The 45,866-nt window shown below is 63.9% G+C and carries 48 protein-coding genes, 1 tRNA gene and 2 pseudogenes; 19 read left to right on the top strand and 32 right to left on the bottom strand.

Annotation, left to right across the window (positions count from 1 at the left end; translation table 11 throughout):
* Nucleotides 1-266: 266 nt before the first annotated feature.
* The 4 genes and pseudogenes from X730_RS137390 to X730_RS137400 form a co-directional block, all read right to left on the bottom strand.
* Nucleotides 267-1,070, bottom strand: coding sequence for an ATP-binding cassette domain-containing protein (locus X730_RS137390; protein ID WP_023827556.1), 804 nt, complete (start codon nt 1,068-1,070; stop codon nt 267-269).
* 7 nt (nt 1,071-1,077) lie between these two features.
* Nucleotides 1,078-1,854, bottom strand: coding sequence for an ABC transporter permease subunit (locus tag X730_RS137395; protein WP_023706945.1), 777 nt, complete (start codon nt 1,852-1,854; stop codon nt 1,078-1,080).
* Nucleotides 1,851-3,018 (bottom strand): annotated as a pseudogene (gene ssuD / locus X730_RS01000000164925) (FMNH2-dependent alkanesulfonate monooxygenase). Before ssuD ends, X730_RS137395 begins: the two are co-directional and overlap by 4 nt.
* 70 nt (nt 3,019-3,088) lie before the next feature.
* Nucleotides 3,089-4,042: a sulfonate ABC transporter substrate-binding protein gene (locus tag X730_RS137400; protein ID WP_023686046.1), complete on the bottom strand. Its 954-nt coding sequence runs from the start codon at nt 4,040-4,042 to the stop codon at nt 3,089-3,091.
* Nucleotides 4,043-4,325: 283 nt separating this feature from the next.
* Between X730_RS137400 and X730_RS137405 the strand changes: the two genes are divergently transcribed.
* Nucleotides 4,326-4,613, top strand: a complete 288-nt coding sequence (locus X730_RS137405) for a GIY-YIG nuclease family protein (protein WP_023710330.1) — start codon at nt 4,326-4,328, stop codon at nt 4,611-4,613.
* A 136-nt stretch (nt 4,614-4,749) separates the two neighbouring features.
* Here X730_RS137405 and X730_RS137410 read toward each other — a convergent pair whose 3' ends face one another.
* From X730_RS137410 to tauA, 4 genes are all read right to left on the bottom strand, one after another.
* Complete coding sequence (locus X730_RS137410) at nt 4,750-4,932, bottom strand: hypothetical protein (protein ID WP_023816132.1); 183 nt, start codon at nt 4,930-4,932, stop codon at nt 4,750-4,752.
* 81 nt (nt 4,933-5,013) lie between these two features.
* Complete coding sequence (locus tag X730_RS137415) at nt 5,014-5,874, bottom strand: ABC transporter permease subunit (protein ID WP_023827555.1); 861 nt, start codon at nt 5,872-5,874, stop codon at nt 5,014-5,016.
* Entirely contained in the window at nt 5,871-6,662 is a 792-nt protein-coding gene (locus X730_RS137420; RefSeq protein ID WP_023827554.1) for a taurine ABC transporter ATP-binding protein, read from the bottom strand. Before X730_RS137420 ends, X730_RS137415 begins: the two co-directional genes overlap by 4 nt.
* Before the next feature lie 161 nt (nt 6,663-6,823).
* Nucleotides 6,824-7,837: a taurine ABC transporter substrate-binding protein gene (tauA, locus tag X730_RS137425; protein ID WP_023827553.1), complete on the bottom strand. Its 1,014-nt coding sequence runs from the start codon at nt 7,835-7,837 to the stop codon at nt 6,824-6,826.
* Nucleotides 7,838-8,069: 232 nt separating this feature from the next.
* Here tauA and X730_RS1000000167845 point away from each other — a divergent pair, with 232 nt between their 5' ends.
* The 6 genes from X730_RS1000000167845 to X730_RS1000000166940 all read left to right on the top strand — a co-directional run bounded on the left by X730_RS1000000167845 (nt 8,070) and on the right by X730_RS1000000166940 (nt 13,670).
* Nucleotides 8,070-8,231, top strand: a complete 162-nt coding sequence (locus X730_RS1000000167845) for a hypothetical protein (RefSeq protein ID WP_023706948.1) — start codon at nt 8,070-8,072, stop codon at nt 8,229-8,231.
* Between the two features lie 416 nt (nt 8,232-8,647).
* The gene (locus tag X730_RS137430) at nt 8,648-9,124 is read left to right on the top strand and encodes an Rrf2 family transcriptional regulator (protein WP_023692934.1); all 477 of its coding nucleotides are present in this window, start codon (nt 8,648-8,650) and stop codon (nt 9,122-9,124) included.
* A gap of 16 nt (nt 9,125-9,140) precedes the next feature.
* Nucleotides 9,141-10,508 (top strand): FAD/NAD(P)-binding protein, encoded by a 1,368-nt coding sequence (locus X730_RS137435; RefSeq protein WP_023692935.1) that lies wholly within the window; start codon nt 9,141-9,143, stop codon nt 10,506-10,508.
* A 227-nt stretch (nt 10,509-10,735) separates the two neighbouring features.
* Complete coding sequence (locus tag X730_RS137440; protein WP_023692936.1) at nt 10,736-12,169, top strand: pyridoxal-phosphate dependent enzyme; 1,434 nt, start codon at nt 10,736-10,738, stop codon at nt 12,167-12,169.
* Complete coding sequence (locus X730_RS137445) at nt 12,166-13,347, top strand: PLP-dependent aspartate aminotransferase family protein (RefSeq protein ID WP_023681210.1); 1,182 nt, start codon at nt 12,166-12,168, stop codon at nt 13,345-13,347. The genes X730_RS137440 and X730_RS137445 overlap by 4 nt, the downstream gene beginning before the upstream one ends.
* 131 nt (nt 13,348-13,478) lie before the next feature.
* Complete coding sequence (locus X730_RS1000000166940) at nt 13,479-13,670, top strand: hypothetical protein (protein WP_196814852.1); 192 nt, start codon at nt 13,479-13,481, stop codon at nt 13,668-13,670.
* Nucleotides 13,671-13,709: 39 nt separating this feature from the next.
* On the opposite strand, the gene X730_RS137450 is transcribed toward X730_RS1000000166940, so the two are convergent.
* From X730_RS137450 to X730_RS1000000168345, 3 genes are all read right to left on the bottom strand, one after another.
* Nucleotides 13,710-14,015 carry a UBP-type zinc finger domain-containing protein gene (locus X730_RS137450; protein WP_023698083.1) on the bottom strand — a complete coding sequence of 102 codons (306 nt, stop codon included), beginning with the start codon at nt 14,013-14,015 and terminating at the stop codon, nt 13,710-13,712.
* On the bottom strand, nt 14,015-15,682 hold the full coding sequence (locus tag X730_RS137455) for an FAD-dependent oxidoreductase (RefSeq protein WP_023827552.1): 1,668 nt from the start codon (nt 15,680-15,682) through the stop codon (nt 14,015-14,017). The genes X730_RS137450 and X730_RS137455 overlap by 1 nt, the downstream gene beginning before the upstream one ends.
* A gap of 236 nt (nt 15,683-15,918) precedes the next feature.
* A complete protein-coding gene (locus X730_RS1000000168345) occupies nt 15,919-19,110 on the bottom strand; it encodes an amino acid permease (RefSeq protein ID WP_081731673.1) in 3,192 nt (1,063 codons plus the stop codon).
* A 385-nt stretch (nt 19,111-19,495) separates the two neighbouring features.
* Between X730_RS1000000168345 and X730_RS1000000169295 the strand changes: the two genes are divergently transcribed.
* Nucleotides 19,496-20,230 (top strand): hypothetical protein, encoded by a 735-nt coding sequence (locus X730_RS1000000169295; RefSeq protein ID WP_196814851.1) that lies wholly within the window; start codon nt 19,496-19,498, stop codon nt 20,228-20,230.
* 47 nt (nt 20,231-20,277) lie between these two features.
* Here X730_RS1000000169295 and X730_RS137470 read toward each other — a convergent pair whose 3' ends face one another.
* Nucleotides 20,278-20,577: a DUF1236 domain-containing protein gene (locus X730_RS137470; RefSeq protein ID WP_023681215.1), complete on the bottom strand. Its 300-nt coding sequence runs from the start codon at nt 20,575-20,577 to the stop codon at nt 20,278-20,280.
* A 206-nt stretch (nt 20,578-20,783) separates the two neighbouring features.
* On the opposite strand from X730_RS137470, the gene X730_RS1000000166930 reads away from it, so the two are divergent.
* The 3 genes from X730_RS1000000166930 (at nt 20,784) to X730_RS137480 (ending at nt 21,915) form a co-directional block, all read left to right on the top strand.
* A complete protein-coding gene (locus tag X730_RS1000000166930; protein ID WP_033001362.1) occupies nt 20,784-21,014 on the top strand; it encodes a hypothetical protein in 231 nt (76 codons plus the stop codon).
* A 48-nt stretch (nt 21,015-21,062) separates the two neighbouring features.
* Nucleotides 21,063-21,371 (top strand): DUF1236 domain-containing protein, encoded by a 309-nt coding sequence (locus tag X730_RS137475; protein WP_023672071.1) that lies wholly within the window; start codon nt 21,063-21,065, stop codon nt 21,369-21,371.
* Nucleotides 21,372-21,570: 199 nt separating this feature from the next.
* Nucleotides 21,571-21,915 (top strand): low affinity iron permease family protein, encoded by a 345-nt coding sequence (locus X730_RS137480; RefSeq protein WP_023672069.1) that lies wholly within the window; start codon nt 21,571-21,573, stop codon nt 21,913-21,915.
* A 101-nt stretch (nt 21,916-22,016) separates the two neighbouring features.
* Here X730_RS137480 and X730_RS137485 read toward each other — a convergent pair.
* The 9 genes from X730_RS137485 to X730_RS137525 form a co-directional block, all read right to left on the bottom strand.
* Nucleotides 22,017-22,101: transfer RNA gene (locus X730_RS137485), tRNA-Leu, on the bottom strand.
* A 299-nt stretch (nt 22,102-22,400) separates the two neighbouring features.
* Nucleotides 22,401-23,021 carry a 2,3-bisphosphoglycerate-dependent phosphoglycerate mutase gene (locus X730_RS137490; RefSeq protein ID WP_023672068.1) on the bottom strand — a complete coding sequence of 207 codons (621 nt, stop codon included), beginning with the start codon at nt 23,019-23,021 and terminating at the stop codon, nt 22,401-22,403.
* 27 nt (nt 23,022-23,048) lie between these two features.
* Nucleotides 23,049-23,870, bottom strand: coding sequence for a 4-hydroxy-tetrahydrodipicolinate reductase (dapB, locus tag X730_RS137495; RefSeq protein ID WP_023747442.1), 822 nt, complete (start codon nt 23,868-23,870; stop codon nt 23,049-23,051).
* Complete coding sequence (locus X730_RS137500) at nt 23,867-25,726, bottom strand: ABC transporter ATP-binding protein (RefSeq protein ID WP_023681221.1); 1,860 nt, start codon at nt 25,724-25,726, stop codon at nt 23,867-23,869. The genes dapB and X730_RS137500 overlap by 4 nt, the downstream gene beginning before the upstream one ends.
* A 279-nt stretch (nt 25,727-26,005) precedes the next feature.
* Complete coding sequence (locus X730_RS137505) at nt 26,006-27,025, bottom strand: glucokinase (RefSeq protein WP_023710339.1); 1,020 nt, start codon at nt 27,023-27,025, stop codon at nt 26,006-26,008.
* A 152-nt stretch (nt 27,026-27,177) separates the two neighbouring features.
* Nucleotides 27,178-28,272: a penicillin-insensitive murein endopeptidase gene (mepA, locus tag X730_RS137510; protein WP_023681223.1), complete on the bottom strand. Its 1,095-nt coding sequence runs from the start codon at nt 28,270-28,272 to the stop codon at nt 27,178-27,180.
* Nucleotides 28,273-28,306: 34 nt separating this feature from the next.
* Nucleotides 28,307-29,236 carry an SDR family oxidoreductase gene (locus X730_RS137515; RefSeq protein WP_023710340.1) on the bottom strand — a complete coding sequence of 310 codons (930 nt, stop codon included), beginning with the start codon at nt 29,234-29,236 and terminating at the stop codon, nt 28,307-28,309.
* Nucleotides 29,233-30,387, bottom strand: coding sequence for a tRNA epoxyqueuosine(34) reductase QueG (gene queG / locus X730_RS137520; RefSeq protein ID WP_023827550.1), 1,155 nt, complete (start codon nt 30,385-30,387; stop codon nt 29,233-29,235). The genes X730_RS137515 and queG overlap by 4 nt, the downstream gene beginning before the upstream one ends.
* Nucleotides 30,368-31,060 carry a glutathione S-transferase family protein gene (locus X730_RS137525; protein WP_023672063.1) on the bottom strand — a complete coding sequence of 231 codons (693 nt, stop codon included), beginning with the start codon at nt 31,058-31,060 and terminating at the stop codon, nt 30,368-30,370. The genes queG and X730_RS137525 overlap by 20 nt, the downstream gene beginning before the upstream one ends.
* Before the next feature lie 169 nt (nt 31,061-31,229).
* On the opposite strand from X730_RS137525, the gene X730_RS137530 reads away from it, so the two are divergent.
* Nucleotides 31,230-32,036 (top strand): undecaprenyl-diphosphate phosphatase, encoded by an 807-nt coding sequence (locus X730_RS137530; protein ID WP_023745885.1) that lies wholly within the window; start codon nt 31,230-31,232, stop codon nt 32,034-32,036.
* A gap of 175 nt (nt 32,037-32,211) precedes the next feature.
* Here the strand turns inward: X730_RS137530 and X730_RS137535 are convergent, their stop codons facing one another.
* Together X730_RS137535 and rsmI are read right to left on the bottom strand one after the other, a co-directional pair.
* Entirely contained in the window at nt 32,212-32,589 is a 378-nt protein-coding gene (locus tag X730_RS137535) for a YraN family protein (protein WP_023827549.1), read from the bottom strand.
* The gene (gene rsmI / locus X730_RS137540) at nt 32,582-33,490 is read right to left on the bottom strand and encodes a 16S rRNA (cytidine(1402)-2'-O)-methyltransferase (protein WP_023816139.1); all 909 of its coding nucleotides are present in this window, start codon (nt 33,488-33,490) and stop codon (nt 32,582-32,584) included. Before rsmI ends, X730_RS137535 begins: the two co-directional genes overlap by 8 nt.
* 173 nt (nt 33,491-33,663) lie before the next feature.
* On the opposite strand from rsmI, the gene X730_RS137545 reads away from it, so the two are divergent.
* A complete protein-coding gene (locus tag X730_RS137545) occupies nt 33,664-33,849 on the top strand; it encodes a hypothetical protein (protein WP_023687558.1) in 186 nt (61 codons plus the stop codon).
* Nucleotides 33,850-33,928: 79 nt separating this feature from the next.
* Here the strand turns inward: X730_RS137545 and X730_RS1000000168880 are convergent.
* From X730_RS1000000168880 to rph, 7 genes and pseudogenes are all read right to left on the bottom strand, one after another.
* Nucleotides 33,929-34,063, bottom strand: a pseudogene (locus X730_RS1000000168880) (transporter); the annotation flags it as partial.
* 205 nt (nt 34,064-34,268) lie between these two features.
* Nucleotides 34,269-34,574, bottom strand: a complete 306-nt coding sequence (locus X730_RS0134835) for a low molecular weight protein tyrosine phosphatase family protein (RefSeq protein WP_031197422.1) — start codon at nt 34,572-34,574, stop codon at nt 34,269-34,271.
* A 3-nt stretch (nt 34,575-34,577) separates the two neighbouring features.
* Nucleotides 34,578-34,949, bottom strand: coding sequence for a hypothetical protein (locus X730_RS137555; RefSeq protein ID WP_023827548.1), 372 nt, complete (start codon nt 34,947-34,949; stop codon nt 34,578-34,580).
* A 68-nt stretch (nt 34,950-35,017) separates the two neighbouring features.
* Nucleotides 35,018-36,175, bottom strand: a complete 1,158-nt coding sequence (gene hemW / locus X730_RS137560) for a radical SAM family heme chaperone HemW (protein ID WP_023681230.1) — start codon at nt 36,173-36,175, stop codon at nt 35,018-35,020.
* Nucleotides 36,175-36,822: an RdgB/HAM1 family non-canonical purine NTP pyrophosphatase gene (gene rdgB, locus X730_RS137565; protein WP_023692946.1), complete on the bottom strand. Its 648-nt coding sequence runs from the start codon at nt 36,820-36,822 to the stop codon at nt 36,175-36,177. The genes hemW and rdgB overlap by 1 nt, the downstream gene beginning before the upstream one ends.
* A complete protein-coding gene (locus X730_RS137570; RefSeq protein WP_023692947.1) occupies nt 36,822-37,232 on the bottom strand; it encodes a VOC family protein in 411 nt (136 codons plus the stop codon). The genes rdgB and X730_RS137570 overlap by 1 nt, the downstream gene beginning before the upstream one ends.
* A 190-nt stretch (nt 37,233-37,422) precedes the next feature.
* Nucleotides 37,423-38,139 (bottom strand): ribonuclease PH, encoded by a 717-nt coding sequence (rph, locus tag X730_RS137575; protein WP_023672052.1) that lies wholly within the window; start codon nt 38,137-38,139, stop codon nt 37,423-37,425.
* A 148-nt stretch (nt 38,140-38,287) separates the two neighbouring features.
* Between rph and hrcA the strand changes: the two genes are divergently transcribed.
* The 3 genes from hrcA (at nt 38,288) to X730_RS137590 (ending at nt 41,066) form a co-directional block, all read left to right on the top strand.
* On the top strand, nt 38,288-39,373 hold the full coding sequence (hrcA, locus tag X730_RS137580; RefSeq protein WP_023805846.1) for a heat-inducible transcriptional repressor HrcA: 1,086 nt from the start codon (nt 38,288-38,290) through the stop codon (nt 39,371-39,373).
* A gap of 36 nt (nt 39,374-39,409) precedes the next feature.
* Nucleotides 39,410-39,610, top strand: a complete 201-nt coding sequence (locus X730_RS137585; RefSeq protein WP_023672050.1) for a hypothetical protein — start codon at nt 39,410-39,412, stop codon at nt 39,608-39,610.
* Nucleotides 39,611-39,716: 106 nt separating this feature from the next.
* Nucleotides 39,717-41,066, top strand: a complete 1,350-nt coding sequence (locus X730_RS137590) for a sorbosone dehydrogenase family protein (protein WP_023827547.1) — start codon at nt 39,717-39,719, stop codon at nt 41,064-41,066.
* 24 nt (nt 41,067-41,090) lie between these two features.
* Here the strand turns inward: X730_RS137590 and X730_RS137595 are convergent, their stop codons facing one another.
* The gene (locus X730_RS137595; RefSeq protein WP_031197420.1) at nt 41,091-41,996 is read right to left on the bottom strand and encodes a hypothetical protein; all 906 of its coding nucleotides are present in this window, start codon (nt 41,994-41,996) and stop codon (nt 41,091-41,093) included.
* A gap of 179 nt (nt 41,997-42,175) precedes the next feature.
* Here X730_RS137595 and X730_RS137600 point away from each other — a divergent pair, with 179 nt between their 5' ends.
* The 3 genes from X730_RS137600 (at nt 42,176) to X730_RS137610 (ending at nt 44,755) form a co-directional block, all read left to right on the top strand.
* Nucleotides 42,176-42,793, top strand: coding sequence for a LysE family translocator (locus X730_RS137600; protein ID WP_023827545.1), 618 nt, complete (start codon nt 42,176-42,178; stop codon nt 42,791-42,793).
* Nucleotides 42,794-42,970: 177 nt separating this feature from the next.
* Nucleotides 42,971-43,945, top strand: coding sequence for a cysteine synthase A (cysK, locus tag X730_RS137605; RefSeq protein WP_023702410.1), 975 nt, complete (start codon nt 42,971-42,973; stop codon nt 43,943-43,945).
* A 183-nt stretch (nt 43,946-44,128) separates the two neighbouring features.
* Nucleotides 44,129-44,755, top strand: coding sequence for a glutathione S-transferase family protein (locus tag X730_RS137610; protein WP_023827544.1), 627 nt, complete (start codon nt 44,129-44,131; stop codon nt 44,753-44,755).
* Between the two features lie 9 nt (nt 44,756-44,764).
* On the opposite strand, the gene X730_RS137615 is transcribed toward X730_RS137610, so the two are convergent.
* Nucleotides 44,765-45,866 (bottom strand): DUF6596 domain-containing protein (locus X730_RS137615; protein WP_023827543.1); only part of this gene is annotated, 1,102 nt, incomplete at its 5' end.

Here is a 45,866-nt window from a genome sequence, read left to right as displayed (position 1 = left end):
TCCTCCGGCGGACAAGAAAACTGTCACCCATGCTATCGGTCCATTCTGTTACCTATCTATCCGGTTCGGACAGGCTCCCTTCCTCTCCCTCCGGAGGAGGGAGAGGTGGCGCCGCGAAGCGGTGACGGAGTGGGGGAAGGCGCTGGTCAAACCCGCAGTCGCAAACAGGCACAACCCGGCGAGCAAGAAAACAGCCACCCCTTATTGCCGGTCCATTCTGTTACCTATCTATCCGGTTCGGATAGAATGCCCTGCCCGCGACAGCACTACCCGAACAGCTGATCCAGAATCCTTCCCTCCAGCCTGGCAAGCTCGACCGAACCGCGCCGGCGCGGCCGCGCCACCGACACGTCGAGATCGAGCGCGATGCGGCCCTCGTCGATCACCACCACCCGGTCGGCGAGCGCAACCGCCTCGGCGACGTCATGCGTGACCAGCACGGCGGTGAATTTTTGCTCCAGCCAGATACGTTCCAGAAGCTGCTGCATTTCGATGCGGGTCAGCGCATCGAGTGCGCCGAGCGGCTCGTCGAGCGCCAGAATCTTTGGCTGTCCGATCAGGGCACGCGCCAGCGCCACGCGCTGCTTCTGGCCGCCCGAGAGCACCGAGGGCCATTCGTCGGCGCGGTCGGCGAGGCCGACTTCACCCAGGATGGCGAGCGCGCGCCGCCTGGCTTCCGCACCGGTGGCAAGCCCGGTCAGTCCGACCTCGACGTTTTTCACCACGCTGGCCCAGGGCAGCAGCCGCGGCTCCTGGAACATGAAGCGGCTCTCTTCCCCCGCGCCGGCCTTCGCCTCCGGCCCGAATGACAGGGATCCAGCGGTTGGCCGATCGAGCCCGGCCAGCAGCCGCAACAGCGTACTCTTGCCGCAGCCGCTCTTGCCGATGACGGCCACAAACTGTCCGACGGGCACATCGAGATCGATGCCGTCGAGCACGACCTTGTCGCCGAAGCGCTTTTCCACGCCCTTGAAGGCAAAGGCGCGCTGCCTGTCGACGGCCTCCTCCGGCCGTGACGGTTCCGGCGCGGCGACGAAGGAACGGATGGCGGTCAGGCTGGCGGTTGGCATCGAACCCTCAGGCGTTCTGGAAGGCGGGATGCCAGCCGAGCGACAGCCGCTCGAGCAGGCGGGCGAAGCTGTCGGCAAGCTTGCCGAGCAGCGCATAGATCAGGATCGACAGCACGACGACATCGATCAGCAGGAATTCGCGTGCCTGCATGGCCATGTAGCCGAGGCCGGAACTGGCCGAGATGGTTTCGGCAACGATCAGCGTCAGCCACATGATGCCTAAGGCATAGCGTAGGCCGACGAAGATCGCCGGCAGCGCGCCGGGCAGGATCACCTGAAAAAACAACGCGCGGCGGTCCATGCCGTAGACCCGGCCCATCTCGACCAGATGCGGGTCGACGCTCTGGATGCCGAGCAGCGTGTTGACGTAGATCGGGAAGAACACGCCGAGCGCCACCAGGAACAGTTTTGCTTCCTCGTCGATGCCGAACCACAGGATGACCAGCGGGATCAGCGCCAGATGCGGGATGTTGCGGATCATCTGTAGCGTCGTGTCGGTCAGGCCGCGGCTGAGCGCCGACAGCCCGTTGGCAAGGCCGAGTGCAAAGCCGATCGAGCCGCCGATGGCAAAGCCGGCCAGCGCGCGCAGCGTGCTGACGCCGATGTTCTGTATCAGCTCGCCCGACAGCGTCAGCCGCCAGAAGGCCTCGGCCACCGCGCTCGGCGCCGGCAGCACATTGGCCGGCATCACGCCGGCGCGGCTGGCGGCTTCCCAGCCAATTATGACCAACGCCGGCAGCAGCCAGCCGATGCCGTTCTGTTTGACCCGTTGAGCCAGGCTCATGACGACGCCTGAAGGCGGTTGGCGCCGTGGAACCCGACGGCGAATTCATTGGCGATGTGCTCATGCGCCCGTGCCCGCCTGGTGCCCAGGCCGAGACGCGGGAACAGAAGCTCGGCGACGCGGTAGGCTTCCTCGAGATGCGGGTAGCCGGAGCCGATGATGGTGTCGATGCCGATCGCCTGATACTCGCGGATGCGCTCGACGATCTGCTCGGGCGAGCCGACCAAAGCTGTGCCGGCGCCGCCGCGCACCAGGCCGACGCCGGCCCACAGATTGGGCGAAACCACCAGCCTGTCGCGGCGGCCGCCATGCAGTTCGGCCATGCGCCGCTGTCCCACAGAGTCCATCTCCCTGGTGAAGCGGGCCTGGGCATTTTCGATCTGGGCATCGGTGACGTGGCTGATCAGCCGGTCGGCGGCGCGCCAGGCCTCTTCCTCGGTCTCGCGCACGATGAAATGAAGCCTGATGCCGAAACGCAGTTTGCGGCCGCGCCGTTCAGCCTTTTTGCGCGCCGCGCTGAGTTTTTCCGCCACCTGCGCGGGCGGCTCGCCCCAGGTCAGGTACATGTCGACGAGATCGGCGGCGAGCTCCTGGCCGGCATCGGACGAGCCGCCGAAATAGAGCGGCGGCCGCTCCTGTTGCGGCAGAAGGTCAAGGCGGCCATTGTCGACGCGGTAATATTTGCCGTTGAAGTTGACGCTCTCGCCCCGACACCAGCGCGCGCCAGATGGTCAGGAACTCTTGCGCTTGCGCATAGCGCTCATCATGCGGCAGGAACACGCCATCGCCGGCAAGCTCGGTCGGGTTGCCGCCCACGACATTGAGCAGCAGGCGGCCATTGCTCAGCCGGTCGAGCGCCGCCGTCTGGCGCGCCGCGAAGGTCGGCAACGTCACGCCGGGCCGTAGCGCCACCAGGAATTTTAGCTTTTCCGTCAGCGCTGCAAGGCCGGAGGCGGTGATCCAGGAATCCTCGCAATTCTGCCCGGTCGGCAAAAGCACGCCGGGAAAGCCGAGCCGGTCGACGGCCTGTGCGATCTCCTTGAAGTAAGCGAACTCCGGCGGCCGCTGCTGCTGTTCGGAGCCGAGATAGGAGCCGTCGCCATGCGTTGGAATGAACCAGAAGAAATCGAGCGGGCTGGCTTGCGGATTGGCTGGAGCGGTCATGGCGAAATCCCTGAAGCGGAAACGGCAAAAAGGCGCCGGGCGTTTTCCGCCCGGCGCCGCACGTGAAAGTTCAATTGCCCGGTGCGGTCCACACGGCGTCGGAGATGCGCACCGCATTCGGGATCAGTTTGAGCTTGTAGAAGCGATCGGCGGTCGCCTGCTGGCCGGCGATGATCTCGTCGGTGATCGGGAAGATGCCGAATTTGGTGCGATTGGCGGCGATGGTCTGCGCGTCGAGCGGCACGCCGGTCACCTCATGCAGGGCGGCGGCGACCTTGTCGCGATTCTGGTCCGCCCATTTCGCCGCCACGCCGAGCGCCGCTATCGTCGTGGTGATCGTCTCCGGATGCGCCTTGGCGAAATCCTTGTTGGCGAGGAAATAGGTGTTCACCTTCAGCACCTCGCTGGAGCGCGCCAGCACGCGCGGCTGGTAGCGTGTCTCGGCGATGGCGTAGAACGGATCCCAGACCGCCCAGGCATCGATCTGGTCGCTGGCGAAAGCCGCCGCAGCATCGGCCGGGCTGAGATAGACCGGGGTGATCTGGTCGAAGGGGATGTTTGCTTTTTCGAGTGCCGCGACCAGCAGATTGTGCGCGCTGGTGCCTTTGCCGACGCCGATGCGCTTTCCCTTGAGGTCGGCGAGCGACTGGATCGGCGATGCCGGCTTGACGAAGATCGCTTCGCCGTCGCCATTGGCCGGCAGTGCCGCCGCATAGACGATGTTGGCGCCGGCCGACTGGCCGAAGATTGGCGGTGCGTCGCCGGTCCAGCCGACATCGATGGCGCCGACATTAAGCGCCTCGACCAGCGGCGGGCCGGCGGTGAATTCGACCCATTTCACCGCGACGCCCTTGTCGCTCAGCGCCTTCTCGATCACCTGCTGCTGCCGGGCGATGACCGGCAGGCCGGTCTTCTGATAGCCGATGTTTAGCTGCTTCAACTCCTGCGCCGAGGCACTGAGCGAGGCAGCAATGCCCGCCGCCAAAAGGCCAAGGCCGAAAACGCGTCTGGTCAGGCTGAACATGATCCCTCTTCCTTCGCTGCGAACCGGCGCCGGGAAGGGCTCCCTGCCGTGGATGAGAGACAAGGCTAGGTAGGTCTATAAATTTAGTAGAGAAACGATTTTGCGAGTTGGCTGCTTGACGTGGAAATATTTTCTTCAGAACCCAGCGCTCGTCATCCTAGGGCGAAGCAAGGAGCGAAGCGACGCGGCGCAGACCCTAGGATCCATGCCGTGACGTTTGCCGTAGAGTGGAACGGATCAGAATGTCGCTTGTGCGCGAACCGAGGCTCGATACCCTGAAACCATGACCGGCTACGTCTACATGACTGCAAGCCAAAAACGCGGCACGATCTACATCGGCGTCACCAACGATCTCGCCCGCCGCATGCCTGAACACAAATCCGGCCAGGGCGCAGGCTTCACCAGCCGCTACGGTGTTCAACGGCTGGTCTGGTATGAGGAATTCTTCGACATCACCGATGCCATTCAACGCGAGAAGTCGCTGAAGCGATGGCCGAGACAGTGGAAGATCGAACTGATAGAGAAGGCCAATCCGGAGTGGTTTGAGCTGTTTCGCGGAACCGGGTGGTAGGCGCCCGGTTTGTTGCTCCCCTGGAGCGTAGCATCAGCGTCTCGGCATGGATCCTAGGGTCTGCGCCGCGTCGCTTCGCTCCTTGCTTCGCCCTAGGATGACGAAATCGCGAAGGCTGGCGCTAATCACCATCACCTCACTGCGACCAATACTGCCAGGCCCAGTAAAATCCCTCGTCGCGTGGCGGCAGGCGGTCGCGTTCGGCGTCGAGTTGCACCGGGGCCGGCGATTTCGGTTGCGGCTGTGACGACGAGTTCTCCCGCCAGGCGAGCAGCCAGCTGCCGAGATGGGCGAACAGCACCGCGGTGGACTGGGTCATGACATCACTCCTTCTGTTCCGGGGTCGGCGGTCGCCGTGCTGCGAAGGGAAGCAGCCGGTCAAACCGGCAGAAACTTGTTGTCATTCCTTTCCCGCCCACGGAACCAGCTGACGCTCGATCCGGCGGATGATGAATTCCAGCACGAAGGCTATTGTCGCGATCACCACTATTCCCATCACCACGACATCGGTGACCAGGAACTGGGCGGCCGACTGGATCATGAAGCCGAGGCCGCGCGTTGCCGCCACCAGCTCGGCTGCAACCAGCGTCGACCAGCCGGCGCCGAGCGCGATGCGCAGGCCGGTGAGGATCGACGGCAGCGCGCTGGGCAGGATGACATGGCGCACCACTTGGCGCTGCGTCGCACCAAGCGAACGGGCCGCATCGATGCGCTCCTTTGAGACACCGCGCACGCCCGAGGCCGTCGACAGCGCCACCGGCGCCAGCATGGCAATGGCAATCACCAGGATCTTTGACGGTTCGCCGATACCGAACCAGATGATGACCAGCGGCAGATAGGCGAGCGGCGGGATCGGCCGCAAAAATTCGAGCAAGGGATCGAAGATGCCGCGCCCGACCGTCGAAATGCCGATAGCCAGCCCAACCGGAACGCCGATGACGATGGCCGCGAGCAGCGCCGCGAACACGCGGCCGAGGCTGGCGACGATATGCTGGAGCAAAGTCGCGTCGACGAAGCCGTCCTTGATCACCACGATGAACTTGGTCCACACGGCGGCGGGCGACGGCAGGAACACCGGCGACACCAGTTGCAGGCGCGCAGACAGCGCCCATGCCGCCAGCGCGGCCACGATGGTGACGGCGCTGATCGCCCGCGAGGAAACCCCGCGCCGCTTCCGCACCGGCCGCGACCACGGCACCGAAATGGCATCGGCCTCGCCGGTCCCGGCGGCCGGCCGCTCGCTGTAGGAGGCGACGCTCATGCCGCCTCTCCTTCGAAGATCGCATCGGTCAGCTCGCCGCGCGCCGCGGCAAAGGCCGGATCGGTCTTGATGGCGCGGATCGGCTCGCCTGCGGCATAGCGCCGGCTGAAACTGGTCTCGAATGTCCGCACCACGCGGCCCGGTCCGGGCGCCAAAACGACGATGCTTGTGGCCAGCACCAGCGCCTCCTCGATGCCGTGCGTGACCATCAGCACGCCGACCCGGCTTGCGGTCCACAGGTCGAGCAGCGTCGTCTGCATGCGCTCGCGCGTCAGCGCATCGAGTGCGCCGAGCGGTTCGTCGAGCAGCAGGAATTCCGGTTCGGCGGCGAGTGCACGGGCGAGTCCGACGCGCTGGCGCATGCCGCCGGACAATTCCCAGATGCGTTTGTCGCCGACGCCGTCAAGCTTGACCAGCGCCAGCAACTGGTCGGCGCGGCGCGCCCGCTCGGCTTGCGGCACGCCGCGCAGCCTGAGCGCAAAGGCGACGTTTTCACGGGCCGTCAGCCAGGGAAACAGCGCATCGTTCTGGAACACGACCGCCCGGTCGGAGCCTGGGCCGGTGATCGGCCGGCCGCCGATCGTGGCGACCCCGCGCGCGGGCTCGACCAGGCCGGCGGCGACATTGAGCAGCGAGGTCTTGCCGCAGCCGGAGCGGCCGACCAGCACGACGAAATCGCCCTTGGCGACATCGATGGAAACCCGGTCGACCGCCGGCGCTGCCTGGCCGTCATAGTGAACCGAGACCTTGTCGAGTACGAGATGCGGGTGGAGTACGAGATGCGGCATGAAAAGGGGCTCCGGAAGAAAATCAGCCTGCCCCGGCCCTCGTTGAGCGGATCCGGGACAGGCAGCACGCGGCGTCAGGGAAGAGGAAACCGCGCGTGTTCAGAGCAATTCCAGGAAAAGTGTGAAGCGGTTTTCCGTCCGGAATTGCGTAAAACTGAAGATCAGTTCGAGGCCAGAGCCTCGGTCACGTATTTCGACGACACGTATTTCGAATAGTCGGGCAGCACGGCGTCGATCTTGCCCTGCTCCTTGAGGAAGGCCGAAGCTGCCTCGATCGCCTTGACCGTGCCGCCGCCGAGCAATTTGTCGGAAGCCTGCTCTTCCAATGTCGGGAAGACGTAACCCTTGAGGAGCTGCGGCATCTCTTCCAGTTTGGCGCCGGTGATCTTGGCGATCTTGGCCGCTTCCGGCGACGAAACCGACCATGCCTCGGGCTTGGCCAGGAACTGGGCATAGGATTCGCCGGTCACCTTGACGAAATCGCGCACGGCGTCCGGGTTCTTTTCGGCGAAGTCGGTGCGCACGATCCAGGCGTCGAAGGTCGGCGCGCCCCAGGCGGCAACCTGCGAGGAATCCAGCACCACCTTGCCTGTCGTCTTGATCTGGCCGAGCGCCGGATCCCAGACATAGGCCGCGTCTATGTCGCCGCGAGCGAACGCGGCGGCTATTTCCGGTGGCCTGAGATTAAGGATTTCGACCGACTTCGGGTCGACGTTTTCGTGCTTCAGCGCGGCAAGCAGGCTGTAATGCGTGGTCGACACGAACGGCACCGCCACCTTCTTGCCGGCGAGGTCGGCGATCTTCTCGATGCCGGATCCGTTGCGGGCGACCAGCGCCTCGGACTGGCCGATCAGGCCGACGACAAAGATGGTCTGGATCGGCAGTTCGCGGCTGGCGGCCGCGGCCAGCGGACTCGAGCCGACATAGCCGATATCGACCGAACCGGATGCGACGGCGGCGATGACATCGGCGCCGGAATCGAATTTGCGCCAGTCGATCGTGGCCTTGGTCGCCTTTTCATAGGCGCCGTCGGCTTGCGCCACTTTGGAAGGTTCGACCACCGTTTGGTAGCCGATCGTGATGTTGAGGTCCTGCGCCTGGGCCGGGCCGAGGAAGGCCGCACCCGCCAAAGCTGCCGACGACAGGAGGACAATGCGTCGCGAAATGCTGGACATGAAAGGCTCCATGAAAAATGAGAAAAACCGGATGCCTGTTCATAGTCAGCTAATTCTATCATTCTTGTAGAGTTAAATCGTTCCAAGGAAAAAGCACTTGTTAGAAAAAAACCAACGGCTGATGCGGGCGCGGTGACCGGCCCGTGTCGGACCGTGCACAAACGCAAACGGCGCCCCAAAGGTGCTGAAGAGTTGGTGGTCCTGCCAACCCTCGCTACGGAAGAGGCCTGATTTGGTGCTCGGCGCGCCGCTTGCGGCCTGCCGCAGGATCGATGTCGAGCCGTTGAGCCTCACCGACTTCCGCAGCGACGGCCACCGCTGGATGCTGCGGTCAAGCGGCGTGCCGGTGGCCGCCAAGGCCGCCCGGTCTCAGAGCGGCAAGGCGGCGTCCTGATATCGGGCGCAGGGCGGCGCCCGAGTTGTCGGGAGTCATGTTTCGCCGATCCGCGGGCTGCGACCCAAAATTCCTGGCGAAGCCCCAAATGGCGCAAATCCATGCTGTAAAAGACGGTTGATTTGAAAACACGTTCCGCGTGTTCGAGGGTAAGTATAGTAATCTTATCGACATTGGGAGCAGGAGCCGCCGCTCATCGCCGCAATCTCTCGCGGCTGGCTGTGACCGTAACGGCACAAAGCCTTGCTAAAGTGGCCCCTGCGGCGTGAAAACGAAGCAAAATCAAGGTTTCTCGGCTTGTATATCATGTCAGTAGAATTTATGTGTCGAAGCAGCTTGCACGCGGCGGGGAGGCACGTCAGGCGTTTCGCAACCGATGGTTCTGGGCCATCGCCTGACAGAGAAACATTCGGTCTATGCTCACCAAAAAAGGCAAGTACGGCCTCAAGGCGCTGGTCCATCTGGCGCAACTGCCGACGGGACAGCTCGCCTTTGTCGGCGACATCGCCAGCGGCAACAACATTCCGAAGAAATTCCTCGATGCCATTCTGGGCGAATTGCGCAATGCCGGTTTCGTCCAGAGCCGCAAGGGCAAGGATGGCGGCTATCGCCTGGCCCGCCCCGCCGACGAGATCAAGGTCGGCCATGTCGTGCGCGTCCTCGACGGACCGCTGGCGCCCATCCCCTGCGCCAGCCGCACCCAGTATCAGCGCTGTGAAGACTGCAATGAGGCGACATGCCAAGTCCGACATCTGATGCTCGAGGTCCGGCAGGCGATCGCCGAGGTGCTCGACCAGCGCACGCTGGCCGAGATGCGCGACATCGTCCTCGACGACCTTCCGGTCGCGAGGGACATCGACGAGCTTGCGCCGGCGCAAAAGGTCCCCGCCTGATCCTGAGCGTGCTCGCATGAGCGTCGCGCGCGCCAATTCGATCATCCCCAGCTCGATCATCATCGTCGGCGGCGGCGCCAGCGGCGTCGTGCTTGCCGCGCATCTGCTGAAGTCGCCCAACCCGGACCTTCGCGTCACGCTGATCGAAAAGCGTCCGCATTTCGGCCAGGGCATTGCCTATTCGACGCTCTTATCGGCGCACGTGCTGAATGTCAGCGCCGCGGGGATGAGCGCCTATGCCGACGATCCCCTGAATTTCTGGCGCTGGTTGCAGGGGCGCGGCCTGATAAGCCAGGAACAGACGCCGCAGACACCCTTCTATGCGCCGCGCAGCGTCTATGCCCGCTACCTCAAGGAAGTGCTCGACGAGCTCGAAGCGCGCGAAAAGGAAACCGGCCGTCTCAGGCTGATTCGCGAGGAAAGCCTGTCGATCTCGCCGACATCGTCCGGTGTCGAAGTGGTGCTGGCCAACGGCACCAGCGTCGTCGCGCATCTGGCGGTGCTTGCCACCGGCCACGACGAGCAGCCCGGCGCCGGCCAAGGTCATGCCATCCGCATGGGCACCGAGGCCGACACAGCGCTCGATCCTGAAGCCCGCGTGCTGGTGCTGGGCACCGGGCTCAGCATGGTCGATGCCTTTCTGTCGCTCGAGCAGCGCGGCCATCGCGGCGAGATCGTCGCCGTGTCGCGGCGCGGCCTGCTGCCGTCGCCGCACCGCAAGGGCAACCCGATCAAGCTCGACGTCGCCGACATTCCGCTCGGCACGCAGCTCTCCTATTTCGTCGGCTGGTTCCGCGACCTGATCCGAGAAAACCAGAAGGCCGGCATCGACTGGCGCGACGTCGTCGATGGGCTGCGACCCTTCAACCAGAAGATCTGGCAGAACTGGCCGTCCTCGGCCAAGCGCCGCTTCGTCGAGCACACCAAGGCCTGGTGGGACATCCATCGCCATCGGCTGGCGCCCGAGGTGCATGCCCGCGTCACCGAGGCGGTGCGCACCGGCCGCATCCGCCCGGTCGCCGGCCGAGTCGTCGGCATCGAGGCCGGCGATGGATTCACCGTCGGCATCCAGTCCCGCCACACAAAGGCGCTGGAAACGCTGCAGGTCGCCCGCATCTATGATTGCACCGGCATCGCCCGCGACATCTCGACGACGTCGAACAGCGTCGTGCGCTCGCTGGTCGACCGCGGCCTGGCGCGGCCCGACCCGCTGCGGCTTGGCCTCGATGTAACGGCCAAGTGCGAAATCATCGCCGGCGACGGCACCGCATCGGCCAAGATCCTCGCCGTCGGGCCGCTGACCCGCGGCACCTTCTTCGAGATCGACGCCATCCCCGACATCCGCGTGCAATGCGCTAGGCTGAGCAAGCAGCTGCTGGGGTAAAGCTGTTGACGTCGGCGGGATAGCACGCCCCTCAGAGGGGGGTGGGAAGGATCGCTACGGAGGGTGTTGGGCTTGAGTCCAAAGCCGGCCTAAAACTGGAATTCCATTCCCCCTCTCGCCGGTTGATTGGCACGATCTACCTTCTTTCCGACTGCAAACGGCCGGAAAAGAAGCTACGCTGCCGCTCTGCCCCCGAGGCGGTCGCTTGTTCAAGGGAGCACATCGATATGAGCGAGCACGGAAAAGCTGCGCCAGGCAGTTCGGACGGCGCGTTATCCCGCCTGCGTCCGCCCTACGCCTCGGTGCTCGACCTCATCGGCCAGACGCCGGTGGTCGAACTGACCAAATTCGACACCGGCAAGTGCCGGCTGTTCATCAAGCTCGAAAGCCAGAATCCAGGCGGCTCGATCAAGGACCGCATTGCGCTGTCGATGATTGCCGCGGCCGAGAAGGAAGGCAAGCTGAAGCGCGGCGGCACCATCGTCGAGGCGACCGCCGGGAATACCGGTCTCGGCCTCGCCCAGGTCGGCATCCCCAAGGGCTACCGCATCATCCTCGTCGTGCCCGACAAGATGTCGCGGGAAAAGATCCAGCATCTGCGCGCGCTCGGCGCCGAAGTGCGCATGACGCGCTCCGATGTCGGCAAGGGCCATGCCGAATATTACCAGGACATGGCCGAGAAGATCGCATCTGAAACGCCCGGCGCCTTCTACGCCAACCAGTTCGCCAACCCGGCCAACCCCGAGGCGCATGAGACCACCACCGGACCGGAAATCCTTGCCCAGCTCGACGGCGACCTCGACGCCGTGGTCGTCGGCGTCGGCTCCGGCGGCACGCTGACCGGGCTTGGCCGCTACTTCGCCAGAACATCGCCGAAGACCGAAATGGTGCTGGCCGATCCCGTCGGATCGGTGCTGGCGCCGCTGATCAAGACCGGCAAGATGGAAGAGGCCGGCAGCTGGACCGTCGAAGGCATCGGCGAGGATTTTGTGCCGCCCAATGCCGATCTGTCGCTGGTCAGGAAAGCCTATTCCATCCCAGACAAGCAGAGCATGCTGGCCGTGCGGGACCTGCTTTCGAAGGAAGGCATTCTCGCCGGCTCGTCTTCCGGCACGCTGCTGTCGGCCGCGCTTCGCTATTGCCGCGAGCAGACGACAGCGAAACGCGTCGTCACCTTCGTCTGCGACAGCGGCAACAAATATTTGTCCAAGGTGTTCGACGATTTCTGGCTGGCCGAACAGGGGCTGGCCGAACAGGAACAGCATGGCGATCTGCGCGACCTTGTCATGCGCTCGCACCGCACCGGCGACACCGTCTATGTCGGCCCCGACGAAAGCCTGCTCAACGCCTATGGCCGCATGCGCCGCTCCGATGTCTCGCAGCTGCCGGTGCTGGACAATGGCAAGCTGGTCGGCATTATCGATGAGGGCGATATATTGGCCAAGGTCGACGGCCCCTATGACGGCCGCTGGGACCGCTTCAACGCCCCGGTGCGCACCGCCATGACCTCCAATCTGCACACGCTGCAGGCCAGCCAGACGCTGGATGCGCTGCTGCCGGTGTTCGACCGCAACGAGGTCGCCATCATCTTCGATGGCGACGAGTTCGTCGGCCTGATAACCCGTATCGACCTGATCAACCATTTGAGGCGCGCACGATGACTGCTGAAACATCCCCATCGGGCAAGAACCGCCTGGCTTTTTCCACGCGCACCATCCATGGCGGCCAGAGCCATGACCCGCTGACCGGCGCGGTGATGGTGCCGATCTACGCGACTTCGACCTATGGCCAGCAGTCGCCCGGCGTGCACAAGGGGTTTGAGTACGCCCGCAGCCAGAACCCGACCCGCTTCGCCTTCGAGCGCGGGGTGGCCGATCTCGAAAGCGGCTCGGCCGCCTTTGCATTCGCTTCCGGCCTGGCGGCGATCTCGACCGTGCTCGAGCTGCTCGACAGCGGTGCCCATATCGTTGCAACCGACGACATCTATGGCGGCTCGTTCCGGCTGATGGAGCGGGTGCGCAAGCGCTCGGCCAATCTGCAGGTGAGTTTTGTGGACTTCACCGATCTGGCGGCGGTGGAAGCAGCGATTCGCCCGGAGACAAAACTGCTCTGGGTCGAAACTCCGACCAATCCGCTGCTGCGTATCGTCGACCTCGAAGGCGTTGCGGCACTCGCCAGGCGCAAAGGGGTTTTGACGGTCGCCGACAACACGTTCTGCAGCCCCTACATCCAGCGGCCGCTTGAACTCGGCATCGACATCGTCGTCCACTCGACGACGAAATATCTCAACGGCCATTCCGACATGGTCGGCGGCGTCGCCATCGTCGGCGACAACAAGGATTTGGCGGCCCAGCTGAAATTCCTGCAGAACGCCATCGGCGCCATCTCCGGTCCCTTCGACAGTTTTCTCGCGCTGCGCGGCATCAAGACACTGGCGCTCAGGATGGAGCGGCATTCCACGAACGGCCTGAAGATTGCGCAGTGGCTGGAGGCGCGAAAAGATGTGCGCCGCGTCGTCTATCCCGGCCTGGCCAGCCATCCGCAGCACGCCATCGCCGTCCAACAGATGCATGCCTTCGGCGGCATGATCTCGGTCGACCTCGACCGCGACCTCGCCGGCACCAAACGCTTCCTCGAACGGACGCAACTGTTCACGCTGGCTGAAAGCCTCGGCGGCGTCGAAAGCCTGATCGAACACCCGGCGCTGATGACGCACGGCTCGATCCCGGCGGAAAAGCGCGCGGAAATCGGCATTTCGGATTCGCTGGTGCGGTTGTCGGCGGGGATAGAGGATGGCGATGATCTGATCGCCGACCTGGACCAGGCGCTGCGGGGGTAGGCGTACCAGATGCGTACCGATGACAATGAGGGGCGGCGCTGACCGTCGAGATTAAATCCCAATCCGCCGCGCGTTAACACATTCAGCAGCCTTTGCTTAACCCTTCGCCGCTATGTCCCGCCTGGGGAGGCATGGCGAGAGTGAGTGTGATGGACAACAACCCGGAAAAGCGCAGCGAATGGCGCGCCATTTTTTATGTGCAGGCCCGCGTGGCCATCCTGTTCGTCCCGGTCGTCGCCAGTCTTCTGATCATTGCCGCACTTGCCGGCAACGACCACAGTTCCGACGCCCTCGACCGCACGGTTACGGGCTCGGTGAAATAGCGGCACGGCCGTCGGCTTGCCTGCCCGGGAACGGCCGCCTCAGAAAAACTTCGGGATCGGGCCGTTCTGCGGCGTCACGTCGCCTTCCAGGTCGATGAACGCCTCGTCGACAAAGCACCAGGCCCAGCCTTCCGGCGGGTCGTAGCCTTCGATGACCGGATGCTTGGTGGCGTGGAAATGCTTGGTGGCGTGGCGGTTGGGCGAGTCGTCGCAGCAGCCGACATGGCCGCAGGTGCGGCAGAGCCTGAGATGCACCCACATGGAGCCGCTCTTCAGGCACTCCTCGCAGCCGAGCGCGCTCGGCGTCACCGTCTTGATGTCGCGCGTGTGTTTGCATTCATCCATTATGCTCTCCTGGCCAGTTCGGGCGCTGCTGCGTTGGGTCGCGCGAGATAGGCGTGCAAGGCAGCCACCACCTGGGCGCCTTCGCCGACGGCGGCGGCGACCCGCTTGACCGAGCCTGCGCGCACGTCGCCGATGGCGAACACGCCGCTGCGGCTGGTCTCCATCTGGCCCGCCCCTATGTCGGCGCCGGTGCGCACGAAACCCCTGGCGTCGAGCGCGATATCGCACCCAGCCAGCCAATCGGTGTTGGGGTCGGCGCCGATGAACAGGAAGAGATGCTGGATCGGCCGCATCTCGACGCCGCCGGGGTTGCGCCAACGCAACTGGGTGAGATTGCCGCCTTCGCCTTCCAGCGCCTCGATCTCGGTCTCGCCAAGCACCTCGATGTTGGGTTGCGCCTCGATACGCTCGACCAGATAGCGCGACATGGTTTCCCTGAGGCCGCCGCGGCGCGCCAGCATCGTCACCTTGCGCACCTGGCTGGCGAGATAGACCGCCGCCTGCCCCGCCGAATTGCCGGCGCCGACCAGCGCCACTTCTTGCCCTGTGCATAGCCGCGCTTCGATCGGCGAGGCCCAGTAATGCACCGACGTGCCCTCGAACTCGGCCAGCTTGGCGATGTCGAGGCGGCGGTAGCGGGCGCCGCTGGCGATCACCACCGTGCGTGCGCGCAGGCTTTCACCGTCGCCGACGGTAAGCGTGTAGCCCTCGCCTGCTGCACCGAGCAGCTTGGCCTCGTCGGGGATGACTATTTCGACGCCGAATTTCTGCGCCTGGTTGTAGGCGCGCGCCATCAGCGCCATGCCGGAAATGCCGGTGGGGAAACCCAGATAGTTCTCGATGCGCGCGGAGGCGCCGGCCTGGCCGCCGAAGGCGCGGCAATCGAGCACGATGGTCGACAGCCCTTCGGATGCCGCATAGACCGCGGCCGCCAGCCCCGCCGGCCCGGCGCCGACAATGGCGACGTCATAGACCATGTCGGGATCGATCGGCCGCAGCAGGCCGATGCAGCGGGCAAGTTCGGTTTCGCCGGGATTGTGCATCAGCTTGCCGTTGGGGCAGAGCACGATCGGCAGATGGTGCGGGTCAACATGAAAATGCTCAATCAGCGTCTTGGCGCACGGGTCGCTGCCGGAATCGAGCGCGCGGTGCGGCTGGCCGCTGCGGCGCAGAAATCCCTGCAGCCGCAGCGTGTCGCCATTGCCGGCCGGGCCGATGACGACCGGCCCGCTCGAGCCGCTTTCCAGAAGCCCGACGCGGCGCAGGATCAGCGCCCGCATGATCCGCTCGCCAAGGCTTGCCTCCTGCACCATCAGGTCGCGCAGCCGCTGCGAGGGGATGACGAAGGCCTCGACCGGCTCGGCCGCCTCCGCATTGACCAGCGACGGCCGGCTGGAAAGCTGCGCCAGCTCGCCGATGAAATTGCCGGGACCATGAGTGACGATGGTCTCGCGCCGGCCGGGCCTGACATCCTGGGTGATATCGACCGTGCCCGACAGGATGACGATCAGCCCCGGCGCCACAGTGCCGGCGGTGACGATGTGCTCGCCGGCGGCATAGGAACTCGCCTCGCCGAACCGGCGCATGCGCTCGATATCGGTGTCGCCCAGGATGGGAAACATCTGGTCGCGGCGGGTGACGGTGATCGGCTGGGTGGGTGGGGCCATAGGTGCGAACGTAGCGCCGAGACGGCCGGGTTTGAAGTGGTTTGTTAAGCGCCTGGCCGGGAGGGCAGGTTGGTTCCCGCACCAACTCGTGCGGATGCCTCACATGGCCCCGCGCTGCAAGGCAAACAGTGCGCCGACAAGTGCGACGTATATAAGGGCGAGCCCGAGCAGTACCGTCGGCAGTCCTCGCTCACCAGTATGCTGCAAGAGCAGCGCGCCGACGGACGGCGCCGCGGCTATCGCGTTACGCCAAGCGCCTGAGGTGCGGTGGTATCCTCGGGCTCCCCGAAGGCAGATCCTGGCGAAATCCCATTCGTCACATCTTTGTAGAGCGCTATCGGATGCGGGCGCCCCACTAGATATCCTTGGATTTCGGGACATCCTTCCTTCATCAGGAAGGCACGCTCGTCCTCTGTTTCGACACCCTCCGCGATGACAGGCAAGGCCAGCGCATTCCCCAGGCTGAGTATCGTGCGCACGATGGCGGCCGATTGGACATTCGAGCCGACACCCGAAACAAAACTGCGATCGATCTTGATCTTGTCGAAGGGAAACGCCTGCAACGAGGACAGCGAGGCATACCCGGTGCCAAAATCATCCATCGAGACCCTGACGCCCAACGCCTTCAACCTCCGCAAAACCGACAAGGCAGTTGCCCGGTCGCGGATGAGAACCCCTTCCGTGATTTCCAGTTCCAGCCGCCCCGGAGCAAGGCCGGTCTCGTAGAGGATAGAATGAACGAGGCCTACCAGGTCCCCGAAACGGAATTGCACGGGAGAGAGGTTGACGGCGATCTGCAGCGGTGAGGGCCAGGAGGCCGCGTCTCTGCACGCCTGCCTGAGCGTCCATTCACCTATCTCAACGATCGTGCCATCCTGTTCGGCAAGCGAGACAAACGCGTTTGGGGAGATGAGCCCATGCTTTGGATGGTGCCATCGGGCGAGTGCCTCGAAGCCGAAGATTTCGCCGTCCATCCTGGCTTGCGGCTGATAATGAAGCACAAGTTCGCCATGGGCGACCGCAGAGCGCAAATCTCGCTGTAAGGCGTAGCGCTCTCTTAGCCGCTTATCCATCTCAGGATCGAAGAATTGCACCATTCGACGACCGTCCGCCTTGGCCCGGTAGAGCGCTGCGTCGGCATTTGCCATCAGCGCCGCTGCATTCTCTCCGTCTTTCGGATAGATCGCCGCCCCGATGCTCACCCCGATCGAAATGTGCTGGCCCCGGATTTCGAATTTGCCTGCCGCCGATTCGAACAGACGGTCCGCAACGTCCTTGGCACTCGCGGACCGGTCATCCATGGCCAGGACAACCGTGAATTCGTCGCCACCCATGCGCGCGATAAAGGCCTCAGGCGCCGCGGTTTGGAGACGCCGGGAAATGGTGCAAAGCAGATCGTCGCCGGCGGCGTGCCCGAAAACGTCGTTCGCCTCTTTAAAATGGTCAAGGTCGATGCTGAAGACGGCAAAGCTGGCGTGCGTTGCTTTTGCGCGCTCGAGCGTCGTGGCCAGGTGTGCTGCAAGCGCGGCTCGGTTCGCCAGGCCGGTAAGCGGATCGTGGTGCGCGAGATGCGCGATTTCCTCGTGCCGTGCCATCAGTTCGGTGCGCGCTACGTTCATGTTCTCGCGCGCGTCGTCCAGGCCGTGGGCGGCTTCCCTCACCTTGTCCTGGAGCAGGTTGAAGCTTTCGGCCATCTCTCCAAGTTCGTCACGAGAGTTTACGGTAACCGGCATGATGTTCACGGAGGCGTGCGCCGCCGCGAGGTCTCCCCGCCCCAAGGCGACCATGGCGAGAGAGAAGTCCTTCAGCGTTCCGGATGTCAGACGCTTTGCCGCGTTGCTCACCTCGGTTGCCGAGTGGGTGATCATTCCCGGCAAAATCAGGCCAACGCTGATGGTCAGCAGCGCGACAACGACAAAAATGTCCTCCAGCGCGGCGACCAATGAAGTGTCGCCTTGGGGAACGCTGCCGATCGCCAGGAAATAGCCGGCACCGTCAAGCACGAGCACAAAAAGCATGGCTCCGGTAAGCTTCAGGTGAAGCGTATGTGGCAGCAACTGTAGACCGAGTGCGTATCGATCCTCCATCGTGCGCCAGGCGTAGAGCGCAGCACCCGAATATGCCAAAGCCAGACCGAACAGGACGGTAGGAAGGCCAAATTGCTGAAATCCCAGTATGGCGGTCAACAGCCATATTGCAGCCGCGCCTACGCCAAGGATGATGGTTCCCCTGGGAGCCCGGAAGGGTCGCTCGGCTTCGGGACTGTCACGGCGCAATAGCCAGACTGCGATGTTTGGCATGCAGATGCTGATCAGGTACGTAAAATTGGCCGCGGCGATCATCCAGAGCGGATACCCGCACAGCATGAAGCCGATTGCCGCAGCAGCTGTGAGCAGCGTTGCCGCCCAGGGACAATCTGTTGAGGTGCGCCTGGCCAGGAAGCTCGGCAGCAGGCCGTCTTCGCTCAGCTGCGCAAGGGTCCGCGCGGCGCCTGCCAATGGCTGCAACGTTCCATGGAACATGTTCAGCATGATGAGCCAGATGGCGGCCGCCTTGCCGAAACTCCCCAACAAGGGCGCAAAGGTGGGCCCGAGAGCTATGGCGAGGTCGGTGCCGAGCGGCTCCGGCCCGAGCACACCCAGCCAGACAACCGGCAGGACCAGGAAATAGACGCCGGCCATTGCGGCGCTGGCCCACATCGCCAGAGGAATGTTGCGGTTGGGATCGATGGTTTCGCCAACATGGCAGGCTGCAGCCTCAAATGCCGGTGCGGCAAACCCGATCAGGTACAGTCCCGCCATCACCGACGTGATATCGCCGAACAGGCCGGTAAACGGGCTGGTCAGGGCAAAATCCGTCGCCTGCCGCCAGTCGACCGAGCCACTGATGACCGGGACGAGGGATGAGAGAAACGCAAGCGTCGCGGAGGCAGTGGCGATCGGGATCGCCAGTTGGACCACCCACTTGATTCCACACAGGTTGACCGCCGTAAAGAATGCGATGAGCCCGCAGGCGACCGCCTCCACGGGGAGGCCCGGCAGGTACCATTGCTGGATTGCAGACGCTGAAAGAACCGCTGTCAGTCCGCAGGTCGGCACCCAACCCCACCAATAGCAGGTGCCCGTCAGAGCCGAGAGAACGGGACTGTAAGGTCGGAAGGCTTCGGCGCACGCTGCAGAGATACCGCCGACGCGGTTTGGCCACATGAGAACCAATTCGGTCCACGCAGGCGCGGCGGCCCAGCTTAGAAGCAGACCAACAACGAGCAAAGGAACCGCAGCGCTTCCTTGACCGGGAATATTCCCCTGACCGACAAAAAGGGCGGCAATCAGAAACAGGCTTTGATTGCTGCCACCCATGGCGAGCGCTGTCGTGCCCATCCATCCCAAGGTTCTCGGGTGCGGTCGTGAAGGCGTGAGGCCCGGCATTCAGAGACATCCATTCGAGTGCGGAGCGCTGTCTGACTGGGAAATGTAACCTGCGGAGATATGTCTGTCGAACGTCACGCTCCCAAGTCAAAGTTGGACCTTAGGCGAGACATATTAAGACTTCCTACCAAACCAGATCCGCCTGATGATCACTGTCAACTTGCGGTGGCTGCGGTTCAATCATGCTGATGCCGGCCCCAAGGCCTTGATCTCCTCAGATCTGGGATGTCATTTCCAATTTTATCTATCGCCCACTATGGAAGAGCGATCGAATAGTCGCGAATACAGCCTAATATCGATTATTATCGACAAATCTCGTGATTGCGGCGCTATCATCCGAAGGCGGCTGAAATCGACTGTAGATCGCTAATCACATTGACCGCTTTTGACTTCGTACCTCGCCATCGCGGGCAAAGACCGAGACTTCACGCCGTGCCTCAAGCTGGAGCTAACTTGTGCGAGCACGCCCATAGCCCTGCGTTGCAGGGCAAACAGCGCGCCGACCACGCTGGGCGCGGCGGTCGGCCTCGGCGCGCTGGTGGGTCCTTCCCAGGCCGGCGCCCGTACGGTCGATATGGCGATCGCTCGCTACCATCATCCGATCTGCACCAAACTGGCCTCGGTGACATTTCTGACCATAGGCGTGGCGACGCTCTGGACCGGCCTGCCCGGTTCTGCCGGCCGCGGTGATTTTCTATGGCGCCCGCATCGGCTAGCATGGCCGAGTATCGTCACATGCGGCGACATGGTGTTCTGGACGATGCTTGAGCACGACGCGACCTCGCCAGCGGGCACGCCTTCGACGCCGGCCCGTAGCAGGAATGTGTTCAGCACCAGAACACTTGGGATCAGCGTTGCGGGAGCCTGCACACGTGAGTACTCCGCCTCACAAGCCTTCCGGCTGGTCCTCGAGGACGAACGACGCTGCAATCAGGTCATCGCCACTGATGCGGCCACTGCCGCCAACCATGATGGATGCGACTTTCTGAAAGGTCTTCATGTCGGCCTCTGTTATGCGCGCATCGCGCATTCTCGCCCTGAGAGAACCCAAGCGGGTATCAAGGGCTGGCGATGTCTCGACGTCATCGATCATCTTCGATCATCCTGGAGCGCAATGTGAAATCCGCTGCCCGCCGCCATGGCCGGCGGCGGGCGGCAGCTATTCGATCAGTCGTAGACCTTCACAATTTTCCGGGTGCTGGGATCGACCAGGACGGTGCGGTTGTCGACCACGACGTAGCGGTATTTGACGTTGGGAACTTCGTGCAGCTCGACCGTATCAGGCAAGGCACTGCCGACGTTCAGCTCCACGCCCGGGATCTTCACCGAAGCCAGCGGCTGCTTTTTCACGTATTCGCGGACGACCGTATCCTGCTCCGGTGTGATGACGACATCCTGAGCTGCGGCGGCGCCGACCCCAGCCAAAAGCAACAAGCCTGCAGCGGCACTTGCAAAGTGGATTTTCATGGTTTTCTCCTCGCGTAATCCGGCGACGGCACCACGCCTGTTCGCCGAGGGACCGAACTTGAGATCAGCCAGATTGTTCCTGTGACTTCAGTCCGCGGCGAACCAGACCAAAGTCGGATATCAGCTAAGACCCAAGTCCCGAGGCGGAACGTTCAAGCGGGGCAGGCGTTTCCCAAATGCAACTAAATAAAACAGGAGAGGAACACATGGCAGACGGCCCAACTGTTGTTAATTCTGGGGGTGGCGGCGGCACTGCGATTGCTGTTGTTCTTGCACTTATTGCGGTCGTAGTGTTGCTTATTTTTACCGGCGTCATCAATATCCGCGGCGACGGCGGCAAGGATATCAACGTCAAGGTTGAAGCGCCAAAGGTGGAAGCTCCGGCTGCACCTGCAAAGCCTGCGGCACCTGCCCCAGCCCCTGCGAGTGGCGGCTGATCTGCTCGTATCCACGCCTTCAAACTGACCTATGAAAAGGAAATTCCCATGACCAGGTATTTCGTCAGCGCCGCCGGCGCCCTCGTCCTTATGGCGGGCATCGGCACCTCGTTTGCCGAGGATGTTATTGTTCTCAAGCCCGAACAACAGACGGTCGTTCGCGAATATATCCATAAGCAGAAGCTGGCCTCAGTCAGTTTGCTCGGCGTCGAACTCAACGTCGGCACGGCACTTCCCGACACTGTCGAGCTCCACGCAATCGACGTTCCGGATGTCCGCTACAAGTATACGGTTGTCGGAGATCACGCGGTTCTCGTCGATCCCGACACGCGCAAGGTCGTGCAGATCATCGAGTAACGCGCGAGCCCGCCGCTCCGATCAGGAGCGGCGGGCTTTGGCTGCGCTGTGAAGGCTCTATGGGCGGCCGTTTTCTGAACGGAGGATGTCTGATGTTTAGCGACAAGGAAACTTGGGTCCTGGAAGCTGCCTTACTCGCGGCAATTCCAATTTGCGTAGCCGTCACCGCACTCGTGGCATTTTTGACCGCGGCCTGGATATGAACCGCTTTCTCTTTGTGATGGGCGACTTTCTATCCCGGCCACCGGGCTTCTATGTCCTTCTTGTAGCCATGCTGCTCTGTACTGCGTTGGTGCCATTCGGCCTGACGAATGTGGTCACCTACGCATTGTCGGTAGCGGCCATCGTGATCACCGGCGTTGTGCTGATCCAGGGTTACCGCGACACGGCCGCCATTCACGCCAAGCTTGATGAGATTATCGTTTCGCTGAATGAGACCAGAAACGATGTCGTCGGCTTGGAGCATGCCGAGCCGGAGGAGATTCGGGAGAAGCTCCAGACACTCGAAGAAGAAGCAATGAAAGCGGTTCGCCCGCCGCATTGACCCTCCGCTGGACAATCTGTCATCCATCAGCAAAAAAGCCCGGGAACCGGGCTTTTTTGCTTCGCGTCTAAATCATTTCGGACTTATCCGAAACGGGAATTTGGTGCCCAGAAGAGGACTCGAACCTCCACTCCTTGCGGAACACGGACCTGAACCGTGCGCGTCTACCAATTCCGCCATCTGGGCTGGTGCGGGCTCATGTAAGCGGGCAAACGATATGTGTCAACGCGCTTTTTCGAGGGCCTCTGCCTGCCGGCTTAGTTTCCCGGGGGTCAGCGCCGCCCCTCACCTGCCTGCCGGCATCCTCTCCCCGTACAGTGACGGGGAGAGGGGCGCTCTCATCGATGATTTTCGCCGGTCACCTGCGTCACAAGAAGAGCGCCGAGGCTGCGGCCAGCCCTTTCTCCCCGTCACTATACCGGGAGAACTGCCCGGCAGGGCAATGAGGGGCAGCGCCGACTTGGCGAATGCGCTGGCCGAAAACCTCACCCCTCCAGCACGTCCTTCGACGCCACGGTGGAATCGGCGTTGAGCTTGTAGATCACCGGCACGCCGGTGCCGAGCTCGAGCTTGACGATCTCCTCGCCGCTCTTGCCGTCCAGCGCCATGATCAGCGCGCGCAGCGAATTGCCATGCGCGGCGACCAGCACGGTGCCGCCTTTCAGAACATGCGACTGCATGTCGTGCAGGTAATAGGGCCAGACGCGGGCGCCGGTGTCCTTCAGGCTTTCGCCGCCGGGCGGCGGCACGTCGTAGGAGCGGCGCCAGATGTGCACCTGCTCCTCGCCCCACTTCTGGCGCGCGTCGTCCTTGTTGAGGCCGGAGAGATCGCCATAGTCGCGCTCGTTCAGCGCCTGGTCGCGGATCGTCTTCAAATCGCTCTGGCCGACCGCGTCGAGAATGTGCTGGCAGGTCTTCTGCGCCCGGATCAGCGCCGAGGTGAAGGCAATGTCGAATTTCAAGCCGCGTGCCTTGAGCTTCTGGCCGGCTTCCTTGGCCTCCTTGTGGCCCTGCTCGGTAAGGTCGACATCGCGCCAGCCGGTGAACAGGTTCTTCAGGTTCCATTCGCTCTGGCCGTGGCGCACGAGCACGAGAGTTCCCGACATGTTTGCTCCTTCAAAATTATGGATGGTTTAGCTCAAGCCGAGCACGTCCCGCATGGAATAAAGTCCGGGCTTTTTACCGCGCGCCCAGAGCGCGGCCTTGACCGCGCCGCGGGCAAAGATGGCGCGGTCCTCGGCATGGTGCGACAGCGTGATGCGCTCGCCGGTCCCGGCCAGGATGACGCTGTGGTCGCCGACCACCGAGCCACCGCGCAAGCTGGCAAAGCCGATCGTTCCTGGCTTGCGCACGCCGGTATGGCCGTCGCGTGACCGCACATCGTTGCCGGCAAGGGAAATGCCGCGTCCCGCCGCCGCCGCTTCGCCGAGCAGCAAGGCGGTGCCCGAGGGCGCGTCGACCTTGTGCTTGTGATGCATTTCGAGGATCTCGATGTCGAAATCCTCTGGACCGAGCGCGCGCGCGGCCTGCCCGACCAGCACCGCCAGAAGATTGACGCCGAGGCTCATATTGCCGGATTTGACGATCGTCGCGTGGCGCGCCGCGGCCTCGATCCTGGCGTCGTCTTCCGCCGAGCAGCCGGTGGTGCCGATGACATGGGCAATGCGTGCCTGCGCGGCATAGCCTGCGAATTCGACGGTGGCTGCCGGCATGGTGAAATCGAGCACGCCGTCGGCCTTGGCGAACACCGGCAGCGGATCGTCGCCGATCGTCACATTGATGATGCCGATGCCGGCAAGCTCGCCCGCATCCCTGCCGAGATAGGGCGATCCGGTTCGTTCGACCGCGCCGACGACGCGGGCGCCGGGGATCGAATGGATGGCGCGGATCAGCGTCTGGCCCATGCGGCCGGCCGCCCCCACCACCACCAGGCCCATTTCGCTGGATTCGCTCATGCTGTTCTCCCCACCGCCTTCTTGGCGCGGCTGCGCCGGACCGGAGTTTGGACGGGCTTCGAGTCGTCGACAAGCCCCAGTCCGTTCTTGCCTTGAATGCGGTGGAAGCGGGCGTAGACACTGTTTGGATCGGCCATCAGTGCGGCATGGGTGCCTTCCTCGACCAGGCGCCCCTCTTCAAGCACGATAATGTGGTCGGCGTTGACGACCGTCGACAGGCGATGCGCTATCACGATGGTGGTGCGCCCTTCCATCACGTGGGTCAGGGCCTCCTGGACGCGCGCCTCGGCCTCGTTGTCGAGCGCCGAGGTCGCTTCGTCGAGCAAAAGGATCGGCGCGTTGCGCACGATCGCCCGCGCAATCGAGACGCGCTGGCGCTGGCCGCCGGAAAGGGTCGAGCCGCCCTCGCCGACGGGCGTGTCGTAGCCCTGCGGCTGCTGACGGATGAACTCGTCGGCCGCCGCCAGCACCGCCGCCCGCTCGATCTCGGCGTCGGTCGCCGAAAGTCGGCCAAAACGGATGTTGTCGCGTATGCTGCCTTCGAACAGATAGGGCGCCTGCGAGACATAGGCGATCGAGCCGCGCAGCGAGTGCTTGGTGACTTTGGAAATGTCCTGGCCATCGATCTCGATCGAACCCTTGTCGACATCGTAGAAGCGCTGCAGCAGCGCCACGAGCGTCGTCTTGCCGGCACCCGAGGCCCCGACCACCGCCGTAACCTTGCCGGCCGCGGCGGTGAAACTCAGGTTCCTGATCACCGGCATGTCGGCGCTGTAGCCGAACGTCACATTGTCGAAGCGAACCTCGCCGGTGGTGATCCTGGCTTCGACCGCGTCGGGCGCATCGCCCTGTTTAGGCTCCAGGTCGAGCAGCTCGTAAATCATCCGGGCGTTGACCAGGGCACGTTCCATACCGACCTGCGTACGAGCCAGGCGCCGTGCCGGATCGTAGGCCATGATCAGCGCGGTGATGAAGGAAAACACAGCGCCTGGTGGTTGTCCGAGCACCAGCGCCCGGTAGCCGGAATAGGCAAGGACGGAGGTAATGGCGAGACCGCCCAAAATCTCGGAAATCGGCGACAGCCGCTCCGCGACCCGGGCGATCTTGTTGTTACGCTGCTCGGCCGTATCGGCCATGATGCCGATCCGGCGCGCCAGCTCGGCTTCCAGGGTGAAGGCCTTGACGATGGCGATGCCTTGCGTGGCCTCCTGTACGGACCCGTTCAGCCGCGAGTTGATCAGCACCGATTCCCGGTTGATGCGCCGCAATCGGCGGGTGATGTAGACGACGGCCCAGATCAGCGGCGGCCCGATCAGCAGCGAGCTGAGCGACAACACCGGATCCTGGTAGATCATGACGCCGACGAGGGCGATCAGCGAGACCGCGTCGCGGCTGATGGAGGTCAGCGTCAGCGACAGCAGATCGCGAACGCCGCCGACATTCTCGTTGACCTGTGCCGCCAGCCGACCGGAACGCGTATCGTTGAAGAAGTCGACGCCGAGCTTCATCAGGTGGTCGAAGCTGCGCTTCTGGTAGCGGGCGACCAGATTGTTGCCGATCTTGGCCAACGCGACCGCCTGGCCGTAACCGGCGAAGCCGCGCAGCACGGAGGCGGCCATGAACCCGGCGCAGATCCAGACGATCATGTCGCCGCGTCGTTCGTAGAAGATCTCGTTGATCATCGGGGCCATGATCCACGCCGTGAAGGCGGTGGTGGCGGAAACAATCAGCAGGCAGCCGACGGCAACGACATAGGTCCAGCGATATTCACTGCCGTTTTCGGCCAGGATGCGGCGCAGCACCGCAGTGACCTCAGCTGGCTGGACTTTCAGTTTGAGTGGACTTTGAGCGGTCAAATCGCGGGCGCTTCGTGGTTTGCTAGAGCATGATGCCGAAAAGTGTGAAGCGGTTTTCGGACGACATCATGCTCTATCTCTTTGATTTAGAGCCGGATTCAGATTTCAGGTCGATTCGATCCGAAATCATCAGGCCCTAGGGATGCCAGGCTGGAATTCGGCCCCTCTTAGCGCCCCGGCTACGGCTTGCCTATGGCGAAACTTCGTCGCGGCCCGAGGTTGGGGTCACGAAAGCGGCAGCCATTTCCAAGAAAATACCCGTTTTCGGGACGAAATGGATCATGCCCGCCAGCGCCGCCCCGCGGTCTGGACGCCGAACAGCGAAGGGTTGCGGGCATAGGCGGCAAGGCCCAGAAGTGCCGCCAGCGGGTGGGTGATGACATAGACCGGCATCGAGGCCATCAGCGCGCTGTGCGGCGCCTTGTCCTCGAAGGCGGCGCGGAAATTGCCTTCCTTCAGCGCGGGCACGATCTTTTGCGCGATGCCGCCGGTCAAGAACACGCCGCCGCGGCTCATGAACACCAGCGCGAGGTCGCCGGCGGTGCGGCCGAGGCAGGTGACGAACAGCGCCAGCGCTTCCTCGGCGACCGCATCGGTCTTGGCCAGGGCCGCCCCGGTGATTTCGGCCGGCGTGGTGAACGGCGCCGGCTTGCCGTCGGCCTTGGCGACCGCCCGGTAGACATTGACCAGACCGCGCCCGCACAGGATCTGCTCGCCCGAAATGCGGCCGTCCAGCTTTTCGATATGCGGGAACACCTCGAAATCGCGCGGCGTCCGCGGACCGATATCCATGTGGCCGCCTTCGCCAGGCACCGGTATCCAGTGGTGGAGGGCATGAACCAACCCAGCGACGCCGAGGCCGGTGCCGGGACCGAGCACGACACGCCCGGCATTCTCCTCCGGCGTGCCGCCGCCGATCTTTTCCATGTGCTCTTCGCCGAGCGCCACGACGGCCAGCGCCTGCGCCTCGAAATCGTTGAGCACGACGATGTCGCCCAGGCCCAGATTGGCAAACATCTGCTTCGGCTTCACCACCCAGGGACAATTGGTAAGCGGGATCTCGTCGCCATCGACTGGTCCGGCGATGGCCAGCACTGCCGAATTCGGCCGGATGGACGACCGGTCGAGCACCGCCGCCTGGATCGCCTCGTCTATGGTGGCGAAATTGGCGGTTTGCACGATATGCGGCTCACCGGCTTCCGAATTTGCGTCGAGCACGATCGAAAAGCGCGCATTGGTGCCGCCGATGTCGCCGATCAGCACTGGAAACCGCAACGCGGTGTCGTCGTCGCCTGACATGCTCTTGCTCGTCCCCTTTGCGGCGCCGTTGCGACCGTTTCAATCGCCCGGTTTTCAATCGCCCGGTTTTTCAATCGCCCGGTGTTCAATCGCCCGGTGTTCAATCGATTGACTAGCGCATGGCCCCGGAAAGGGAAAGCGTCAGTTCGCCATCACTGTCCGACGTTTGCCGGCGGCCGTCGCCTTGGCAGGGGAATGCCGATCTCCGGCGTGGCGGTGAAGGCGTTGGCTGCGTTTGGCAAGCCGCCCGCATTGCCCGCAATAGGCGGAGGCGCGTCGGGTTCCGGCGCCCTGGCGGCGATCGGCACGCCGCCGCCGCGATAGGTGACGGCTTCGGCCGAGTCCGCGTCGGGCTGGTCAAGCACGAACTGGCATTGTTTCGGCAGGTTCGCCATCGTCATCAGGTCGCGCGCCTTGGGCGCATCCGGGTTCTTGTTGGGGCGCCACGGCTCCTCGGTAAACCACCAGGCCAGCGGCTTGCCGCAGCCGTCATCGTCGGGCGTCGCTTCCTGTCCCTTGCAGTTGGGCGAACCCGGCTGGCAGCCGATGCGGATGTGGAAATGATAGTCATGGCCCCAGAACGGCCGGATTTTTCTCAGCCAGGTACGGTCGCCGGTGACGGTGTCGCACAGCTTCTTCTTGATCCCAGGATTGACCAGGATGCGCTCGACTTCCGGATAGCTCGCCGCGCGCTTCAACAGCTTGGTATGCATCGGCTTCCACAGCCTGTCCTTCACCAGATGCGTCTTGTCGTCGACCATCAGCGTGGCGCTGATGTTTTCGCGCTCCTGGGTGGTGAGCTTGCGGTCGGGCATTGGCGTCAGCCAGATGTCGGCGTCGAGGCCGATCTGGTGCGAGGCGTGCCCGGTCAGCATCGGCCCGCCGCGCGGCTGCGAAATGTCGCCGATCAGAAGCCCCGGCCAGCCGTCGGCGGCGGCATCGCGCGACAGTTTCTCGATCAGCGCAATCATCGTTGGATGACCCCAGCGCCGGTTGCGCGAGGGACGCATCACCTCCCAGTTCTGGCCGTCCATCGGAATGGCGACGCCGCCAGTGAAGCAGCCCTTTGAATAGAAGCCGAAGGATTGCGCCGCAGCCACCGCCGGCAGCTTCTTGGCGCCGAACAGGTCTTTTGCCCGTGGCTCGGCCGTGATTGCGCCCGCCACCAGCCCGGCCAGCGCCACGATCGCCAGCGCCGCCGTCAGGAACGGCCGTCTGCCGGTCAAGGATCGCATCGAAATCGTCATGAACCCCACTGCAAAAGTCCGCAACACAATCGAATCATATCACCCTCGGGCTCGCGTTTCGATTATCTACCTTCATCGGGCTGCGCGGCTCGCCGTCGCGCCAGCTGCCGTCGGCCCACATCCGATCGAACGCCTGGCGGTAGTCCGGATAGCGGAACCGGTAGCCCGCTGCCTTGATCGCGGCGTTGGCGACGCGCTTGTTCTCGCCATAGAAGGACCGCGCCATGGGCGAAAGTTGGGCGGTCTCGAAAGGAATCTCCGGCGGCGGCTCGACGCCCATCAGCGAAGCGGCATAGGTGACGACATCCTGCGGCGGCGCCGGCTCGTCATCGGTGATGTTGAAAATGCCGCCTCTATTGCCACCGATGAGGTGCCAGAGCGCGCCGGCGATGTCGTCGCAATGGATGCGGTTGAACACCTGGTCGGGCTTGACCAGCCGCCTGGCCGTGCCGTTTTCCAGATTGACCAGCGCGTTGCGACCCGGCCCGTAAATGCCGGAAAGCCGCAGGATGGCCACCGGCTTGCCGGTCTCGAGTCCAAGCTGCAGCCAGCCCCGCTCGGCCGCCACTCGCATCGACGAGCGTTTCGACACCGGCCGGCATTCGGCCGTTTCATCGACCCAGGCACCGTCATAATTGCCATAGACGCCGACGGTCGAGAGATAGCCGATCCAGCGAAGCGCCGGCATCGCCTCGATCGCCTTGCGCGCGGCGAGAAGCACAGGGTCGCCGGCCTCCTCCGGGGCTACGGAGATGACAAGATGGGTGGTGGTCTCCAGCGTTTCGCCGATTTCAGGTGTCAGGGCGCCGTGAAACAGCAGCGGCGCGATGCCGGCCTGACGCAATGCCTCGAATTTCTCGGCCGAGCGCGTGGTGCCGAAGATCGTAATCGCCTCCGCATTGGCCCGTGCAAAGGCTTTGCCCGAATAGCCGGCGCCGAAGATAAAAACCTGTTTTTCGCTCATGCGTGCGCCTCAATTGGCAATACGGACAGCCATTCGCCCCGCACTGTCGTGTCGGTTTCAGTGTTCGAGTAGATCGCCGCCTGCCTGTTGAATTCGGCGGCCGGCACCAGCCGCGACAGCGCCCAGATCGCCGCGCCGCGCACCAGCGGCGAGGCATCGCCAAGCAGATCGCGCACCGGGCCGGCCAGCGAAACATCGCCGGAATTGCCGGCGGCAACCAGCACATTGCGGACAAAGCGGTCGCGGCCGATGCGCTTGATCGGCGAGCCGGAGAAAAAGGTCCGGAACGCCGTGTCGTCTAGCTGCAACAGCTCGCCCAGCGGCGGCTCGCGCAGTTCGTCGCGGGCAGCAAGCTTGGCTTCCGAAGCGGCGCGGGCAAACTTGTTCCACGGGCAGGCGGCAAGGCAATCGTCGCAGCCATAGATGCGGTTGCCGATCTTTTCGCGGAATTCTTGCGGGATCGGCCCCTTGTTCTCGATGGTCAGGTAGGAGATGCAGCGCCTGGCATCGAGCCGGTAGGGCGCCGGAAAGGCATCGGTCGGGCAGGCGTCGAGGCAGGCGCGGCAGGAACCGCAATGGTCTACCTCGGTCGCATCTGGCGTGAGCTCCGCCGTGGTGAAGATGGTGCCGAGAAACAGCCAGGAGCCGTGCTCGCGGCTGACCAGATTGGTGTGCTTGCCTTGCCAGCCGAGCCCGGCGGCCTCAGCCAGCGGCTTTTCCATAACCGGGGCCGTATCGACGAAAACCTTCACGTCGCCGCCGGCCCGCGCGACGATCTTGCCGGCGATCTCCTTCAGCCGGCCCTTCATCACTTCGTGATAGTCGCGGTTTTGCGCATAGACCGAGATCGCGCCGCGATCGCGCCTTGCCTGCAGCGCACGCGGATCGTGGTCGGGGCCGTAATTCATTGCCAGCACGATGATCGAGCGCACCTCGGGCCACAGCGTCGAAGGCTCGCTGCGGCGTTGGAGCGTCTCCGCAATCCAAGCCATCGAACCGTGAAAACCATCGGCGACGAATTCTGCCAATCTGGCCGGCGCCAGCGGGATCGCGTCAGGCGTGGTGACGGCAACCGCATTGAAGCCGGCGCGCCGCGCCTCGGCGTCGATCAGCGCGCGCAGGGTTTGGCTTCTAGAAGTCGAGGTCCGCATAATGCGAAACCGGCGACAGGCCGCGAACCCGGTCGGAGAGCAGCGGCCGGAACGACGGCCGCGATTTCACCCGCGTGTACCATTCGCGCGCCGCGGCATGCTCGCGCCAATCGATCTCGCCGAGATAATCCAGCACCGACAGCGTCGCCGCTGCCGCCAGGTCGGCATAGGTGACCTTGCTGCCGGCCAGCCAATGACGGGTGCCGGCCAGCCAGTTGGTGTACTTCATGTGCTGGCGAATGTTGGCGCGCGCCGCGCGGATCGCCGCCGAATCGGGGGAACCGCCGCCCGCCGTTTCCGGCATCACCGGCTTCAGCACGCGCTCGCGCACCAGATGCCGGGTCACTTCGCTCTCGGCCTTGTTGAGATACCAGTCGGTCAGGCGGCGGATTTCGGCGCGCTGCATCGGGTCTTCCGCAAACAGGCGCTTGTCGCGCTTCAGGACACCACGTGTTTCGTCGAGATATTCAGCGATCACCATGGCGCCGACGATCGGCACGTCGCCTTCGGCCAGCAGGATAGGCAAGGTGCCGGCGGGGTTCAGCGCCAAAAACTCCTTGCGCCGCGTCCACGGTTTTTCCTCGATCAGCGCCAGCTCCTCGCCATATTCGCCGAAGGCGAGGCGCACGAAGCGGCAGGTGGCGAACATCGGGTGATGGAAAAGCGTCAGCATGATTCCGCGATATTAAGGCGCACTGGCGAATCGCCGTCCGCACCGGTAAGTCTTGGCGGCCCGTCATGCGGCCGTCACGGTGCTGCGACCTATAGGGGGACTTCCGCGCCGTGACAAGCAAGCCCTTTTGCCCGCCGTTTCCTTCCGTCCCTTGAATGCCGAGGTTGCCATGGATAGCCACACCATCGTCGAAGCCCTGCTGCTCGGCCTGCTGGAGGGGCTGACCGAGTTCATCCCGGTCTCCTCGACCGGCCATATCCTGCTCGCCGGCCATTTCCTCGGCTTCCATTCCACCGGCAAGGCGTTCGAGATCCTGATCCAGCTCGGCGCCATCCTGGCGATCCTCAGCGTCTATTTCCGCCGTCTGTGGCAGATGCTGCTCGACCTGCCGCATGATCGGCTGACGCGGCATTTCGTCATCGGCATCCTGATTGCCTTCCTGCCGGCCGCCATCATCGGCGCGCTGGCGCATGATTTCATCAAGACGGTGCTGTTCGAATCGCCAAGGCTGATCTGCATCATGCTGATCATCGGCGGCGTCGTGCTGCTGGTCGTCGACCGCATGAAGCTGCAGCCGGTCTACCGCGACGTCGAGCGCTTCCCGACAAGGCTTTATTTGCAAATCGGCCTGTTCCAGTGCCTGTCGCTGATCCCCGGGACGTCGCGCTCCGGTTCGACCATCGTCGGCGCGCTGCTGCTGGGCGTCGACAAGCGCGCGGCGGCGGAATTCTCCTTCTTCCTCGCCATACCGACCATGGTCGGCGCCTTCGCCTTCGATCTGTTCAAGAACCGCAACGTGCTGAGCAGCGCCGATCTGCCGATCATCGCCATCGGCTTCGTCGCCGCCTTCGTTACCGCGCTGATCGTCGTGCGCTTCCTGCTCGATTACGTCTCGCGCAACGGCTACTCGCTCTTCGGCTGGTGGCGCCTGGTGGTGGGCACTGTGGGGTTGGTGGCGCTGATGATCTGGGGGTGAGCTTTACCCTCCCCCTTGTGGGGGTCCGAAGGACGGGCGAGACAGGCGGCTCGCCCCGGTCAGTCGATCCGCAAAGCGGATCGGGGTGGGGGTCGGCGCCACACCCCCGCCCCGTTTCGCCAACGACGCGTCGCTTGCTCACCGACCCTCCCCACAAGGGGGAGGGTAAAGGCCGCTAACTCCTCCCATAAAACGCGTTCTCGACATGCACAGGCCAGCGCCAGGGCAGCACCGCGATCATGTCGACGCGCATCGACAATCTGCCATAATCCGGTTGGCGCGACAGCCAGATGTCGGCCGCGCCCTCGATGCGGCGCTCCGATTCGTGGCCAATCGCCTCCATCGCTTCCATCAGCGTGCGCCGCGCCTTGACCTCGACGAACAGCACCAGGTCGCCGCGCCTGGCGATCAGGTCGATCTCGCCGAAGCGGGTGCGATGCCGGCGGGCGAGGATGCGATAACCTTTCAGCATCAGCGCCGCCGCCGCCAGCCACTCGCCGCGATGGCCGCGCCGATAGGCTTTTTGGCGGCTGGCGGCCGGGCGCTCAGCCACCTTCGCCTTCTCCAACCGCATCCCTGAGTTCCAGCAGCCGGCGGTAGAGCGACTGCTTCTGCCCGCCTGTCATCTTCGCCGCTTCCGCCGCCGCCTTGGACGCCGGCATTTCGGCGGCCAGCGACAGCAGCAGCCTGTCGATGTCGGCGGGTTGGTCGGCCTTGATCTCGGCGGGCCCGACGCAGATGACGATTTCGCCCTTCGGCGTATCGGCCGCCGCATAATAATCGGCCAGCGCCTGCAGCGTTCCCGTCCGCATCTCTTCGAAAGTCTTGGTCAGCTCGCGGCCGATGGCGGCCTTGCGCGCGCCGCCCAACGCCTCGACCATGGCGACCAGCGTTTCGGCCAGCCGGCGTGGCGACTCGAAGAAGATCAGCGTTGCCGGCACCGCCCTGAACGTTTCCAGCTTTGTCATCCGCTGCCCTGATTTCACCGGCAGAAACCCGGCAAACAGGAAGGCGTCGGACGGCAGGCCCGACGCCGTCAGCGCCGCCAGCGGCGCCGATGGGCCGGGGATCGGCACCACGCGCAGGCCGCGCTCCAGCGCTTCGCCGACCAGCCGGTAGCCTGGGTCGGAGATCAGCGGCGTGCCGGCATCCGAAATCAGCGCCACGCTCTGCCCGGCCTCGAGTGCCGCGATCAGCTTCGGCCCGGCCTCGCCGGCGTTGTGCTCGTGATAAGCGGTGGTGCGCCGCCGGATGCCGTAGCGATCGAGCAACACGCGCGAGACGCGAGTGTCCTCGCAGGCGACGATGTCGGCGGCGGCGAGCGTCTCCAGCGCGCGCAGCGTGATGTCGGAGAGGTTGCCGATCGGCGTCGCCACCAGATACAGCGCCGGCGCCAGCGACCGGACCGCGATCTCGGTCTGCCCGATCACATAGCTGCGCTTCTCGCCGGTCACCGGGGTCTCTCCATTTCGCCCTGTTTGGCACGGCGCGCGCCGGGTTGCAAAACTCCCGAACATCGAGCCAAACCTGACGCCGATGTAACCCGGCGGCCATGTCTTTGCCACAGTGGGGAACGAAAGCGTGGCTGGCGGATTGAATACCTGAGTCTCTTGAGGAGGAGGACAGGATGGACAGCCTGGAATTGCAGGACGTTTTCGAGCCCTATTATGCCGAGCGCAAGCGCTTCACTGCGCGAAAGGGCAAGCGTGCGCTCGCCGAAAGCGACACCGGCCTGGCCAGTCGGGCGGCCACCGCCTTGCCGACGAATGTCAGGCTTTCGGACAACAAACCGGACAGCACGACGGAGCACTGACCGTACGATGCCCAATCGTTTCGATATCTTCATCACCCGTCTTGAAACGAAGAGCGCCCGCGAAGGCGCGCCGCCGCATCCGATGAACGACCAGAACAGCGTCCGCCGGGACAAGAGCGACGCCAAGCCGGCCCGGACCGGAGAGGCGCATGCCGAGAAACACCGCGGCAAGCGCCGCTTCAAGCACGACGCTTAGTTTGTCGATCGGTGCAACATCGTCATCCTAGGGCGAAGCAAGGAGCGAAGTGACGCGGCGCAGACCCTATGATCCATTCCGTGACCTCTGCCGAAGGATGCAGCGGCGCAGAATTCTGAACCGCTGCAGCGCCTTAACCTCGCGGCAAATCCCGGGTGAAGCCCGAGGATGGCGAACGCGGGCGTGGAACGCCCCAACCACATCAGTCAGCCCAGGTATCGCGTCACCTCACCTCCAGCAATCGCACCAACTCCGGATCCATGAATCCGTAATCATCCGGGATGTCGAGGCAGATGACGCGGGCCTTCTTCAGGCTCTCCTTGAATTTCTTCTGCAGCTTGGTGCGGTGCGCCTTTTCCATCACGAAGACGATGTCGGCCCAGGCGACCAGCTCATGCGTCAGCGGCGTGTCTGCATCGTGATTGGTGCCGGCCGACTCGACCTCGATATCCCTACGTTTGGAGAACACCTGCTCGGCGGTCGGGCTGCGCAAGCGGTTCTGGCTGCAGACGAACAGGACGTTCTTCACCGACTACTCATCCCAGATTTTACGCAGATTTTTGCTGAGAGGGATGTACTGATCAAATGGGAGTCCATTCAGATCAAACTCGAGCAACTCATCCTTGGCGATCCCGCGAAGTTTATTTCCAATATATGTTATGAAACTGAGGACAACGCTGAATTCGCTCAAGTGGGTCAATTTTAGTTTCGATGTGACCGTTGCGTTCCTGATGAAAATCGCCTGAGCCTCAAAGAGGTCGTCTTGCTCTGGAGGTCTCAAGATTTCGGTCAATCCAAACTCGAACACATCATCCGTGTTCAATGTCATCAAGGTCTCGTGGATCAGGAACGTCATCGCAGGAGTCACCTCGGATGCGGCGCTGGCACGCCAGCGGTTCAACAAGTCGACTTTCTAGCATCCTTGCTCAAGCCGATAAATCGTCCAACAGCCCGGCCATTTGCCCTGTGGGCTCACCGCGCCAAATCCGCCACCACGGCATCGAGCACGATCATGCCGGCTGGCGTGGCGCGTAGCCTGGCATTGCCGATCGGCGCCACCAGCCCCTCATCCTGCAGCACGGTCAGCCGGGCGCTCGACAGGCCGCGCCCGGAAAACGCCTCGTAGCGGGAAAGGTCGATGCCTTCGGCCAACCTCAGCCCCATCAGCAGGAACTCGTCGGCCTCTTCGGAGCGCGTCAGGATCTCGCCGCCGGTGACGCCATGGCCCCTGGCCTCCACCAGATTGGCCCAGGTCTCCGGCATCCGCTCGGCGATCGTCACGGTGCGGTGGCCGTTCTCGATAAAGCGGCCATGCGCGCCCGGTCCGACGCCGACATATTCGCCATAGCGCCAATAGGTCAGATTGTGCCGGCTCTCGGCGCCCGGCCTGGCGTGGTTGGAAATCTCATAGGCCGGCAGGCCATGCGCTGCGGTGATCTCCTGCGTCAGCGCATAGAGATCGGCGGCCCGGTCATTATCGGGGATGATGAATTTGTTCGCCGCATGAAGGGCATGGAACGGCGTGCCTTCCTCGATGGTCAGCTGGTAGAGCGACAGATGGTCGGCGGCATGGCCGATCGCCTGTTCGAGCTCCGCCTGCCAGTCATCCAGCGTCTGGCCGGGGCGGGCGTAGATCAGGTCGAAGGAAAGTCTTGGGAATATGTCCCGTGCCAGGCCAATTGCATGCAGCGCCTCGTCGACATTGTGCAGCCGGCCGAGGAAGCGCAGATCCTTGTCGTTCAGCGCCTGCACGCCGAGCGACACACGGTTGACGCCGGCGGCGCGGTAGCCGCGAAATCGCTCGGCCTCGACCGAGGACGGATTGGCTTCCAGCGTCACCTCGATGCCGTCGGGCACCGTCCAGTTCTTCGCCACGGCGTCCAGCACCGCCGCCACCGTCTGCGGCTGCATCAGCGACGGTGTGCCGCCGCCGAGAAAGATACTGGTCACTTCGCGCGGCCCGGTCCGCTCGCTCATGGTCTTCAGCTCGTTCTCGAAGGCGCGGGCAAAGCGCTCCTGGTCGACCGGCTGGTGACGGACATGGCTGTTGAAGTCGCAATACGGGCATTTGGCGGCGCAGAACGGCCAATGGATGTAGACCCCGAAGCCCGGGCTGCGGTCCAGCGACATTAAGCTGAGCCTAACCTGGCGCGGGCGAATTTCTGGAAGGCGCGGGCGCGGTGCGACAGCGCCGTCGGCTGACCGGGCTTCCAGCCGTGTTTTTCCTCAGCGCTCATCTCGCCGAACGTCTTGTCGAAACCGTCGGGCAAAAACACCGGGTCGTAGCCGAAGCCCAGTTCGCCGCGCGGCGGCCACACCAGCGTTCCCTCAGCTTCGCCGCGATAATATTCAGCCTCGCCATTGGGGAAGGCCAGGCAGATGACGGCGACGAACCGCCCCTTGCGCTGCGCTGGCTTGGCGGCGCCGACCTCCTGCAAGGCCACTTCGGTGCGCTGCATGGCCATCCCGAAGTCGCGGCTGCCATCGGGAGCTTCGGCCCAATTGGCGGTGTAGACGCCGGGGGCGCCGTCGAGCGCGTCGACGCACAGGCCCGAATCGTCCGACAGCGCCGGCAGGCCGGTCGCCTTAGCCGCGGCGAAGGCCTTGATGTAGGCGTTTTCCTCGAAGGTGGTGCCGGTCTCCTCCGGTTCCGGCAGGCCGTAGTCCTTGGCCGACTTCGCCTCGAAGCCGAACGGACCCATCAAATCGGCGAATTCGCGCAGCTTGCCTTCATTGTGGCTGGCAACGACGATCTTCTTTCCATCGAGAGAATGCATCAAAGGCCCCAGATCCTTGGCTCGGCGAATTCGATCGAATTGCCCGAGGGGTCGCGTATGTAGATCGAGCGCCCGCCCTGCGGCCATTCGAATTCGCTTTCGATGGCGATGTTTTTCGCCTCAAGTTGCGCCTTCCACTGTGCGAGTTCATCCTCACTTGCGGCAAAGCAGAGATGGCCCTCGCCGACCGTGCCATGCGGCGGCACTTTCAGCCGCGCATCGGGCGCCGGCGGGATTTTGGTGGCTTCGGCGTTGAAGATGAGCAGCACGCCCGGGCCGCAGCGGAAGAAGAGATGGCGGCCGTCGACCTTGCCGAGGAGAGGGAGGCCGAGGACGTTGGAGTAGAAGGCTTCGGCAGCGGCGAGATCCGTGACGTAAAGCGCTGACTCAAGAATAGCGGAGGGTTGCATCAGGCACCCCCCTCTGCCCTGCCGGGCATCCCCCCCGCAAGGGGGGAGATTGGCAGTTCCGCTGGCGGCGTCTCAACGTTGATGGTTGGCGAAAACGGTAGCGACCTCTGATCTCCCCCCTTGCGGGGGAGATGGCCGGCAGGCCAGAGGGGGGTGTGAAGGATCGCCGACGTCATCACGTTAAATTCAATCAAGCCACAGCCATCTGCTGCAAGCTCACCAGCCGCTGAATGCCCTTCTTGGCAAGGCCCATCAGCTCCGCGAACTGCCCTTCCGAGAAAGGCTCGCCCTCGGCGGTGCCCTGGATCTCGACGATGCCGCCCTTGCCGGTCATGACGAAATTGGCGTCGGTGCCGGCAGATGAATCCTCGATGTAGTCGAGGTCGATGACCGGCTGGCCGTCATGGATGCCGCAGGAAATTGCCGCGACATGGTCCTTCAGCACCTTGGCAACACTGGCCATCTGCCGCGCTTCCATCCAGCGCAGGCAATCGTAGAGCGCCACCCAGCCGCCGGTGATCGAGGCCGTGCGGGTGCCGCCATCGGCCTGGATGACGTCGCAGTCGACGGTGATCTGCTGTTCGCCCAGTGCCTGCAGATCGACAACGGCGCGCAAGGAGCGGCCGATCAGCCGCTGGATTTCCAGCGTGCGGCCGCCTTGCTTGCCGGCCGAGGCTTCACGGCGCATGCGCTCGCCGGTCGAACGCGGCAGCATGCCGTATTCCGCCGTCACCCAGCCCTTGCCGGAATTGCGCATCCAGCCCGGCACCTTTTCCTCCAGGCTCGCCGTGCACAACACATGCGTGTCGCCGAATTTCACCAGGCACGAGCCCTCGGCGTGTTTGGAGACGCCGCGCTCGAAGGAGATGGCGCGCATTTCGTCGGCTTGGCGTTTGGAAGGGCGCATCGAGGCCTCTTTCTGTTCTTTTTACGGTTGCGTCGGCGGCTTGTAGACGCATGCAGCCCATGGCGCAAAGGAAAAGGCCCCATATAGACGCCGGGTTGCGCGGGAGCGATGGAAGTCTATATCCTTGGGCCGGAGGTTTTTGGCTCGAATGACCAAGGCAGTCACCGAACCCAGTCTGCTGGCGCCCGCGCTGCAATCGCTCGACATGCGTTCGCGCGACATTTTTAGGCGCATCGTCGAATCCTATTTGAAGGACGGTGAGCCTGTGGGATCGCGCAGCCTGTCGCGCATCCTGCCGTCGTCGCTGTCGCCGGCCACCATCCGCAACGTGATGAGCGACCTCGAGCATCTCGGCCTGATCTATGCCCCGCACATCTCGGCCGGGCGCCTGCCGACCCAGACCGGCCTGCGATTCTTCGTCGATGCCTTCATGGAGCTTGGCGATCTCTCCGACGAGGAACGCCGGGTCATCGAGGCGCAGGTGCGCGCCTCCGGCTCGGGCGCGACGCTGGAACACATGCTGACCGAGGCCAGCCAGATGCTGTCGGGCATGTCGCGCGGCGCCGGCCTGGTGCTCGCCACCAAGAACGAGGTGGCGCTGAAGCACATCGAGTTCATCCAGCTCGAGCCGACCAAGGCGCTGGCGGTGATGGTGTCGCAGAATGGCGATGTCGAGAACCGCGTCGTCGACCTGCCGGCCGGCATCACCGTGTCGCAGCTGCACGAGGCCTCCAACTTCCTCAACGCCAATATCAGGGGCCGCACGCTCGCCGAGGCGCGCATCGAGATCGCCCGTATCAAGGACGAGACCCGGGCAGCGCTGGACACGTTGTCGCAGGACCTGGTCGAGAAAGGCCTGGCGGTGTGGGCCGGCGCCGACAGCGGCCTGCCGGCGCGCCTTATCGTGCGCGGCCGCGCCAATTTGCTCGAAAACGTCACCGCCCAGGCCGATATCGAATTGCTGCGCCACCTGTTCGAGGATCTGGAGACGCAGGACGGGCTGATCCAGCTGCTCGACCTCGCCGAGGACGGCCCCGGCGTGCGGATCTTCATCGGCTCGGAAAACAAGCTGTTCTCGCTCTCCGGCTCGTCGCTGGTCGTGGCACCTTACCGCGACAAGGACGCCCGCGTCGTCGGCGCGCTCGGCGTCATCGGCCCGACCAGGCTGAATTATGCCCGCATCGTGCCGATGGTCGACTACACTGCGCAATTGATTACCCGGATGTTAAGATAATTCCGAAGCCGGGATCACCGTAAAGGAGGGCGCAGAATGGCGCTTGAATCGTTCAAGGCCCAGATCAGCATGCTGCTCGAAGAAATGGTCAACCAGCCGGAGGACGAGCACGAAATCCAGGAGCAGCTGCGCGAAAAACTGCGCGAAATGCGCGCCATGGGCTTGCCGCTGCCGGAAGATCTCGTCGCATTGGAAAAGCGTCTCGACGACGATCTGGACGTCGAAGAGGAAAGTTGAGCGGTTCTCTCGTCGAATCTGCGCGCGCACGCTTCTCTTTTGCGGCGGCCGCACAATATCTCCCTTGTCGTGACGCGCCGACCGGCGCGAGTTCGAGGAGAACAGCATGATCCGGATTGCCGGCTTCGCAGGCCTTGCCCTGCTTCTGGCCACCAGCGCCTTCGCCCAGCAGGCTGATCAACTGCTGCTGACCGGCAAGGACGCTTTCGGCGACTGGAAGGCCGACAAGCCAGGTGTGCGCCGGCTGATTAGGCCGGATGATCTGAAAAGACCCAACATCACCGGATCCGCCTCCAACAGCGCCGGCCTCGGCGATCGGCCCGAGGGCGCGAAGCCCGTCCTGCCGCCTGGGTTTTCGGCCGAACTGGTTGCTTCCGGCATTTCCAATCCGCGGGTCGTGCGCGTGGCGCCGAACGGCGACCTGTTCGTCGCCGACAGTGACGCCAACCAGATCCGCGTCTATCGGCTGGCCAAGGGTAGCGCGAAGCCGGCCGAAGAGGGCATTTTTGCCGACAATCTAAACCAGCCCTATGGCATCGCCTTCTACCCGCCTGGCGACAAGCCGCAATGGGTCTACGTCGCCAACAACGACAGCGTGGTCCGCTACGCCTATCGCGACGGCGACCTTAAAGCCTCCGGCGAACCGGAGACGATTGTCTCCGACATCCCTACCGGCGGCCACTGGACCCGCGATATCGCCTTCTCGCCGGACGGGAAGACGCTGTATCTCTCGGTCGGCTCCGGATCGAACGTCGCGGAGGGCATGCAGAAGGCACCGAAGGGCGGCCTTGACGCCTGGGCAAAATCACAGCCACTCGGCGCCACCTGGGGTTCCGAGGATGGCCGTGCCGACGTGCTGGCCTTCGGCCCCGACGGCAAGAATGGCCGCATCCTCGCTACCGGCCTGCGCAATTGCTCGGGCATGACCGTGCAGCCGGCCACCGGCGCGCTGTGGTGTGTCGTCAACGAGCGCGACGGTCTCGGCGACGATGTGCCGTTCGAATATGCCACCTCAGTCAAGGACGGCGCCTTCTATGGCTGGCCCTGGTATTATATCGGCGCCAACGAGGACCCGCGTCACGAGGGCGCGCGCCCAGACCTCGCCGGCTCGGTCGCCGTGCCCGACGTGCTGATGCAGGCGCATTCGGCGCCGCTCAACATCGCCTTCTATGACGGCGACAATTTTCCGGCCGAGTACAAGGGCGATGCTTTCGTCGCCCTGCACGGCTCCTGGAACCGTGGTATGAGGACCGGCTACAAGGTGGTGCGGCTGAGATTCAGCGACGGCAAGCCGACCGGCGAGTACCAGGATTTCATCACCGGCTTCGTCCTCTCCGACGACGCCGTCTGGGGCCGGCCGGTCGGCGTCGCGGTGGCCAAGGACGGCGCGCTTATCGTAACCGAGGATGGCAATGGCACCATCTGGCGCATCACCCATGTCGATGGCCCGTCCTGAGCCGGCGAACAGCGCAATCCGGCCCTAATGCACGTCCCGATGGATCACCTTGGGATAGGTATGGATCACCTCGGCCGATGAGACGCGGTCATCGAAACCGGTATCCCTGAGATTGAAGAGGCCGACCGAGCCGAAGGACTTCTTCGCCCCTTGCGCGAAGCGGCCGTCGCTGAAATCGTGTTCGTAAAGCGTCACCGTGACGTGGCCGGCATTGAGCTTCGGCACGTAAACACTGCTGATGGTGTCGTTGGCGACGCCAAGCTGGTTGACGTTGAAGCGATAGAGGTCCTGCACCATGCGCCGGGCCGCATTGCCATTGATCATCCAGTATTCGCGGCGCGATGCGCGGTTCGGGTCGATGAGTTTGAGCGGCGCCTTGCGGCCAAGCCCGAGCCAGTGCTCGAACACCATCACATTGGCGCCCCACGGATAGGGATAGTTGGACTTGTCGATGATGCGTGGCGGGCCATCCTCGGCAATCTCGGCGGTATCGACATAGTCCAGCCATTGCAGCTGGAACGACGCTTCCACGTTGAGGTCGGTACTGCGCGGATCGGCAGCGATGATGCGCCAGTCGGAGACCGGCGGATATTTGGTGTCGAGGTCGATGTAGAATTCGCCTTTGGCGGTGTCGTCGGGGTCTATCTTTTGCGGTCCGTCACGCTCCATCGCCACCAGTCGCACCTTGAACCGGTTGTTGACTACCAGCGGATAGATCATCGGACGAATGGGGTGAGCGCCAGGGTCCCGGCTGTCGGTAAAATATCCAGTCTGCGGAACGACATCGCTATCGCCCTTGTCGAACAGGCTGAAAGCCTGACGCCCCTCGAACCACAGACACCATTCCAGCTCGTGGACATGACCGCGTGCTTCGGAATAGTTGTTGGGCATCCACTTCATGAGCTGGATGTGAAGTCTTTTGGCTAACATGGGTGCTCCTGCCGTTCGGAGCCATGCGAGATAGCCGACCGCCTTCGAGGCGTAAGTGAACCATCTCTCGCTTTCAGGCGATGATGACCGGCTTTCATGTCCTGCTTGGCGCAATCGAATCCGTTTTGCCGTTGCAGGCTTTTCATGGCATCAGAGTCGTTTCACGAGGTGCGACCGTCATGACCCTCACCGGCTTCCTTGCCTATAGTGCTGCGCTGGGCATCGCCGCCGCCATTCCCGGCCCCGGCGTCACCGCGCTTGTGGCGCGGGCGCTCGGATCCGGCTTCCGCTCATCGCTGGCGATGTCGTTCGGCCTGATGCTCGGCGACCTCATTTATCTCACCGCAGTGGTGCTCGGCCTTGCCTTTGTCGCGCAAAGCTTCGGCATGGTCTTTCTCGCCATCAAATGGCTGGGCGTCTCCTATCTCGCCTTCCTCGGCTGGCGTTTCTGGACGGCCGGGATCACGCCCGAGACTGTCGAGGCCAGGAAAGGCAAGGGCGGCCTGGTATCGAGCTTCCTTGCCGGCCTCACCGTCACGCTGGGCAACCCGAAAACGATGATCTTCTACGTCGCCATCACGCCGACCATCGTCGACCTGAAGACCATCACGCTCGCCGACTACGGCATCCTGGTCGCGCTCACCGTTATCGTGCTCTTTGTGGTGCTGGTGCCCTATCTTGCGCTGGCCGCCAAGGCGCGCTGGTTCCTGAAATCGCCACGCGCGCTGAAGGCGCTGAACCGCACCGCCGCCGGCTTCATGGTGGGCGCGGCCGCAGCCATTGCCGCACGTCAGTAGATCGGTTCAGGCAATTCATTCCGCCGATCGGTCCATCCGGAAATGCGGCTTCGGAAGGCAAGCGTTTTCAGCAAGCGGCCCACTCGATATTTTCGGCCGGCAGCCTATCTTGCGCGGACGAAAGCCTTATTCTGTCCGCCGACGCCAATTGCCTGATCTGATTTGGGAGCGAAACCAATGAGCAAGCCTTCCGCGCGCGTGCCTGGCCGCGGCCGTGTCTACAACTCGATCACCGAGACGATCGGCGACACGCCGCTGGTGCGGCTCGACAAGTTCGCCAAGGAGAAGGGCGTCGTTGCCAACCTTCTTGCCAAGCTCGAATTCTTCAATCCGATCGCCTCGGTCAAGGACCGCATCGGCGTTTCGATGATCGAGGCGCTGGAAGCGTCGGGCCGGATCAAACCCGGCAAGACGACGCTGATCGAGCCGACCTCCGGGAATACCGGTATCGCGCTCGCCTTCGCCGCCGCCGCCAAGGGCTACAAGCTGATCCTGACCATGCCCGAAACCATGTCGGTGGAGCGCCGCAAGATGCTGGCGCTGCTCGGCGCCGAACTGGTGCTGACGGAAGGGCCGAAAGGCATGAAGGGCGCCATCGCCAAGGCCGACGAGCTGGCCGCCACCTTGCCCGACGCCGTCATCCCGCAGCAGTTCGAAAACCCGGCCAACCCGGAGATCCACCGCCGCACCACCGCCGAGGAGATCTGGAACGACACCGATGGCGGGGTCGACATCTTCGTCGCCGGCATCGGCACCGGCGGCACCATCACCGGTGTCGGCCAGGTGCTGAAGCAGCGCAAGCCTTCGGTGCATGTCGTCGCCGTCGAGCCCGAGGCCTCGCCGGTGCTGTCGGGCGGCCAGCCCGGCCCGCACAAGATCCAGGGCATCGGCGCCGGCTTTGCGCCCAAGATCCTCGACACTTCGATCTATGACGAGATCGTCAAGGTCTCCAACGAGGATTCGGTCGCCAACGCCCGCCTCGTCGCCCGCCTTGAAGGCGTGCCGGTCGGCATCTCGTCGGGCGCCGCCCTGCAAGCGGCGATCGTCGTCGGGTCGCGGCCGGAGAACAAGGGCAAGAACCTGGTGGTGATCATCCCGTCCTTCGCCGAGCGCTATCTGTCGACGATCCTGTTCGACGGGCTGGGAGCTTAGTTTTCGCGGAGCGGGAAGGACGGATAGGTAGCGGTCCGTCACCCCCTCTGTCCGCCGACATCTCCAGCGCTTGCTCCCGTCTGGACCGCACAAAATACCGCGTGGCACCGCACCGACCCGCTTGAGCGCGGCGCTCTGCCGGTGCAAATCTCCAACGGCCCGCGTGGGCCGGGGAGGACATTCATGTACAGACTTTACACGCGCCCAGGCAGTGGCGGTTTCGTCGTCGAGGCCGCATTGGCGCTGGCAAACGCGCAATTCGACCAGATCGACGTGCCGAAGAAGGATCCGCCGGACCCGGCTTTCCTCGACATCAGCCCGTTGAACCAGGTTCCGGTGCTGACCTTGCCCAACGGTCAATCGATAACCGAATCGGCGGCGATCTGCATCCTGCTTGCCGAGCGCCATCCGGAGGCGGGTCTGGCGCCGGCCGCCGGATCGCCGGATCGCGCCGGTTTCCTGCGCTGGATGGCGTTCATGTCATCGGTGCTCTACCCCGCCATCCTGCGCCTCTACTATGCCCATCGCTACACCACCGATGCCGACGGCAAGAAAGCCGTCAAGCAGGCAGCCATTGCCGAGATGGACCGCGGCTTCGCCATTGTCGATGCAGCCCTCGAGGGGCGCGGCTGGCTGGTCGGCGACGCGATGTCGCTGGCCGACGTCTACCTCGTCATGCTGGTGGCCTGGCACCCCGATATGGACAACGCGCGAGCCGACTGGCCGAACATCGAACGCTTATGGTCGGCGCTGCGCGCGCATCCGCTGATGAAACGGCTCAACACCACGCATGAGATGTGGCCGGCCTGAACGGACGCTTCAATTTCGCAGGATCGCCCGTTTCGCCTGCAGGAAGCGGCGCACGGCGGGGTCGCGTTCAAGGCCGATCGCCCGGTCATAGGCTTCGACCGCTTGCGCCGCATTGCCGAGCCTGGCCAGCAGGCCGGCGCGAGCGGCCCAATAGGGCTGATAGTCGTTGAGCCGCTTGTCGTCGCCCAGCACGTAGAGCGCCGCCAGTCCTGCCGCCGCCCCTTCGGCCTCGGCAATCGCCACGGCGCGGTTGATCGAAATCACCGGCGAGCCTGATATCGCCGACAGCGCATCGTAGAAGTTACGGATCGCCGCCCAATCGGTTTGGCCGGTCCGTCGCCGCGTCGCATGCACCGATTGTACCGCCGCTTCGAGCTGGTAGCGGCCGATGACGCCCATGGTGGCGGCGTGGCCCAGCAGCGCCTCGGCTTCGTCGATCAGCGCGTGATCCCAAAGACGGCAATCCTGGTCGGCGAGCGGCACATAATCTCCAGCCGCATCGCGCCGCGCCGGGCGGCGCGCCTCGGCAAACAGCATCAGCGCCAGCAGGCCGAGCGCTTCCGGTTCGTCCGGCATCAGCGATGCCACCAGCCGCCCGAGCCAGATGCCTTCGGTCGCCAGATTGCGCGCTCTCGTCTCGGTCCCTGCCGGGTCGGTCCAGCCTTCGGCGAAAGCCGCGTAGATCGCTTCCAGCACCGTTCCCAGCCGCTCGCCGAGTTCGGCGCGATCCGGCACGCGGAACGGAATGCCGATCTCGCGGATGCGGCTCTTGGCGCGCACCAGACGCTGGCCCATCGTCGCCGGCGAAACCAGGAAGGCCGAGGCGATCGTCGCCGCGTCGAAACCCAGAATGGTCTGCAGGATCAGCGGCGCCCGCACGCTGGCTTCGATCGCCGGATGCGCACAGGCAAACATCAGCCTGAGACGTTCGTCGGGAAGGTCTTCGTCTTCCATGCTCGCCTCCATCTCCTCGGCCATCAGCTTGAGATGGTCGCGGCTCGCCTCGCTGGTCAGCCGACGGCGCACCGCGTCGACGCGCCGCCGGCGCGCCACGGCCAGCAGCCATGCTTCCGGCTTGTCGGGCACGCCGGTCTGTGGCCAGCGCTCAAGC

The sequence above is a fragment of the Mesorhizobium sp. L103C131B0 genome (assembly GCF_000502275.1).
Lineage (GTDB): Bacteria > Pseudomonadota > Alphaproteobacteria > Rhizobiales > Rhizobiaceae > Mesorhizobium.
The sequence above is the reverse complement of the archived record's forward strand: the minus strand, read 5'-3'. Positions and strand labels throughout refer to the sequence as shown.

Excerpts from the sequence above, each read along its gene's own strand:
- X730_RS137515 (WP_023710340.1), bottom strand. The coding sequence starts at position 29,236 with ATGAGCGAAAAACAGGTTTTTATCTTCGGCGCCGGCTATTCGGGCAAA.
- dapB (WP_023747442.1), bottom strand. The coding sequence starts at position 23,870 with ATGAGCGAATCCAGCGAAATGGGCCTGGTGGTGGTGGGGGCGGCCGGC.
- X730_RS137570 (WP_023692947.1), bottom strand. The coding sequence starts at position 37,232 with ATGCAACCCTCCGCTATTCTTGAGTCAGCGCTTTACGTCACGGATCTC.
- X730_RS137545 (WP_023687558.1), top strand. The coding sequence starts at position 33,664 with ATGGACAGCCTGGAATTGCAGGACGTTTTCGAGCCCTATTATGCCGAG.
- X730_RS1000000166940 (WP_196814852.1), top strand. The coding sequence starts at position 13,479 with ATGGCGAGAGTGAGTGTGATGGACAACAACCCGGAAAAGCGCAGCGAA.
- X730_RS137440 (WP_023692936.1), top strand. The coding sequence starts at position 10,736 with ATGAGCGAGCACGGAAAAGCTGCGCCAGGCAGTTCGGACGGCGCGTTA.
- X730_RS137595 (WP_031197420.1), bottom strand. The coding sequence starts at position 41,996 with ATGTTAGCCAAAAGACTTCACATCCAGCTCATGAAGTGGATGCCCAAC.
- X730_RS137410 (WP_023816132.1), bottom strand. The coding sequence starts at position 4,932 with ATGACCCAGTCCACCGCGGTGCTGTTCGCCCATCTCGGCAGCTGGCTG.
- X730_RS137610 (WP_023827544.1), top strand. The coding sequence starts at position 44,129 with ATGTACAGACTTTACACGCGCCCAGGCAGTGGCGGTTTCGTCGTCGAG.
- X730_RS137435 (WP_023692935.1), top strand. The coding sequence starts at position 9,141 with ATGAGCGTCGCGCGCGCCAATTCGATCATCCCCAGCTCGATCATCATC.
- X730_RS137530 (WP_023745885.1), top strand. The coding sequence starts at position 31,230 with ATGGATAGCCACACCATCGTCGAAGCCCTGCTGCTCGGCCTGCTGGAG.
- X730_RS137400 (WP_023686046.1), bottom strand. The coding sequence starts at position 4,042 with ATGTTCAGCCTGACCAGACGCGTTTTCGGCCTTGGCCTTTTGGCGGCG.
- X730_RS137390 (WP_023827556.1), bottom strand. The coding sequence starts at position 1,070 with ATGCCAACCGCCAGCCTGACCGCCATCCGTTCCTTCGTCGCCGCGCCG.
- X730_RS137525 (WP_023672063.1), bottom strand. The coding sequence starts at position 31,060 with ATGCTGACGCTTTTCCATCACCCGATGTTCGCCACCTGCCGCTTCGTG.
- X730_RS137480 (WP_023672069.1), top strand. The coding sequence starts at position 21,571 with ATGAACCGCTTTCTCTTTGTGATGGGCGACTTTCTATCCCGGCCACCG.
- tauA (WP_023827553.1), bottom strand. The coding sequence starts at position 7,837 with ATGTCCAGCATTTCGCGACGCATTGTCCTCCTGTCGTCGGCAGCTTTG.
- cysK (WP_023702410.1), top strand. The coding sequence starts at position 42,971 with ATGAGCAAGCCTTCCGCGCGCGTGCCTGGCCGCGGCCGTGTCTACAAC.
- X730_RS137450 (WP_023698083.1), bottom strand. The coding sequence starts at position 14,015 with ATGGATGAATGCAAACACACGCGCGACATCAAGACGGTGACGCCGAGC.
- X730_RS137490 (WP_023672068.1), bottom strand. The coding sequence starts at position 23,021 with ATGTCGGGAACTCTCGTGCTCGTGCGCCACGGCCAGAGCGAATGGAAC.
- X730_RS137475 (WP_023672071.1), top strand. The coding sequence starts at position 21,063 with ATGACCAGGTATTTCGTCAGCGCCGCCGGCGCCCTCGTCCTTATGGCG.
- X730_RS137505 (WP_023710339.1), bottom strand. The coding sequence starts at position 27,025 with ATGTCAGGCGACGACGACACCGCGTTGCGGTTTCCAGTGCTGATCGGC.
- mepA (WP_023681223.1), bottom strand. The coding sequence starts at position 28,272 with ATGACGATTTCGATGCGATCCTTGACCGGCAGACGGCCGTTCCTGACG.
- X730_RS137455 (WP_023827552.1), bottom strand. The coding sequence starts at position 15,682 with ATGGCCCCACCCACCCAGCCGATCACCGTCACCCGCCGCGACCAGATG.
- X730_RS137600 (WP_023827545.1), top strand. The coding sequence starts at position 42,176 with ATGACCCTCACCGGCTTCCTTGCCTATAGTGCTGCGCTGGGCATCGCC.
- rdgB (WP_023692946.1), bottom strand. The coding sequence starts at position 36,822 with ATGCATTCTCTCGATGGAAAGAAGATCGTCGTTGCCAGCCACAATGAA.
- X730_RS137415 (WP_023827555.1), bottom strand. The coding sequence starts at position 5,874 with ATGAGCGTCGCCTCCTACAGCGAGCGGCCGGCCGCCGGGACCGGCGAG.
- X730_RS137405 (WP_023710330.1), top strand. The coding sequence starts at position 4,326 with ATGACCGGCTACGTCTACATGACTGCAAGCCAAAAACGCGGCACGATC.
- rph (WP_023672052.1), bottom strand. The coding sequence starts at position 38,139 with ATGCGCCCTTCCAAACGCCAAGCCGACGAAATGCGCGCCATCTCCTTC.
- X730_RS137590 (WP_023827547.1), top strand. The coding sequence starts at position 39,717 with ATGATCCGGATTGCCGGCTTCGCAGGCCTTGCCCTGCTTCTGGCCACC.
- X730_RS137585 (WP_023672050.1), top strand. The coding sequence starts at position 39,410 with ATGGCGCTTGAATCGTTCAAGGCCCAGATCAGCATGCTGCTCGAAGAA.
- hemW (WP_023681230.1), bottom strand. The coding sequence starts at position 36,175 with ATGTCGCTGGACCGCAGCCCGGGCTTCGGGGTCTACATCCATTGGCCG.
- X730_RS137445 (WP_023681210.1), top strand. The coding sequence starts at position 12,166 with ATGACTGCTGAAACATCCCCATCGGGCAAGAACCGCCTGGCTTTTTCC.
- queG (WP_023827550.1), bottom strand. The coding sequence starts at position 30,387 with ATGCGGACCTCGACTTCTAGAAGCCAAACCCTGCGCGCGCTGATCGAC.
- X730_RS137430 (WP_023692934.1), top strand. The coding sequence starts at position 8,648 with ATGCTCACCAAAAAAGGCAAGTACGGCCTCAAGGCGCTGGTCCATCTG.
- X730_RS1000000166930 (WP_033001362.1), top strand. The coding sequence starts at position 20,784 with ATGGCAGACGGCCCAACTGTTGTTAATTCTGGGGGTGGCGGCGGCACT.
- X730_RS137420 (WP_023827554.1), bottom strand. The coding sequence starts at position 6,662 with ATGCCGCATCTCGTACTCCACCCGCATCTCGTACTCGACAAGGTCTCG.
- hrcA (WP_023805846.1), top strand. The coding sequence starts at position 38,288 with ATGACCAAGGCAGTCACCGAACCCAGTCTGCTGGCGCCCGCGCTGCAA.
- X730_RS1000000168345 (WP_081731673.1), bottom strand. The coding sequence starts at position 19,110 with ATGCCGGGCCTCACGCCTTCACGACCGCACCCGAGAACCTTGGGATGG.
- X730_RS137470 (WP_023681215.1), bottom strand. The coding sequence starts at position 20,577 with ATGAAAATCCACTTTGCAAGTGCCGCTGCAGGCTTGTTGCTTTTGGCT.
- X730_RS137395 (WP_023706945.1), bottom strand. The coding sequence starts at position 1,854 with ATGAGCCTGGCTCAACGGGTCAAACAGAACGGCATCGGCTGGCTGCTG.